This window comes from Streptomyces sp. NPDC048483 (assembly GCF_040651455.1).
Taxonomy (GTDB): domain Bacteria; phylum Actinomycetota; class Actinomycetes; order Streptomycetales; family Streptomycetaceae; genus Streptomyces.
The window spans coordinates 1-40638 of sequence record NZ_JBEZJZ010000077.1 but is presented as its reverse complement, the minus strand read 5'-3'; the positions used below and the strand labels follow the sequence as shown (position 1 = coordinate 40638).

Sequence of the window (40638 nt, the reverse complement as noted above, 5' to 3'; positions counted from 1 at the left end):
GCCCAGCAGCTGCGCGAACTGGAGGCCGACGGCATCGTCCACCGCGAGGTCTACGACCACGTCCCGCCCAAGGTCGAGTACTCCCTCACCGGGCTCGGCGCCTCCCTGAACGAGGCGCTGGCCCCACTGGGCGCCTGGGGCCGCACCCATCTGGCCCACCTGGAGGCCACCTACCCCCGACGCCACCCGGCGGACGCCTGACCGCCCAAGGCAGCGCTACCGGGCCTCGCCGGGTCACCTCCCCTCGGCCGGCCGCTCCTGCAGGGCCCAGCCGTTGCCGTCCGGATCACTGAAGTAGACGAAGGAGTTCCACGGCTCGCCCGGCCCGTCCGCCATCGCCCCGTTCTCCACATGCTGTACGGGACCGGCCGCCACGCCCCGCCCGACCAACTCGGCGCGGGCCGCCGCAATATCGGGGACGACCAGCTGCAGCCCCTGCACCGAACCGGGCGCCGCCTCCGCGACGCCCGCGCCCGCGGCGATGACGATGGAACAGCCCGACCCCGGAGGCGTCAGCTGCACGATGCGTACACCCTCGCCGACGCGGGTGTCGTGGTCGACGAAAAATCCCATCTGCTCGCTGTAGAAGCGCTTCGCCCGGTCGATGTCGGACACCGGAACCGGCACCAGCTCGAGCTTCCAGTCCATGGCCATGACGTGTCGTCCTTCCGTCGGAGGCGACGGACAAAAGTGTAGGTAGGGGGCGGCGGGTGCGCTTCCGCTCGGATCCGTCGGAGAAATTCCTTGACGGAGTGAGCACTCACTCCGTACCGTGAATGTTATGACGCGACGAAGCGCAGAACCCTCGGGACCACCTGCACCTTCTACCGCTTCCGGAACTCCTGGAACGTCGGGAGCTCCGGGATCGGAGTCCGCCGGCACCGGCGCGCCCCGCCGCCGCGCGCCCGGCATGAGCATCGATCAGCGCCGGGTCATGATCGTGACGGCCGCGCTGCCACTGGTGGCGGAGTACGGAGCGGCCGTCACCACCAGCCAGATCGCGCGCGCCGCCGGCATCGGGGAGGCCACGATCTTCCGGGCGTTCAAGGACAAGGACGAGGTACTGGACGCCTGCGTCGCGGAGGCGGTCGGCACGGACCATGTGCTGCGCGAGCTCGCCTCCATCGACCTGGCCGAGCCGCTCGAGATACGGCTGACCGAGGCGGCCGAGGCGCTGCATGCCCATCTCGAGCGGGTGGGCGCCGTCGTCGGCTCGCTGCACGCCTCCGGCCACCGCCGCGGACGCGAGCCCGACGGCCCGGCGCACCCGGCCGGCCGCCCGGCGCCGGACAGCCGGGCGCGGTCCGTCACCGCCCTGCGCAACGGCGTCGTCGAGCTGATCGAACCCGACCAGGACGCCCTGCGCCTGCCGCCCGAGAAGGTCGCGTCCGCCTTCCTCGGCCTGCTCTTCACGCGGATGCAGACCCCGGTCACCGAGGCCGATGCCCCGCTGTCGCCGGAAGAGCTCATCGCCGTACTGCTGCGCGGCACCCTCAACGACCCAGGGAGCAGCCGATGACCGTCAGCCTCAACCACACCATCGTCCCGGCCGTCGACCACCGTGCGGCCGCCCGGCACTTCGCCACGGTCATGGGGCTCGAGGAACTCCCACCGGCCGGCCGCGAAGGGCACTTCGCCCCGGTCCGGGTGAACGAGGCGCTCACCCTCGACTTCACGACCGTGCCCGACCCCGAGGGCCACCACCTGGCCTTCGACGTCGACCCCGAGACGTTCGACGGGATCCTCGCCCGCATCCGGGCGGCGGGCATTGCGTACGGCAACGACCCCGCCCACCCGGACAACGGCCGGACCGACCACCCGCTGTGCGCCCGCGGGCTGTTCTTCTGTGATGACTCCCGCAACCTCTACGAGGTCATGTCCCCGGCGTAACGGGCCCGGCGGGCGTGGCGGGGCCGCCCCCGTCCGGACTCAGCGGCCCACAAACGTCAGGTTTGTCTCGTCGTACCGCGTGCCGGCGACCTGACCGGCCGGTGCCGCGGCGTCGATCGCGGCGAGGTCCTCGGGGGACAGCTCCACGGCGAGCGCGCCAAGGTTCTCCTCCAGGTACTTCTGCCGACGGGTGCCCGGGATCGGCACCACATCGTTCCCGCGGTGCTGCACCCAGGCCAGCGCGAGCTGCCCGGCGGTGACGCCCTTCGCGGCGGCCAGCTCGTTGAGCTTGTCCACGATGGCCAGGTTCTGCTCCAGGTTGCCGTCGGCGAAGCGCGGCTGGGACCGGCGCACGTCGGACTCCGACAGGCCCTCCACCGAGGTGTATCGCCCCGTCAGGAAGCCGCGGCCGAGCGGTGAGAACGGCACCAGCCCGATGCCGAGCTCCCGGCACACCGGCGCGATCTCGTGCTCCAGGTCCCGGGTCCACAGCGACCACTCGCTCTGCAGCGCGGCGATCGGATGCACCGCGTGCGCCCGCCGGATGGTCGAGGCGCCCGCCTCGGACAGCCCGAGGTGGCGCACCTTGCCGGCCGCGACGAGTTCGGCCATCGCGCCGACGGTCTCCTCGATCGGCACGTCGGGGTCGACCCGGTGCTGGTAGTAGAGGTCGATGTGGTCGACGCCGAGGCGGCGCAGCGAGGCGTCACAGGCCTGCCGTACATACGCGGCGTCGCCCCGGATCGCGGTCGGCTCGCCGAGCTGGTTGGCGAAGCCGAACTTGGTCGCCAGCACCACCTCGTCCCGCCGCCCGGCGATGGCCCGCCCGATCAGCTCCTCGTTGTGCCCCGCACCGTAGAAATCGGAGGTGTCCAGCAGAGTGACCCCGAGGTCGAGCGCCCTGTTGATCGTGGCGATCGACTGCGCGTCGTCCGAGTCCCCGTAACCGTGGCTCATCCCCATGCAGCCGAGGCCCTGCGCGAAAACCGCCAGCTCACCAAGGTGGCGTGTCGAATTGTCCGTCATGCTGCTGCCTCCTGGCGCCGTACCGCGATGAATCCCGGGCCTTCCCCGTGATCACGTTCCAGACGTTAGGAGTTGGAGCGCGCTCGAAGTCAACAGCGGCCGGTGCGGCACCTGTCCTTCGTTTCGCTGCCCGGCGACCGGCCGACAGTGGACCGCACCCGCCACTAGGGTCACCCCATGACGACGAACTCGCCCGCCCCGGCCACCACTTTCCCGTTCAGCGACGCCTTTGTCCGGGTCGCCGAGCCGCACGCCGCGTGGGGCGCGGAGCAGCTCGAGACGTTCAACGCCTTTGTGCCGACCGGGCCGTGGAGCGCGGATCTCGACCGCCGGCTCTACCAACAAGGGGGCTGCGACCTGCGGATATCCATCCTGGGCAGCTATGACGAGTCCGACGGCTCCTGGTTGTGGGGCTGGGCCAACCCCGGTTTCCGGGACAGCCCGGCGGTCGGCGCGGCGCAGCGTCTGCGCCAGTTCGGGCAGGCGCACGGCGTGCGCGAGTTCACCGAGGAGGGCCTTGTGCTCTCCGGGTGCACGGACCCGCGGATGGCGGTGGAAACCCTGGCGTTCGCGGCGATGGGCGTACTCGGCGCCGCCGGCTACATAGGCGTCCAGGCCTCCCCCGACGCCCGGCTGTACATGGTCCCGGACGACCCGCAGGTGCCGCTGGCCGCGCCCGACCCCGTAACGCTGCCGCGGATGCTGCTGACCGGCGCGGGCGTTCATCCGGGCGGCTCGGCGCGGTCGGTGGTGACCGGCTATTTCGACCGGCACCGGCTGCCGCAGCGTCCCGGCCCCGACCGGATCACCGCCGATCTGCCCAGCGGCAGCACGGTCGAGGTCTCCTTCGACAACGCCGGACGCATCGCCTCGGTCGAGGTCGGCGCCATCAGGGCGTAGGGCGATCCTCGGCACCCCCGCGCCGCGGCGACCAACCTCAGGTACTCTTGCCGTCCGCAGCAGCGGACCGACCAAGGAGGTGAGACCGATTTCCCGCCAGATCAGGCAGGTGCTCCCGTCTCACGCCGTACGGTCCGCCGGACTCAGGTGACCGTCCGACACATGTGACCCCGGGAGCGCCCATCGGCGCCCCGAAAGGCTCACCGGCTCATATGTCGTTCCACCACCACGCATTCCCCGGCTCGTTCACCCACGCGTCCACCGGCTCCTTCGTCGGCTCATCGGTCGCCTCGTCGACCGTCGGCTCATCAGTCGGCTCGACGACCACCCCCTCCTCAACCGGCCCATCGGTCGACACATCGGACGCCACGTCAGTTGCCGCATCGGTCGCCGCATCAACTCCCTCACCGGCAACCCCACCGGCAACCCCGCCCGCCCCTTCCCGCCCCGCCGTCATAGCCAGACTCCGCGCCGCAGGCTGTGTCTTCGCCGAGGACGAGACCGAGTTGCTCATCGCCGCGGCGCGCACCCCTGCCGAGCTCGCCGCGATGGTGGAACGGCGGGTCGTCGGCCTGCCCCTGGAACACGTCGTCGGCTGGGCGGAGTTCCGCGGTCTGCGGGTGGCCGTGGATCCCGGGGTCTTCGTGCCCCGCCGCCGCACCGAATTCCTCGTCGGCCGGGCCGTCGACCTCGGCCGGCGGGCCGCCCGCCCCGCCCCGGACCGTACGGTCGTCGTCGACCTGTGCTGCGGCTCCGGCGCGGTGGGCGCCGCGCTGGGTGCGGCCCTGGACTGGGTCGAGCTGTACGCGGCCGACATCGAGCCCGCGGCGGTGCGCTGCGCCCGCCGCAACGTCGCCGCCGCCGGTGGCGAGGTGTACGAGGGCGACCTCTTCGCCCCGCTGCCGGCCGGGCTCCGGGGCCGTATCGACATCCTGGTGGCCAACGTCCCGTACGTCCCGTCCGAGGAGGTCGGCCTGCTCCCCGCCGAGGCCCGCGAGCACGAGCCACTGGTGGCACTCGACGGCGGGGCGGACGGGCTCGATGTGCTGCGCAGGGTCACCGCCGCGGCCCCCCGGTGGCTGGCGCCCGGCGGCCATCTGCTCGTCGAGACCAGCGAGCGCCAGGCCGAACGGGCCGTCGAGACCTTCGCCCGCGGCGGCCTGATCCCCCAGGTGGCCGTATCCGACGAGCTCTACGCCACGGTGATCATCGGGACGAGGCCGACCGGCGACGAGGAACGGGACCGGGCTCCCGGCCACGACGAGGCCCACCGGAAACAAGGACCCGGGCCCCGCCCCCGTCCGGGACTCCGTGGCGCCATGCCGTCGACGAGCACGCGCCACGGGAGCCACTGAGCGCTGCGCGGCTGCTGGATGTCAGGCTGGACGCGGTGAGCTGCCGGCCTCAAGAAGTGCGCGCGCACGGACCGCAGGACGGGATCAACGCCACGTGTAGGTGGCGTCCGTGACGGCCTCCAGCGCCGCGTCGGCAACGGTGGCGCGCGCGTACGGCAACGCGGCGAGCGCCCGCCCGACAGGCGGGAAGACCGGCAGCTCGCCGGTCTTCCGGTAGTCGATCCACTCGATCGCGCCCACGTCCCAGGACCCGTCCGGCAGCTCGTCGTACTCCTCGGTGGCGAGGTCCGCGCGGACGTCCTCCCCGATGTGCAGGCGATGGATCAGGTGCAGTTTGCGCGGCGACGGAGCCGCCCCGGGCCGGGACACCCGCTGATCGGCCACCCACAGCAGCTCGCCGCCCTCGGCCCGGTCGATGTCGAGGGCGAGCTCCTCCGCCAATTCCCGGCGGAGCGCGTCGGGCAGGCTCTCGCCGTCCTCGACGTTACCGCCGGGGACGCTGTAGAGGACCCCGGCGGGCCGGTCGCGACGGATGAGGGCAACGTCGTCGCCGCAGAACACCAGCGCGGCCGTACGGATCGCGATGCGGGAGAAGGGCAGCGCCGAACCGGCGGCATCCGGGGTAACGGTCATGCCGCCATGATGACGGGGCCTTTCCGGAGCCCTGGGGCCTGGGGCCTGGGGGCCTGGGGGCCTGGGGGCCTGGGGGCCTGGGGGCCTGGGGGCCTGGGGGCTTTAAAGCCCAGGGGGCCTAAATGCTCAGCACAATGGCCGCGCCAATGCCACCGAGCGCCAGTGCGACGCCCGCCTCACGCCAGCCGCCCTTTCCCCAGCGGAAGGGTCGGTCGAGGGCCAGCCGGCCGGGGCCGATGGCGGCGATGCCGAGGGCGACGACCGCGATGCCCAGGTTGTACTCCATGCCACCACTGACCGCCCACAGGCCGTGCGCCGCGGTGACGGTCACCATGGCGTTGATCATCACGCCGATCACTGCCGCGGCCGCCAGGGGGGTCAACAGCCCCAGCGCCAGACCGAGCCCGCCAAGAAGTTCGGAAGCGCCGGCGATTACGGCGTAGGCCTTTCCGGGCTGGTAGCCCAATCCGGCAAAGCCTTTGGCGGTTTCGTCCAGGCTCATACCGCCGAATATCCCGAAGAGTTTCTGGGCGCCGTGTCCCGCCATCAGCAGGCCGAAGGTCATTCTGATCAGGAGCAGACCGCAGTCACCGGCGGACACCGCCGGCCGCCCCGGGGCGTCGCCCGGGGACGTGGGAGAAGCGCGGAGTCGCTCAGCGATGCGTTTCATCGGGAGCTCTCTTCTGCACCGTCCCCGGGCGGAGCCGACCGGCCGCTCAAGGAACCGGCAGATCGGGTTGTACGGTCACGCGGCGTGCGGCCTCGCAGCGATGCGCGGACGGCCATGACGCTGCCGGGAGGCGGCCAGGGAACAAGGGGCAGAAATTCAGCCGGAGAAATTCGGCCGGAGTTGGCGCCACCGTTTTCGCATCGGTCCGGGTCTTTCGCCGGACCTGCCCGGCCACCGGTCATTCTCGCCATTCGGTGCGTCGGCGAGGTGCGTCGGCTTGGGTGCTCAATCGTCGTTTCCTTCCCTTCAGCCTCTCATGCCGACCCCGCGGCGCGGGAGTGCGCAAGCCGACGCGCGGCGCTCCGCCCGCAACGTAGACACTGTCTACCTCCCTCTGGTAGACAGTGTCTATGCTCGGACCTACGCCTGGACCTACGCCTGGACCCACCCCTGGCTCCACGCCTGCGCCCCTGCCCGCGAGTGACGACCAGGAGGCCGGCCTGCGCGCCCGCCTGGTGGACGTCGGTGTCGACCTCGTGACCCGAGAGGGAATCCAGGCACTGTCCCTGCGCGAGATCGCCCGCCGCGCCGGGGTCTCGCACGGGGCGCCACGCCGCTACTTCCCGACCCATCTGTCCCTGCTGTCCGCCATCGCCCGCCGGGGCTTCGCCGACCTGGCCGCCCGGATCGCCGAAGCGACCCCGGACGACGGCAACCGGGACGGCCGGCGGGTCGCCCGCGCCCAACTCCTCGCGCTGGGACGGGTCTATCTGGACTTCGCCCTCACCCAGCGCGGCATGTACGAGCTGATGTTCCGTCACGACCTCCTGGAGAGCAACGAGCTCGGCCTCCGGGACACCACCCTGCCGCTCTTCGACGTACTCGTCGGGCTCGTCACCCGGGCACGGCCGCAGCCGGACGGGGAACCGGCCGTACCACCGGCGGTCGTCGCGGGCGCGCTGTGGGGAAATCTGCACGGCATCGCCCAGCTGTGGGGCTGGGGCAGCCTGCAACTCGCCACCGGGGCCGAGGATGTGGCGCCACTGCTCCGCGCCGCGCTCGACGCACACCTCGGGCCGGAGGCGGCGGACCGGTGACCTCAGCAACGCACCCCGAGCCCCGTCCTCAGCCCCCCGCCCCACCCCCCGGCGGCACCCCTCACCAGCCCGCTCACCAACCCGCTCACCGACCCCCTCGCCACCGCCGCCTCACCCTCACCGGCAGCATCACCGGAGCCGTGATCGTCGCCCTCGACGGCACCGTACTGACCGTCGCCCAGCCCACCCTCCAACGCGACCTGCACGCCTCCTTCGTCCAGGTCCAGTGGACGAGCACCGGCTACCTCGTCGCCGTGGCGAGCCTGCTGGTTTTCGCGGGCCGCCTCGGCGACCGGTACGGCCACCAACGGGTCTTCGCCACCGGCATCCTGGGCTTCGGCGTCACCTCGGCAGGGATCGGCCTGGCGACCGGCATCGGCTGGGTGATCGGTCTGCGGATCGTCCAAGGGGTCTTCGGTGCACTGCTGCAACCGGCCACCCTCGGCATGCTGCGCGCCGCGTATCCGTCCGACAAGCTCGCCATGCCCCTCGCGCTGCAGACGAGCGCCATCGGGCTGGCGGCCGCCGCGGGCCCGGTCCTCGGTGGCGCGCTGACCGCCCACCTCGGCTGGCGGTCCGTCTTCTTCCTCAACGTCGTACCCGCGCTGGTCATCGGCGTACTGGCATTGCTCGTACGGATGCCGACGCCGCGCGGGACCGCCGCCGTCCGGCTCGACCTGCCCGGCGCCGCTCTGCTCGCGATTGCCCTGGCGTGCCTGGTGCACACCCTCGTCGGGATACCGGAATCCGGCTGGACGGCGGGGACCGCACTCGGACTGGTCGCCGTCACGGCCGCCGGCGCCGCCTTCGTCCGGCACGAACGGCGTACAGCCGGGCCGCTGGTGCCGCCCCACGTCCTCGGATCGGCAACCGTCGCCGCGGCCCTCGCCGTTCTCCTCGCCGCCTCGTCGGCGATGTTCGGCACGCTGTTCGTCGGCACCTACTTCCTGCAGGACGTCCTGGCCCTGGACCCGTTCCAGAGCAGTCTGCGCGCACTGCCCCTGGCCGTGATGATGGTGCTGAGCGCGCCCGCCTCGGCCGTACTGCAACGCCGGCACGGCCCCCGCCGGACGACCGCCGCGGGGATGGTCCTCCTCGGCCTCGGCATCCTTCTCCTCTCCCGCCTCGACGCGTCCTCGACGACGGTGCCGATCAGCGGCGGATTCCTGCTTCTGGGCGCCGGCTTCGGCACGGTGATGGTCACCGCGACGGCCGTCATCGTCCGTCATGCCTCGGTGGCCGACGCCGGGGTCTCCGGTGGCCTCCAGCAGACCGCGATGAACGTCGGCCCGGCCCTGGGCCTCGCCGCCGCAACCATGCTGCTGACCCTCACCGCACCGGGCAACGGGGGCGGTCGGCAGCCGGTCGCCGACGGTACCCACTGGGCCGGCCCGGCCTTCACCTCGGCAATGGGCGCCACACTCACCGCCCTGGCCACCGTCGCGGCCATCGGCGCCCTGATCGCCCTCAGACTGCCCGGCCGGACCGGTCCCCGTCGCAAGGGGTGACCCACCCGGGATCCGGCCGCCCCAGTGGCCATGGGCGCCCGCCCGGCTCCGGGAAGGTGCTGGGCCTCAGCGCGCTGAAGCCCACATGACCGAGCCCCGGCGCGCCGAGCACCACAGCCGGCGCCGCGCCTCACGACGGCAGGTCCCCGAGGAACCGCCGCAGGTGCCCCAGCCACTCCGCGCGGTCCGCCTCGTCCAGGATGTGGGCGCCGCCCGGGATCTCGACCGTCGTGGCTCCGGCGATTCCCGCGGCGAGCCGACGCGGGCTGTCGGGCAGCACGAGCCGGTCGCCGGTCGGCACCGCCACCAGCGTGGGCACGCGCACCTGCTCGAGGTCGTCGCGGACGTCCAGGCGCGTGATCAGCTCGAAGTGGGCCGACATCCCGGTGGGCATCCCGGCCAGCGCGCCGTCGACGGCCGCCTCGACGTCCTTTGGGGACATCGTGGTGAGTTGGCGCTCCGAGAGGCAGGAGAGCACCGCGAGCCGGGCCACGGCCCGCCATTCGCCCGCCTTCCCAAGGACGGCGATGAGCTGCGCCGCGCCGCCGACTACGGGGTCGGCGACGGCGAATCCGGCGGTGAGCGCGAGGGCCGTGACGCGTTCGGGGTGCCGGGTCGCGGCCCGGACCGCCACGGCGCAGCCCAGCGATTCGCCGATCACGACGAACCGTTCGTGCCCGCGCTCGACGGCCGCGGCCACCAGTGCGTCGGCGAGCGCGTCGAGGTCGAGCGGCGCGTCCGGGAGGGGCGTACGGCCGACGCCCGGGTAGGACGGGCCGATCACCGTATGGTCCCGTGCCAGATCGTCGAGAACGAGACCGAAGTTGCCCTCGATGCCGCCGCCCGCACCGTGCGCGAGGAGCAGCGCGGGTCCGCTGCCCCGTACGTCGACCTCGAGTTGGTAGGGGCGTGCCGGGAGAAATGCCTTTTCAGATGCCATGGCCAGGACGCTAAACTCCGACATCGGTGTCAGAGTCAAGTCGTCGCGTCGTCGAGCCGGCCGGAGAGGGTTTCCCTTGCGGATGAAGGAGATGGTCCACCGTTCCGGCGTGCACGAACGCTTGCTGCGCTACTACGAGGAGCAGGGCCTGCTCACTCCCGAGCGCCTTCCCAGCGGCTACCGCGAGTACAGCGAGGCGGACCTGGAGACCGTGCGCCGCATCCGCGGCCTGCTGACGGCCGGCCTGTCGACCGCCGTCATCGCCCAGGTTCTCCCCTGCATCCGCGACGACGGCGGCCGTCTCGCGCCCACCTGCCCCGACCTGGTCGGCCGGCTCAGGGGCGAACGGGAGCGCATGACCCGCGAGATCCAGGCCCTGCGCACCTCCCGCGCCCTCCTCGACACCGTGCTCGACGCCGCTCCGCAGGACCTCGCCCGCCAGGCGGACTGAGGCGGGCCTCCGGACGGTGGCGCGAACGGGGGCATGCACCAAGAGGACCCGGGGGCCTGCACCAGTGCGGCGACGTTCCCGACGCGTGAGGCTGAACGGGCAGTTGCCGAGCCGTACTTGGGGGAAGTCGTGGTCATCTCCGCCTCATCATCGTTGCGCAGCCGGACCCTGAACCGCTGCGGTGTTAGGGCGGGAGTGGCAGCCGTCTGCTGCGGCCTGCTGCTGACTGGGCCGGCCGTCGCCACCGCCGCCGCTTCGCCCGCCGCCCACGCCCAGGCGCAGGCCCAGGCCCAGGCCCAGCATGAAGAGCGTGGCCGGGGCACGCTGGTCTCCGCCGAGAAGCTGTACACGCTCGCCACCCCGCGGGCCGTGGCCGCCGAGCTGAGGGCGGCCGGGTTCGACGACGACACCGTCGAACACGGCGTGGTCGCCTATCGGCTGGTCTACCGGACACTCGATGCGTACGGCCGGCCCACCACGGCGAGCGGGCTGTTCACCCTCCCGCTCCACAGCGAGGCACGGTTGCGGGCGGTCTCCTTCGCCCACGGCACCGGCAGCCACAAGGACGATTCCCCCTCCATGCGGCGCGGCGGCTTCGTCTCCGCCCCGGTGATCGCGCACGCGGCGGCCGGTACCGCGGGGGTCGCGCCCGACTATCTGGGGATGGGCACCGGACCCGGCCTGCACCCCTGGATGGACATCGCCTCCGAGACCACGGCCTCCCTGGACATGCTGCGCGCGGCCCGCGCCTTCGCGCCCCGCACCGGACATGTGCTGGAGCGTGACGTCATGGTCACCGGCTTCTCCCAGGGCGCCTCGGCGGCGCTGGGGCTCGGCCGGGCCCTGGAGGCGGGTGCGGACCGCTGGTTCAGGCTGGGCGCGCTGGCACCGGTCAGCGGCGCGTACGACTTCGGCGGCGCGGAGCTGCCCGCGCTGCTCGACGGCAGGCTGGAACCCAAGTCCAGTGTGCTCTACGCGGCGTACACACTGGTCGCGTTCAACCGGCTCCACCACATCTACGACCGCCCCGGCGAGGTCTTCCGAGCCCCTTACGACAGGACCGTCGAGGCGCTCTTCGACGGCGCCCACACGGGAGAGCAGCTGATGCGGGGCACCCCCGACGCCCTCGACGAACTGCTCACCGAGCACGGCCGCGAAGTGCTCGCGCATCCCACGGGGCCGCTGGCGACGGCACTGCGCACGACCGACGCCGTATGCACCGACTGGGCCCCCCGCGCCCCGGTCCGGCTGTACATGGCGACCGGGGACGAGCAGGCCGCCACCGCCAACACCGAGCACTGCCGGGCGGCTCTGCTCAGGAACGGGGTAAACGCTCCGGTCGTCGATCTCGGCGAGGCCGACCATCACGGATCCCGCCACCTGGGATCCAATGTCGCGGCCACGTCGGCGATCGTGCGCTGGTTCGGTGAGTGGGACCGCCGGTGACCACACAGTCGCCCGCGCGGATGTCGGCACCGTCACCCCGACACACCCCCACTTTTGCTAGCGCTTGCTTGCAATAGTTAGCACTGGCGTGCACCATGGAGTCATGGCATCACTCAACGTCGGCAATCTCGGTGAGTTCCTGCGGGAGCAGCGGCGCACGGCGCAGCTGAGTCTGCGGCAGCTCGCGGATGCGGCGGGGGTGTCCAACCCGTATCTCAGCCAGATTGAGCGCGGCTTGCGCAAGCCGAGTGCGGAGATTCTGCAGCAGCTGGCCAAGGCACTGCGGATTTCTGCCGAGACGCTGTATGTCCAGGCCGGGATCCTCGATGAGCGACAGGGTCTTGATGGGGTCGAGGTGCAGACCGCGATACGCACCGACCCATCGCTGAACGAGAAGCAGAAGCAGGTCCTGCTGCAGATCTACGAGTCCTTCCGCAAGGAGAACGGACTCGGGAGCGGCGCGGACCGCACTGCAAACGGGCGAGAGAACGGGCGCGGATCGGGCTCTCCTGAGTCAGAGGCCGACGGCGGCCCGCACGCCACCTGAGCAACCGAATTCGTTTCCAGGAGGAAGAACGCATGGCCATCACCGATGACCTCCGCAAGACCGTCACCGACGCGACCCCTCTGTACGCCCTGGCCGGCGCCGCCGATCTGGCCGCCGAGAAGCTCGGCGAGGTGCCGACGCTGGTCGAGAAGATCCGCGCCGAGGCCCCCAAGCGCTTCGAGGCGGTACGGGCCACCGACCCCAAGGACGTGCAGGACCGATTCGCCAAGCAGGCCAAGGACGCCCAGGAGAAGCTGACCGAGCTGCTGGGCTCGCTGGACGGCGACCTGAAGAAGATCCGCGACCGGGCCCAGGAGATTGCGCTGCAGGGCGTCGGCCGGGCCGCCGAGGTCGCCGTGCAGGCGCGCGAGACGTATGACGAGCTGGCCGAGCGGGGCCGCGGTGCGGTGGAGACCTGGCGCGGGCAGACCGCCGACCACGTCGAGGACCTGGCGGTGGCGATCGAGCCGGAGTCGGCCGCGAAGTCCGAGCCCCAGTCGCAGTCGACGGTGAGCAGCGACGCGGCCACGGCGAAGCCCGCCACGGCGAACGGCACGAAGGCCACGGACGGCAAGCCGGCCGGGGCCAAGAAGACCGCCGCTCCGACGGCGCGCAAGCCGGTGGCGAAGAAGACCACGCCGCCCGCGGCCAAGTGACTTCTGTCACTTTGCGGTGAGCGGGGCCGGGCCGGGCACACTTCGGGTGCCCGGCCCGTTGGTTGGGTACGGTGGGCCGCGTAGGGCGGCCAGAGACCGATACCGGTGGAACGAATGGTGGTGGCAGCGTGCTTTTGTCCGGGTTCTATGGCCTTCTGTACTGGGTGCAGACGGCCCTCGGCGTGTACGCCGCCGTGATGCTGATCGACGCCGCGGTACGCCGCGATGACGCCTATCGCGCTGCCGACAAGCAGAACAAGGGCATGTGGCTGATTTTCCTCGGCCTGGCCACGGTGCTGCTCTTCCTGATGCCCTTCGATGCCTTTCTGCCGATCCTCGGCCTGATCGCCGTGATCGTCTACACCGTGGATGTCCGCCCGGCGCTCCGGCAGGTCAGCGGCGGCGGCCGCGGCCCGCGCCGCGGCGGCTCCAGCTCGGACGGGCCGTACGGGCCCTACAACGGCAATCGGTAAGCAGCAACCGACAACGGCCCCTGCCCCGGCCCACCCCGCCGCGGGGTGCCCCTAGTGGCGATCCAGCAGCAGCACGGCCACGTCGTCCGTCAGCTCGCCGCCGTTCAGATCGCGCACTTCCCGCACCGACGCATCCAGCAGCTCCTCGCCCCGCAGGCCGGCCGCCATCTGGCGGCCGACCAGGTCGGTCATGCCGTCCTGGCCCAGGCGCTGGTTGCCCTCGCCGATCCGGCCCTCGATCAGGCCGTCGGTGTACATCATCAGGCTCCAGGAGCCACCCAGCTCCACCTGCCGACGCGCCCAGCGGGCGTGCGGCAGCAGGCCGAGCGCCGGGCCGCCGAATTCGTACGGGAGCAGGCGCGGCGGCTGGCCCGCGCGGGCCAGCAGCGGCGCGGGGTGGCCGGCCAGGCACAGGCCGGCGCGGCGGCCGTCGGCGGAGATGTCGACGGTGCACAGGGTGGCGAAGATCTCGTCGTCGGAGCGTTCGTGCTCCAGCACCTTCTGGAGGGTGGCGAGGAGTTCGTCGCCGCACAGCCCGGCGAAGGTCAGCGCGCGCCAGGCGATGCGGAGTTCGACGCCGAGGGCGGCCTCGTCGGGGCCGTGGCCGCAGACGTCGCCGATCATGGCGTGAACGGTGCCGTCCGGGGTGCGGACGGTGTCGTAGAAGTCGCCGCCGAGCAGCGCGCGGCTGCGGCCGGGGCGGTAGCAGGCGGCGAAGCGCAGGTCGGAGCCGTCGAGCAGCGGGGTGGGCAGCAGGCCGCGCTCCAGGCGGGCGTTCTCCTGCGCGAGCATCCGGGACTCGGTGAGCTGGTGCTGGGCGCGGTCGGCGCGTTTGCGTTCGACGGCATAGCGGACGGCGCGGCTGAGCACGGCGCCGTCCAGCTCGTCGCGGAAGAGGTAGTCCTGGGCGCCGACGCGTACGGCCTCGGCGGCGCGCTCCGCGTCCGTCTCGGAGGTGAGCACCAGTACGGCCTGCGCGGGCGCCATCCGCAGCACCTCACGCAGCGCGCCCAGCTCGTCGCCGGGGCAGCCGGGGTCGGCCGTGTCGCAGTCGGCGTGCTCGGGCGGGGCCAGGTCCAGCAGGATGCACTGCACATCGTCGGTGAGCAGCCGCTCGGCCTCGGTGAGGTTACGGGCGGTGCGCAGGCGGACCGCGCGGCCCGCCCAGTCCCACATCTCGGGGACGGGGCTGTTGGGGTCCTCGCCTATGAGGAGCAGGGTCAGGCCCTGGGGCAGTGCGCCGTGGCCGGAACCGTCCACGGTCACCGCGGCGTCCGTGCCCTGGGAGGAGGCATTGCCCGCCACCGGTGCGACGGCCGTCTGCGCGGCATCCGCGCAGGCGTCATCCACCGGTCCTGCCTGGTGCGGCAGCACGGCCGTCCGCTCGTGCGGTACGGGTACGGGCATTCCTCAGTTCCTTCCCTCCCCCCGAGGGTGCGGCGGCGCGCCGAGCGACGCGCCACCGTGCCCGATTCCACGCCACCTATCGGTCAAATGAGCGAGGCGCTGCCGAGCACTGAGAGGCGACCATAGCGCCAGCGACGAGAGATATGGAATGGCCGACGGCAATCGGCCAATGTCATATGCGGCATCTCATCTGCGGTTTGACGCAGGTCGGGAGGAAAGCGGAATGACGAACATCACCCCGACTGACCGAATCCTGACCGTGGGCAGTTACGTGACGTTAACCGCCCGATACCGATCAATCCGGTCATTTATCGGTGGCCCAGGTCACGCTCCGGCGCGTCGGCGTCCGGCCGTACGACACCCAGGATCGGCATCGAGCCGGCACCGGTGATCGTCACCTGGCGGCCCGGCCGCGGGGCGTGCACGATCGCGCCGTCGCCGAGGTACATCCCGACATGGCTGGCGTCCGAGAAGTAAATGATCAGGTCGCCCGGCCGCATGTCCTTGATCGCGACCCGGTGCAGCTGCCGCCACTGCTCCTGCGAGGTCCGCGGAATCGTCGTACCGCCGGCCTGCCACGCGCGCAGGGTCAGCCCGGAGCAGTCAAAGGTGTCCGGCCCTTCGGCGCCCCACACATAGTCCTTGCCGATCTGTGACGTGGCATACGCGACCGCCTTTTTGCCGAAGCGGGACGCTTTGTTGCTGATCTCCTTCAGCACACCGGAGTCGAGCCATTTCTGCTGTGTGCGGAATGCCTCCTCGTCCTCCAGCTTCTTCAGCCGGTCCTTTTCCTTGGCGGCCAGCCGGGATTCGAGTTTCTTCGCCGCGTCAATCTTTTTCTTGATGTCCCGCCGCGCGCTTTCCTTCTTCTTACGGTGCGCCTCGAGCCGCTCCCAGCGGTCCGTCGCGGCCTGTGAATAGTCCTCCAACTCGCCCTTCGTCCGGGAGAGTTGAGTGATCACGCCGCGGGCGGCCTGCTGCGCCTTACGGACCAGGGTGGCGTCGTCGAGAAAGGCACCGGAGTCGGCGCCGAGCATCAGCTTGGCCTCGGAGGGCATTCCGCCGCCGCGGTACTGGGCGCTGGCCAGCGCGCCCGCCTGGCGCTTGAGGGCGGCGAGCCGCTGCTGGGTGCGGTCGATGTTCCGGGCGAGCTTGACGATCTCTTTCTGCTGGAGCTCGACCTGTTCCTTGGCGCCGTTATAGGCGTCGGTGGCCCGCTCCGCCTTGCGGTAGAGAGCGTCGATCTTCTTCCGTACGTCCTGAAGGCGCTTGAGCGAGGCCTCGGCGGAATCCGCCCCTCGCTCCGCCCCCGGCTTCGCGTCCCGCGCGTCCCCCGGCTTCGGGTCCGCGTACGCCTGTGACGCCGTTCCGCCGAGCAGCCCCATCGCGCACAGGACCACGGCCGTGCACGTCACGACCCGGCCACCCCGCACACCCCGCATGCCCCGAATGCCCTGCCGTGCCCCCTGGCTCCCCACCAGACACCTCCGGTCGTTCCGCACCGATTCGTGTGTTCGTCTCCCGCGCGGATGCTGCCATACCTACCGGTAATTCAACAGGGCGACGGGCCGTCCCGTCGGGGCGCGGACGGGCGTTCGCGCGGCCGTCCGCACAACCCTCCGCGCGCCGCGGAACGGAATGGGGCAATCCATTTCGTTCCACTGCCTTGCGGACAATCCTGCTGATGCTTTTGACAACCGAAAAATGAGGGGGAAGGGGAAACAGGCGCAGCAATTCGCTGAAGTCGCCGACGGTTGGCCTCTCGGACCTGGCCGCCACGGTCGGCACCCGGACGGGGTTCCCCACCTGACGGCCGAGGTTCACCTTGCGTTCACTCTCCTCCATCGGCGGCTTCACCTGACCTGCCTAATTTCGGCCGTGCCGAGTGCGCATCACGCCCGGATGGCAAGCGCGACACGGCCGATCGACGCGAGAAAAGCGGCGGTCATCCCACCCTCAAAGGCTCATCCCCCAAGCACGCCGACGAAGCGGCGCGCCCCAGGAAGGAACTCTCGACAGTGAAGCTTCAGCGCAAGAACCGGGTTCGCGCCCTCGCCGTTGGCGCTCTCGCCGTCTCCGGTGCCCTGGCCCTGACGGCGTGCGGCTCCGACGACACCAGCGGCTCCAGCGGTGGTGGCGGTGCCGCCAAGGCCGCGAACATCAAGTGTGAGGGCAAGGGCAAGCTGCTCGCGTCCGGCTCCTCCGCGCAGAAGAACGCCATGGACGTCTGGGTCCAGAACTACGCGGGCGCCTGCAAGGGCACCGAGATCAACTACCAGCCCACCGGCTCCGGCGCGGGCGTCACCACCTTCCTCCAGGGCCAGACCGCCTTCGCGGGCTCCGACTCGGCGCTCAAGCCCGAGGAGATCGCGAAGTCGAAGAAGGTCTGCAAGGGCGGCCAGGCGATCGACCTCCCGATGGTCGGCGGCCCGATCGCGGTCGGCTACAACGTCCCCGGCGTGGACAACCTCGTCCTGGACGCCCCGACCCTGGCGAAGATCTTCGACGCGAAGATCACCAACTGGAACGACGCCGCCATCAAGAAGCTGAACCCCGGCGCCAAGCTCCCGGACCTCAAGATCCAGGCGTTCCACCGCTCCGACGACTCGGGCACGACGGACAACTTCACCAAGTACCTCAAGGCCGCCGCCCCCGGCGACTGGAAGCACGAGCCCGCCAAGAAGTGGGAGGGCACCGGCGGCCAGGCCGCCTCCGGCTCCTCCGGCGTCTCCTCGCAGGTCAAGCAGACCAGCGGCGCGATCTCGTACTTCGAGCTGTCCTACGCGACCTCCGGCAAGATCCCCACGGTCAAGCTGGACACCGGCGCCAAGGCCCCGGTCGAGGCCACCGTCGGCAACGCCTCCAAGGCGATCTCCGAGGCCAAGCCGGCCGGCGAGGGCAACGACCTGGCCCTGAAGCTCAACTACACCACCAAGGCCGAGGGCGCATACCCGATCACCCTGGTGACGTACGAGATCGCCTGCGACAAGGGCAACAAGGCGGCAACCCTGCCGGCCACCAAGTCCTTCCTGACCTACGTCTCCAGCAAGGACGGCCAGGCCGCCCTCAAGGCGCTCGGCTACGCCCCGCTGCCCATCGAGATCGCCGACAAGGTCCGCAAGACCGTCGCCACGCTCTCCTGACCCTCCGGGCGGCGGCCGCACCCACGGTGTGGCCACCGCCCGTCCGGTGCACCGCCGCGCCAGGAGCCCTCGCCGGCTCCGCAGACCGGAGAAACCATGAATTCCACTGCTACGAAAACCGACACGCCACCACCGCCGCCTTCGGGGACCGACGGCGTCGCCGCCATATCCGGCAAGGCCGTCCGCCCCGGTGACCGGATCTTCCTCGGGCTCTCCCGCGGCTCCGGTATCGCCCTCCTGGTGATCATGGCAGCCATCGCCGCCTTCCTCACCTACCGGTCCGTGATCGCCATCTCCGGCGACAAGGCCAACTTCTTCACCACCCTCGACTGGAACGCCAGCGGCCCGGAGCCGAAGTTCGGCATCGCCGTCCTGGCCTTCGGCACGGTCGTCAGCTCGGTGATCGCGATGGCCATCGCGGTCCCGGTCGCGGTCGGCATCGCGCTGTTCATCTCGCACTACGCCCCGCGCAAGCTGGCCTCGACGCTCGGCTATGTCATCGACCTGCTCGCCGCGGTGCCCAGCATCGTCTACGGCCTGTGGGGCGCGCTCTTCCTCGTACCGCATCTGACCGGCCTCTACAGCTGGCTCGACGACTACCTCGGCTGGACCGGCATCTTCGCCTACGGCGACGGCGCCGCCCGCTCGCTGTTCACCGTCGGCATCCTCCTCGCGATCATGATCCTGCCGATCGTGACCAGCGTCAGCCGCGAGGTCTTCCTCCAGGCCCCGAAGATGCACGAGGAGGCGGCCCTCGCGCTCGGCGCCACCCGCTGGGAAGTCATCCGGATGTCGGTGCTCCCCTTCGGCCGCTCCGGCGTGATCAGCGCCTCCATGCTCGGCCTGGGCCGCGCGCTCGGCGAGACGATGGCCGTCGCCACGGTCCTCTCCTCGAGCTTCAGCATCGGGCTCAGCCTGCTGGACCCGGGCGGCGGCACCTTCGCCCAGAACATCGCCAGCAAGTTCAGCGAGGCCGATGCCTTCGGCCAGGACGCCCTGATCGCGTCCGGCCTCGTCCTCTTCGTGATCACGCTGCTCGTCAACGGCGCGGCCCGCCTGATCATCGCCCGCCGCAAGGAGTACTCGGGAGCCGCCGCATGACCGCCGTAACGGACCGGCCCACGGTCACCAATGGCAGCGCTCCGCGCCCCGTCTCCCTCAAGCAGGCCCGGCTGCCCCGCTGGACCCCGCCGGTCCTCGCGCTGGTCGCGGCCGGCGCGGGCTGCGGCATCGGCCTCGGCGCCGGCCTGGACAGCAGGATCCAGTGGGGCCTGATCGCCGCCCTGGTCTTCGTCTTCGGTACGTACGCCCTGTCCGCGGCCGTCGAAGGCGGCCGGCAGGCCAAGGACCGGCTGGCCACCAGCATGGTCTGGACGGCCTTCCTGCTCGCCGTCATCCCGCTCGCCTCCCTCCTGTGGGAGACCGTCGCCCGCGGCAGCAACGTCCTGGACGGCTATTTCCTGTCCCACTCGATGGGCACCCTCCCGGACGCGATGGCCGGCGGCGGTATCTACCACGCGATCATCGGCACCCTGGAGCAGGTGGGCCTGGCGACCCTGATCGCCGCGCCGATCGGCCTGCTCACCGCGATCTACCTCGTCGAATACGGGCGCGGCAAGCTCGCCAAGGTCGTCACGTTCTTCGTCGACGTGATGACCGGCATCCCGTCCATCGTGGCCGGCCTGTTCATCCTGTCCGTCTGGATCCTGGTCCTCCGCTTCGGCCCGTCCGGCTTCGCCGGCGCGATGTCCCTGGCGATCCTGATGATGCCGGTCGTCGTCCGCTCCACCGAGGAGATGCTCAAGCTCGTCCCCAACGAGCTGCGCGAGGCCTCCCTCGCCCTGGGCATCCCCAAGTGGCGCACCATCCTCAAGGTCGTCCTCCCCACCTCCATCGGCGGGATCACGACCGGTGTGATGCTCGCCATCGCCCGTATCGCCGGTGAGACCGCCCCGGTGCTGCTCCTGGTGTGGGGCGCGAAGACGATCAACAACAACCCCTTCGAAGGCGCCCAGCAGTCGCTGCCGCTGTATGTGTTCCAGCAGTGGCAGATCGGCACCGACGCCGCGTACGACCGCGCCTGGGCAGCGGCGCTCGTCCTCATCGCCTTCGTCATGATCCTCAACCTGGTGGCCCGCGGCATCGCCCGCTGGAAGGCCCCCAAGACCGGTCGCTGACGCGGCCTTCAGCGACACGAAAGAAGCAGTGATCCCCATGGCCAAGCGAATCGACATCAGCGGCCTCTCCGCCTTCTACGGCAGCCACAAGGCCATCGACGACATCTCCATGACCATCGAGCCGCGCTCGGTGACCGCCTTCATCGGCCCGTCCGGCTGCGGCAAGTCGACGTTCCTGCGCACCCTGAACCGTATGCACGAGGTCACCCCCGGCGGCCGCGTCGAGGGCAAGGTGATGCTGGACGACGAGAACCTCTACGGCTCCGGTGTCGACCCGGTCGCCGTCCGCCGCACCGTCGGCATGGTCTTCCAGCGCCCCAACCCGTTCCCCACCATGTCGATCTTCGACAATGTGGCCGCCGGCCTGCGCCTGAACGGCTCGTACAAGAAGAGCGAGCTCAAGGACATCGTCGAGAAGTCCCTCAAGGGCGCCAACCTCTGGAACGAGGTCAAGGACCGCCTGAACAAGCCCGGCTCGGGCCTCTCCGGCGGTCAGCAGCAGCGGCTGTGCATCGCCCGCGCCATCGCCGTGGAGCCGCAGGTCCTCCTCATGGACGAGCCCTGCTCCGCCCTCGACCCGATCTCCACCCTCGCCATCGAGGACCTGATCGGCGAGCTCAAGGAGCGCTTCACGATCGTCATCGTGACGCACAACATGCAGCAGGCCGCCCGCGTCTCGGACCGAACGGCGTTCTTCAACCTCGCGGCCGTCGGCAAGCCCGGCAAGCTGATCGAGATCGACGAGACCGAGCGGATCTTCTCCAACCCGTCGGTGCAGGCCACGGAGGACTACATCTCCGGCCGCTTCGGCTAGGCCCCCGGCCGCCTCGGCCGGGACCTCTCCCGGCCGACGCCCCCCGAGCGTCCTGCGGTGCTGCATGGCGGTGCCACCGCAAGGCGAAGAGCCCGCCCCCCTTCCCGGGGGGCGGGCCCATCTTCTTTCGTACGTCGGCTTCGTACGTCGGCTTCGTACCGCCGACTGCGTACCGCCGGCGCTGCGCTAGGCGAACGCCAGCTGAATGATCCAGTACGACAGCGCGGCAACGCCCGCCGCCGCCGGCATGGTGATGAACCAGCCCATCACGATGTTCTTGGCCACGCCCCAGCGCACCGCGCGCGAGCCCTTGGTCGAGCCGACGCCCATGATCCCGGCCGTGATGACATGCGTCGTGGAGATCGGCGCGTGGAACATGAAGGACGCGGTGTACATGACCGAGGCGGCCGTGGTCTCCGCGGCGAAGCCCTGCGGCGGGTCCAGCTCGATGATCCGGCGGCCGAGGGTGCGCATGATCCGCCAGCCGCCCGCGTACGTACCGAGCGAGAGCGTGATCGCACAGGCCAGCTTGACCCAGATCGGAATGGCATCGTTGGCGTCCTCGACATCGGCGATGACCAGGGCCATCACCACGACACCCATGGTCTTCTGGGCGTCCTGCAGACCGTGGCCCAGCGCCATGCCCGCCGCCGAGACGGTCTGCGCTATGCGGAAGCCCCGCTTGGCCTTGTGCGGATTGGCCTTACGGAACATCCAGAGGATCAGGACCATCACCAGATAGCCGAGCACCAGGCCGACGACCGGCGAGATGAACATCGGCAGGACGACCTTCTCGACCACTCCGGTCCAGATCACCTCGGTGCCGCCGGCCAGCGCCGCGCCGACCATGCCGCCGAACAGTGCGTGCGAGGACGACGACGGCAGACCGAAGTACCAGGTGACGAGGTTCCAGACCACCGCGCCGAGCAGCGCGGCGAAGAGGATGCCCATCCCCTTGTTGCCCTGCGGCGTGGCGATCAGCCCCTCGCTGACCGTCTTGGCGACCCCGCTGCCCAGAAAGGCACCGGCGAGGTTCATCACGGCGGCCATCGCGAGCGCGGCCCGCGGGGTCAGCGCCCGCGTCGAGACCGAGGTCGCAATCGCGTTCGCCGAGTCATGGAAGCCGTTGGTGTACGTGAAACCGAGCGCGACCGCAATGGTCACGACAAGCGCGAAGGTATCCATGGCCGGGGCTCAGGATTCCTTTACCGCGATGGTCTCGACGGTGTTGGCGACGTGCTCGAAAGCGTCCGCCGCCTCCTCCAGGATGTCCACGATCTGCTTGAGCTTGAGCACCTCGATGGCGTCGTACTTGCCGTTGAAGAGGTGCGCGAGCAGCTTGCGGTGGATCTGGTCGGCCTGGTTCTCGAGGCGGTTGACCTCGATCCAGTACTCGGTGAGGTTCGACATCGTCCGCAGATTCGGCATCGCCTCGGCGGTCAGCTCCGCCGCCCGCGCCAGCACCTCGATCTGCTGGTCGACGCCCTTGGGCAGCTCCTCGACCTTGTACAGAACGACAAGATCGACGGCCTCCTCCATGAAGTCCATGATGTCGTCGAGCGACGAAGCGAGGTTGTAGATGTCCTCGCGGTCGAACGGCGTGATGAAGGACGAGTTGAGCTGGTGGAAGATCGCGTGTGTCGCGTCGTCCCCGGCGTGCTCCGCCGCCCGCATCCTCTCGGCGATCTCTGCCCGCGCGGAGGCGTCCGCCCCGAGCAGTTCCATCAGGAGCTTGGAGCCCGTGACGATGTTGTCCGCAGAGGCGGCGAACATGTCGTAGAAGCTCGTCTCCCTGGGGGTCAGACGAAAGCGCACGTGAAATCCTCGGGGTGCATCGGATTCGGTCGAGTTGATGCTAGGCGCATCATCCAGCCACAGCTAACCGGCATTCCTTCAGTGTCGCCCATCGGGCAGCATGCTCTGCACGGGGTACCGCCGATGCCCGGAACATTCGGTACAATATACCCACCAGGGGTATACGGATCGCCTGTAAAGCTCGCCTGTTGAGCTCACCTGTATACGGAACGCCCAAATACCACGGGAGACGGCCATGACGACCACGGACGCCGACACCAACGGCACCGCCGCAGCCGCCGCGGCCAGCCACACCCCGCAGCCGAAAACCGACCCCGACACAGTGACCGATCACACGGAAACCTCTCAGTCGGGCGGCACCCACGGTTACGCCAAGCAGAAGGACGCGCACCTCAAGCGCCTGCGCCGGATCGAGGGCCAGATCCGCGGCCTCCAGCGGATGCTCGAGGAAGACGTCTACTGCATCGACATACTCACCCAGGTCTCCGCGAGTACCAAGGGCCTGCAGTCCTTCGGCCTCCAGCTTCTCGAGGAACACCTGCGGCACTGCGTCGCCGACGCCGCCACCAAGGGCCCCGAGGCGATCGAGGCCAAGGTCCAGGAAGCGACCAAGGCCATCGAGCGGATGCTGCGCACCTGACCGGTCGCCCGCGGGAGTCGGCCGGCCTGCCCGGGCGGCCTCCTAGGGTCTGGCCGACCCGGCACACCGGGGCACCGGCCCCGCCCCACCGCCCTCGCCGTCCTCCCCGTCCACGTCCAGCACCTCGTCGATACGGTCCGGGCTGAGCCGGTCCTCCGTGGCGGCCGCGGCCGCGATCATCAACTCACCAGTCAGGTCGATCTCGACGAGGGCCACGTGGTCCTGAACCTTCGGATGACGGTGCGCGGCCACGGACAACACCTCCTCCTTCGAGCGCCTTACCACGCCTGTGATGGTCACCGCCCAGCGTAGGGACGGGCGCACGCTGCGCGCATGGCACGGAAGGACCATTTCCGCCATCCGGCAAACGCCCCCCGCAGATGTCCCAGCAGATGCCCCGCCGGCTGCCCCGACAGATGCCCCCGCAGCCGTCGCCCCGCCTTCGCCTTACGGCGCCGCGGAGGCGATCTTCCCGGCGTAGATGTCCCGCCCCTGCGGCAGACTCACCACAGCCTTCGCCCCAAAGCCGTCCAGCTCCGTGGTGGAGGTCACCGACGCCCCCTTGGGCGCCCCGTTGGCGAACTGGAACCGCTGCCGCACCTTGCGCAGCCGCCCCGCATCATCCAGATACGCATCGAACGGCACCGCATCGGTGGTGAACCCTTTCTCCGCCGCAACCAGCGCCGGCCTGCTGCGCGGCGACGCCTTCCGCGCCGCCACCCCGATGTCCGTAATGCCGCGATAGTGCCGCACCGTGACCCCGGGCAGCCGCTCCTCCCCGCGATACGTCACCCCCCGCGCGCCCCGCAGCAGTTCGGCGGCGGCCAGCGGATCGGTCACGCCGCCGGTGACCAGATTCCCGTCGACCAGCGAGGCGGTGGCCACCCGCACCCACTTGTCGGCCGGCACCCCCGCCCCCCGGTTCTTCATGAACAGCGCGCCGGGCGCGAGGATCTCGGTGACCGGCTGATGCCCCTCCTCGGGCCGGCCCGCCGGATCCGGCAGCAGGACCCGCAGCAGCCCGCTGCCCGTACGGAAGTCATAGGCCCCGGTGCCCCGGATCGCCACGCGGGTGCCGCCGCTCGCGGTCTCCATCGCCGTACGGACCCGGGCGGAGCCGGCCCGGACCAGCGCGTCGGCGCTGTGCCGGACCGCGGAGGGATCGGCGGCCCGGCCGGGCGACGCCTGGTCGTCGGCCGCGGCACCGTCGGAGGAGCAGCCCATCGCCAGCAGCCCCATGGCCAGACCCGTCCCGAACGCCACGGCCATGGTGACCGCGCCACCTCGCCTGTCCTGCACCACCATCGCGTACGAGCCCCCTCGGCCGCTGCGTTAGGGACGGCCTGTGCCGACCGCTCCGTTCAACGACCAAGACCGGGGGCCCGTCACGCAGACCCCCTCCGGGCGCGTAGCGTGGCCGGGTGCCCGACCCAGCCCGCCACGCGACCTCCACCACGGAACGCGGTTCCTTCTGCCACGCCCGCTGCGACTGCGGCTGGCGGGGTCCGGCCCGCCGCGCCCGCTCCCAGGCGCGTACGGACGCGGAGCGGCACCAGACCGTCCCCGAAGGTGACGCGAAACGCCCCCTGGAATGAGCCCGTCCGTCCCGGGAACCCCCAACGCCCGGACGGCATCTGGGTAATAGGGGAAGCAAGAGCAGCGAGCGGCATCGGACTTCACGGCCATAACGGGACGTCGTCGGACAACAGGCACCGGACGACAGCGACCCATTCCGGACACAGCGGTACGCACCGACCGTGCGCACGGACCCTGTGCACCGGCCATGCGCACCCACTGTGCACACCGGACGTCCCCCGCCACCCGATGCCCGCTTCCCCTCCGCGCGCGCCCCGCGACCGACCACCGGCCGGACAACCGGCGGGCGGGGCCGGACCGTACCAATCGAGGGGGACATCCCAGTGAAGCGGCGCACACTCCTGCAGGCGGGCAGCGGACTCGCGGCGACCTCGGTCGCCTGGGCCACCGGCTGCGACACCACGTCCGGCAAAGCGGGCGCGGCGTCCTCCGCCACAGCGGCCGCGAGCGGCGCCGGCGCGACGGGGACCAACGCGGCCTCCGCCCCTGCGGGCATCGCCAAGGGCCGGGCCACCCAGTCCTCCTGGACCGCGCTCGGCAAGAGCCTGGACGGCAAGCTCATACGCGCCTCCGACGCCGCGTACGCAACGGCCCGCCGTCTCTACAACACCCGCTACGACACCCTGAAGCCGTCGGCCGTCGCCTACGTCAAGCACCCGTCCGACATCGCCGAATGCCTCGCCTTCGCCCGCCGCTACGACACCCCGGTCGCCATCCGCAGCGGCGGCCACTCCTACGCGGGCTGGTCCAGCGGCAACGGCAAGCTCATCGTCGACGTCTCCGACCTGTCCAAGGTCGGCGCGCCCTCCGGCGGCATCACCCGCATCGGCGCCGGCGCCAAGCTCATCGACGTCTACGAGGGCCTGGCCCCGCACGGCGTGACCCTGCCCGGCGGCTCCTGCCCCACCGTCGGCATATCCGGCCTCACCCTCGGCGGCGGCCATGGCGTGGCCTCCCGCGCCTACGGCCTGACCTGCGACAGCCTCGTAGGCGCCACGATCGTCACGGCAGACGGCAAGACCCTCGACTGCGACAAGTCCCACCACTCCGACCTCTTCTGGGCGCTGCGCGGCGCAGGCAACGGCAACTTCGGCGTGGTCACCGAACTCCGCTTCCGCACCCATGCGGCGCCCCGCGCGGTGATGGCGTACATGACCTGGCCCTGGTCCAAGGCCGCGAAGGTGCTCGCCTCCTGGCAGAAGTGGGGCCCGGTGCAGGCCGACGAGATCTGGTCCGCCTGCCACCTGGACGCCCGTCCCGGCGGCACCCCCACCGTCTCCGTCGCCGCCTTCTCCCTCGGCTCGTACAACGACCTCAAGAACGCCATCGACAAACTCGCAGACCAGCCCGGCGGGCCCGGTGCCGCCACCAGCGTCCGCCTCACCCCCACCGCCTACCTGGACGCGATGGAGTCCTACGCCGGCTGCTCCTCCAAAACCACCACACAATGCCATATGCCGGGCACCCTCCCCGGCCACACCGGCGGCGGCCAACTGGGCCGCGAGACCTACGCCGCCCGCTCCCACTTCTTCGACCGTTCACTCTCCGCGGCCGGCATCCAGACCCTGATGGCCCAGATAGAGGCCGGCGGCCGCAAGGGCATAGCGGGCAATGTCGCCCTGACGGCACTGGGCGGCGCCATCAACCGCGTCGGCCGCACCGACACCGCCTTCGTCCACCGCGGATCCCGCTTCCTCGCCCAGTACTTGACCTCCTGGCCGGCCTCCGGCTCGCCGGGCTCCCGCACCGCATGGCTGAATTCGTTCCACTCCGCCATGCAGCGCCATTCCTCCGGCGCCGCCTACCAGAACTACACGGACCCGGCCCTCACCGACTGGAAGTCCGCCTACTACGGCCCGGCCGCCACCCGCCTCGCCAAGGTCAAGCAGAGCTACGACCCGCAGCGGCTGTTCAGCACGTTCCCGCAGGCGCTCTGAGGGCGTACGGCGACGGCCCGGCTCCCTGGTGAGAGCCGGGCCGTCTTATGTCTCTGGAAGGTTGGGGCCGGAACCCTGCGGCCGGCCGATACGGGACCGCTACCGGTCAGGCCGCCAGGTCCTTGTCACGGTCACGGCGCCGCGACGGCACCGCCGAGCCGCCGGCGACCACACGCTCACCCTCGGCATCGAGACCGCCGTGTCCGCCGTGACCGCCCCCACGCGCCTCACCGGCCACGCCGGATGCCGCCCCACCGCCCGGCGCCCGCACCAGCCACGCGATCCCGCCGACCCGCGACCGCCCGATCGCCGTCATCAGCGGTACGAGCAACGCCTGCGCCACCGGCGCGAGCAGCAGCGCCACGGCCGTACCCAGCGCGAACCCGCCCACCACATCGGTCGGGTAGTGCACGCCCATGTAGACCCGGCAGAACCCCTCCGCCAGCGCCAGCGCGATCCCGATCAGCCCGTACTTCCGGCTGGCCACGAAGAGACCGACCCCCACCGCCATCGTCAACGTCGCATGATCACTCACAAACGAGTAGTCACTCTTGCCCGGAATCAACACTTCCAGCCCGGCGTGGTCCTTGAACGGCCGCGGCCGCTCCACGAACGCCCGGATCGGAATATTGGCGAGCAGCGCGATCCCGGCCGCCAGCGGCGCCCACACCAGCCCGGCGACGGCGGCGGGCGCATCGGACTTCCGCCGAGCACCCCACCATGCGATCAGACACAACACCGCGAGCCCGGCGATGATGCCGTACTCGCCGATGTACTCCATCGCGCGGTTGACCCAGTGCGGCGCCTCCTTGGCAAGGCCGTTGATGCCGTCGAGCACGTCGACATCGGGGTTCGGCCCCTCCAGTGCGAGTCCAGCCATCTGCCGCGACCCCTTACCTTTCACGCGCGCGAGCGCCTGTGTGTGCTGCCGGCCCCCGTGATCGTCGAGCGTCTGCCGCGTCCAGTGCTTCCGGCTCGGATACGTCCACACGTCCCCACGCAAGGGGAACGCGCCGCCACCCTCCGGCGTTCCACTCTCTACCGGATGATCACCAGGACGTTATCGAAGCTTGACTCATCGCCGCAGTTCAGGGCCCGTTCCGGGCCCGCTCCGCATTCCATGGTCACGCAGCATCCGCCCGCGGCAACGCTTTCGCGCCATCCGACGTGACCCGGGTCGCCCCGATGTAATCCGGCGTATCGATCTTGTCGAACCGGATCACGGCCCCGGTGTACGGCGCATTGATCATGTAGCCGCCGCCCACATACATCCCCACGTGATGGATCGACCGAGGATCCTTCAAGTCGTAGGCGAAGAACACCAGATCCCCGGGCAGCAGCTCGTCCCGCCCCGGATGCGGCCCGGCGTTCCACTGATCGTTCGCGACCCGCGGCAGCTCGATCCCCACCGAGTGGTACGCGGCCTGGGTCAGCCCCGAACAGTCGAACCGCCCGCCCTGCGCCGCCGTCCCGGTCCCGCCCCACAGATACTTCTTCCCCAGCTTCTTCTGGGCGTAGTAGATGGCGGCCGCGGCCTGCCTCGACGACGCCACCGGCCCCGTCGGCGCCTCGAAGCTCTTCGCCAGCGTCGTAATCGTCTTCACATAGTTCTGCGTCTCGCGGTACGGCGGGACCCCGTCGTACTGAATCACCCGGTACGCCCCGGCGTTATAGGCGGCGAGCATGTTGCGCGTAGCGTCCCCGGAGGCCCCCCGCACATACTTCGCCAACTCACAGTCGTACGAGGCCGCTGACGGAATGGCATCCTCCGGATTCCACACATCCCGCTTGCCGTCCCCGTTCCCGTCCACCCCGTGCGTCTGCCAGGTCCCCGGAATGAACTGCGCCATCCCCTGCGCGGCAGCGGGACTCTGCGCCTTGGGGTTCCACCCGCTCTCCTGATAGAGCTGCGCCGCCAGCAATGCTGGACTGATCGCCGGGCAGAGCGTCCCCCACTTCTGCACCAACGGCTGATACGCGGCCGGCACGGCCCCCTTGGCCAGCCCGACCGCCCGCTCCCCGGCCCCCGCCAGCCCGGCCGCCGCCGAATACGTCCCCACCACCAACAGCCCCACCAGGCAGAGCACCAGCCCCACCCCAACCCCACCCGCAACCCAGAATTTCCGCACCCCACAACCCTCCCCCATCGGCGCCGGGTTCACCGCCGTTTCCCGTACCTATGCGCGATTTACGGCCGCACGGCGGGGCGCAGGGGCGGCACGCGGGGGCGCCCGGCCGGGCCAGGCGTCCGGGCCCGGCACGGTGCCCGAGAGGCCCCCCACAACACCCCGCCCGACGAAGCCACCGCGGCGGCTCCCCCGCCCGCACACCTGACCATCCCCGGATGCGCGACACTGCTCAGGACACCGAGGACAGGACGCGCCCCATGGACCAGAACAACCCGAAGCAGATGAGCCGCCACCTGTGGTGGCGCGTCGGCTATTTCCTGTTCGCCATCCACCTCGTGGCGCTCGTCATGATCTTCGCCATGTCCCACGCCCCGAAGTAGGCGAACGGCCGCCACCCCTACCCCCCAAGGACCCCCATGTCCCTCACCTGGCACAAGGCAACCGACGACCCGAACGCCCCGGAGTACATCGAGGTCGCCTTCGCGGACGACGGCGCCGTACACCTGCGGACCAACACCGACCCCGAGAACATCGTCACCACCACCCGCACGAAATGGGACGCCTTCGTCCTCGGCGTGAAAGCAGGGGAGTTCGACCACTTCGCCGGACTCTGAGACCGACCGGGCTTCGAGGCCGAGCCGCCCCCGTTGATCATTGCTCAGGGTTATTGGCCGTGATACACACAGTGAGACATTGGGCTCAGCGGACGGTGCGAGCGCCACGCACACACCACTCCTACGGGATCCATCAAAGAAAGCCGCCGAGTCGACTTCTGATGGCGCCTTCGTCGGCGAAGATAGAGACAGACTGCGCCATCCGCGCAGCCACACAACTACCCACAAAGGGCGGTGAGTTCACACATGGCACACATGTCACACATGTTCCTTGCGGCCGAAAAGGGCGACATCACCACCATCATCGGCGGAATCGCCCCGGACTGGGGGCCGTTCGGGAGCCTGGGCAACGAAGCCCGAGTGATGGTCGAAGTGGTCATGGCGATCGCAATCCTGCTGTGCCTCGGCATCGCGATCTGGGGCGCGGCCAAGCAGCGCATCGGCGCCACCGCGCTGCGCGACACCTTCAGCGCCGAACAGGGCAAGGGCCTGATCGTGGCCGGCCTCGCCGGCGTCTTCATCATCGGCTCACTGGGGACGGTCTTCACCATCGTCTACGGCATGGCGGTCTAGGGCCACCATCCCGGCCCGTAGCCACCACCGCGCGCCACCCCCATCACCCCATCTCCCCTACCCCCACCGCACACCCCGGCACGCGCCTGTCCCGGCGCCGCCCCCGTGCGCCCCCACCCGCCATCCCTCCGCCGTCCCGTGCCCCCACTCGCCTCCACTGGCCCCACCTCCTCCGCCGAGGCCACATGCTGACGCCCACTCACCCCGGCACTGCACCCTCCCCGTCACATCTGCGCCACCCCTGCCACCAGCGGGCCGATTGGGCGGGCCGCTGCGCGGGGACAGGTGCTTCCGGAGGGAAGAAGGCCACGGCAGGCGCGGAACGGACGAGGGGCGCAAATACCCCAGAGTCCCCCATTCGCCTCTGCCGCCCAGCATCTGAGGAACCGTCACCGTGAGATCTACTCGTACCACTTCGCCCGAGCCGTCACCCACGCGGCTACGGTCATATGAGGGCGGCACAGCGACGGCGAAGGCGGCAGAGGGGGCACAGGCGCGATGAGTCTCAGCGACGACGGCGACTACGGCGGCGACCGCGGTCCGGAGACGGGCCAGACCCGTACGAGACTTCCCGACAGCGGAGGCGACGGCTACGGCTCGACACGACGCCCCCGATCCGGCCTCTCCAGCCGCAACCTCGTCACGGCCGTCGGCGTGGTCGTCCTACTGATCGCCGCCATCGCCTTCGCCAACCGAAGCGGCGGCGGCACCAACGACTCCCCCTCGGGCAACTCCCCCAAGCACACCGACACCCAGCCCACGGCCCCCACCGGCACCAAGCCCGTCACCGGCAAGAACGGCGACATCGCCGCCGGTTTCGCCAAGACCGAGCAGGGGGCGCAGTCGGCGGCGGCTAATTACGCGGTGGCGTTGGGCTCCGCGAGGATGTTCAACCGGGACCAGCGGCACAAGATAATCACCACTGTGATGGCGCCGTCGGCCGTCGACACGTTCCAGAAGACCCTGGACAAGGCCTATTCAGCCGACTTCAACAAGAACGTCGGGCTTAACGCTGACGGCAACACCCCCGCCGACTTGACCTTCGTCTCGCGCACGATCCCGATCGGCACAAAGGCCAAGACCTACTCGAACGGCCAGGCAACCGTCGAGGTGTGGTGCACCGGCCTTCTTGGCATGGCCGGTAGTGGCTCCACGAAGCCTGTCACGACAAGCTGGTTCACCATCACGATGAAGCTCGCTTGGACCAACAACGACTGGAAGGCGCTGACCCACTCCCAGAAGTCCGGCCCGGCACCGGTCAGTGGGGACGTACCAGCGTCAGGCGCAAAGGAGATCGCAGGAGCCGTCGAGGGGTATGGAGGATTTACCTATGCCCGCTAGCCAGCGCCGCCGCGCCCTCTCTCTCGCCTCCGCGGTAACTGCCATTCAGGTCACGGCAATCCTCTTCGCCACACGAGCCTTCGCTGCCCCCAGCCCAAAGCCCAGCAACGACCCCTGCGACCTGATCCACGGCCCCGCAAGGGACTACTGCCAATCCGGCGACAAATCCCCCTCCGGCACCCCCAAACCCCCCTCCACCAACCCCCTCGACAACAACCCCCTGGACCCCCTCACCTCCCTCGCCAAGGGCTGCGCCAAAGCCGCCGCCTGGATCGTCACCAAACTCTCCGAGGCCGTAAAAGCCACCTCCCAGGTCGACTTCACCAACCCCACGTTCCTGCGCCAGTACGCCGTCGTCTTCGCCGCCTCCACCGTCCTCACCCTCGTCCTGTGGCTACTGGCCGTCGCCAAGCGCGCCGTGCGCGGCGTACGGCTCACCGAGGCGATCAGCGAAGCGGTCGGCTTCCTCTGGCTGACCGTCCTGGCCTCCGCCTTCACCCCGCTCATCCTCTACACGGTCGTCTCGGCAACCGACGGCGTCACCGAGGTCATCGCCAAGGGCACCGGGGCCCAGACCGACACCTTCTTCGGCGCGTTCTCCGAAGCGCTCACCAAGGGAACGGACATCGGCGGCGGCCCGATCATGCTGATCGTGGTGTCGCTGGTCTCCGTCCTCGCCGCCGGCGTGCTCTGGCTGGAGCTGGTGATCCGCGCCGCGCTGCTGTACGTGGGCGCACTGCTCGGCACCGTCGTCTACGCCGGGCTGGTCGACAAGAACATGTGGGCGCACGTACGCCGCTGGGCCGGCATCATGATCGCGGTGATCATGGTGAAACCGGTCATCGTGATAGTGCTCGGCATCGCCGGCGCCCTCTCCTCCGACAAGGGCCCCAACGCCTTCTCCGCCGTCGTCTCCGGCCTCGCGATCATCCTGCTCGCCATCTTCGCCAGCGCCATGATCTACCGCTTCGTCCCGGGCTTCGGGGACGAGATCGCCAATTCCCGCAACAACCGGATCATGCAGGGTGCCGAGAACAAGGCGGCCGCCGTCATCAGCTCCCCCGCCGCCCTCGTCTCCCAGGGCATCAAGACGCACAGCTCCCGCCAGTCCGGCGACGGCGGCAACCAGGGCGGACAGGGCAACCAGGGCGGCCAGTCCCGGCCGGCCGACGCGGTGGCCGGCGGCGTCGCCGCGCACAGTTCCCGTACCGGCGGCGGCCGGGCCGCGGCCCCCGCTCCCCGTACGAACCCCAACCCCGGTCCGAGCACCAGCGCCCGCACTGGCAAGACAGCAGGAGGTGATGGGCGTTGAGCACGCAGTCCCACCCGATCGCGCCCCGGCGCACATATCTGATCGGCCGCGCCCGGCCCAACGCGATCGTCGGCAAGAACCGCGAGACCGGCGAGATCGCGCTGATCATCGCGGGCGCGTTCATCGGCATGATGTGCGGCCTCCTGGTGCCCGTGCTCCCCCTCCGCATCGTCACCCTCACCGGCTTCCCGATGCTCGGCCTCGCCGCCGTCTACGTGCCGTACAAGGGCCGTACGTTCTACAGGTGGTTCGAGATCAACCGCAGCTACCGCCGTACGGTCCGCAGCGGCGCCGTCTACCGCTCCGCCGCTGCCGAGGCGGGCACCCGGTTCGACGGACGGGAGATCGAGATCGGCCCGCCGCCCGGCATCGGCCGGATCAACTGGCTGGCCGCCCCGTTCGGCCCGGACGAGATCGCCGTACTGCTGCACGCCGACCGCAAGACCGTCACGGCAGCCATCGAGATCGAGGGGCCGGGCGTCGGCCTGCGCGACAGCGAGGACCAGGAGGCGCTGGTCGACCGCTTCGGGACGCTCCTCAAGCACGTCGCCAACGGGGACGGCTTCGTCACCCGGCTGCAGATACTGGCCCGTACGCTCCCGGCCGACCCCGACGCGCACGCCAAGGACGTCACCCAGCGCGGCGACAGGAACTCCCCCCGCTGGCTGCAGGAGTCCTACGACCAGCTCCAGTCGATGGTCTCCACCTCCTCCGAGCAGCACCGCGCCTATCTCGTCGCCTGCATGCACTACACCCGCGAACTGGCCGCCGAGGCACACACCATGGCGCGCGCCGCCCGCACCACGCGCGGCGGCCTGCTCGGCAAGAAGCTGGACCGCGACGCCGGGCTCGCCGTCGTCATGGCCCGCGAACTCACCGACATCTGCGCCCGCCTGGCCGAGGCGGACATCCGCGTACGCCAGCCCCTCGGCCAGGGCCGCCTCGCCTCCCTCGTGCACTCCATGTACGACCCCGACCACCCCATCGACCACATCCAGTCGATGAGCAAGCGCAACGCCTGGCCGGCCGAACTGGACGCCACCGAGCCGACCTACCTCCAGGCCAAGACCCGCGAGTCGACGACCCGCGCCCCCTGGTGCCACTCCACCGCCTGGGTCAAGGAATGGCCGCTGACCCCGGTGGGCGTCAACTTCCTCGCCCCCCTCCTGGTGCACACCCCGGACGTGATCCGTACGGTCGCCGTCTGCATGGACCTCGAGCCCACCGAGATCGCCATCGAGCGGATGCTGACGGAGAAGACGAACGACGATGCCGAGGCCAGCCGCGCCGCCAAGATGAACCGGGTCGTGGACCCCCGCGATGTGGCGCATCACGGCCGCGTGGACCAGCGCGGCGAGGACCTGGCATCTGGCGCCGCCGGCGTCAACCTCGTCGGCTACATCACCGTCTCCTCCCGCTCCCCCGAAGCCCTCGCCCGCGACAAGCGCACCATCCGCGCCTCCGCCGGCAAGTCGTATCTCAAGCTGGAGTGGTGCGACCGCGAGCACCACCGGGCGTTCGTCAACACCCTGCCGTTCGCGACCGGGATCCGCCGCTAACGCCGCTAAGCCGCTGGGAGGCGCGTACGTCATGGCCATGTTCGACCCGCTCGGTGCCCTCACCGACGCATTCACCAGCTTCCTGTTCGGGAAGGTGGAGACGACACGGCTGCCCGTACGCACCTCCACCGGCCAGGCCCAGGCCGTCTATCTGCCCACCGCGGCCCCCGGCCTCGGCGACTCCGGCGTGATCATCGGCCGCGAGGTCTACAGCGGCAAGGGCTATATCTACGACCCCTTCCAGCTGTACGGACAGCAACTCCCGGCACCCCACTGGCTGGTCCTCGGCGAATCCGGCAACGGAAAGTCCGCGCTGGAGAAGACGTATGTGCTGCGCCAGCTGCGCTTCCGCGACCGGCAGGTCGTCGTCCTGGACGCCCAGGGCGAGGACGGCGTCGGCGAATGGAACCTCATCGCCCAGGAGCTGGGCATAACCCCCATCCGCCTGGACCCCACCGCCGCCCTCAACGGCGGCATCCGCCTCAACCCCCTCGACCCCTCCATCACCACCACCGGCCAACTGGCCCTGCTCCGTACGATCATCGAGGTCGCCATGGGGCACGGCCTGGACGAACGCTCCGGCTTCGCCCTCAAGGTGGCGCACGCGGCGGTGCTCCATGACTTCGGCTCCCCGGCCGGCACCGAGGGCGGCAAACAGGGCAACAAGACCCCCACCAACCGCCAGCCCGTCCTGACCGACATCGTCGAGCAACTGCGCCACCCCCAGCCGGAATCCGCCGAGGCCATGAACGTCGATCTGGACGACGTACGGGCCTGGGGCCTGGACGTGGCACTGGTCCTGGACCGCCTCGTCGACGGCGACCTGCGCGGCATGTTCGACGGCCCGACGACGGTGGGCATCGACCTCGACGCACCCCTGATCGTCTTCGACCTCTCCCATATCGACCGCAACTCCATCGCCATGCCGATCCTGATGGCGATCGTGGGCGTATGGCTGGAACACACCTGGATCCGTCCCGACCGGAAGAAACGCATCTTCCTGGTCGAGGAGGCCTGGCACATCATCAACTCCCCCTTTGTTGCCCAGCTCTTCCAACGCTTGCTGAAGTTCGGCCGGCGGCTCGGCCTGTCCTTCGTGGCCGTCGTCCACCACCTCAGCGATGTGGTCGACGGCGCGGCCGCGAAGGAGGCCGCCGCGATCCTCAAGATGGCCTCGACCCGCACCATCTACGCCCAGAAGGCCGACGAGGCACGGGCCACCGGCCAGGTCCTCGGCCTGCCACGCTGGGCCGTCGAGATCATCCCGACCCTCACCCCCGGCATCGCGGTCTGGGACGTCAACGGCAACGTCCAGGTCGTCAAACACCTCATCACCGAGGCCGAGCGTCCGCTGGTCTACACCGACCGGGCGATGACCGAGGCCTCCGTGATGCCGACGGACGAGGCGCGCGCCCTCGAAGCGGCGGCGGACGCCGAGGCCGAGGCCCGCGCCGAAGCCATGGCGCTGCAACGCCAGTGGAGAGACGAGTCGAGCGAGACGGTGGCGTGACACGCGGATACGAGCCGGAGCGAGGCCACGGCAGATACGGCAGCCGGTACGACCATGACAGCAGGGGCGCTCGCGGCCGCGAGCGCGGCATCCCCGACGCCCTGCTCATAGGGCTGCTGGGCTTCCTCCTCGGCCTGACGCTGCTGGTCTGGACGGCAACCGGCCTGTCCGGCCTGCTGGCCCACGGCTCCTGGCCGCACGGCGTCACCTACCCCGGCACTCCCATCGCGCTGCGCCACCTCGTCTCGGCCCCGCACGACCTGGCCGCCGCCTGGCCCCACACCCCCAAGGACCAGCTCTCCGGATACGGCCTGTTCTGGGGCATCCTCATCGGCGAGCTGATGGTGCTGCTGGTCCTGACGATCTTCACGCTCGGGACGGTCACCCGCTATCGGGCCGTACGCGCCGCACGCCGCCAAGCCGCCCGCGCAGTGGCCCGCGACACGGCGGTGGCCGAGGCCCACCCCCAGCCCTCGACGACAACCCCCCACACCAGCACCCCAGCGCCTGCCCCCGCACCCGCGCCACCCCCCGCTTCCCTCCACAAGCCCCCTGCCGCGGCCGGCGCTCCCACGCCCACCACCGACCTTCTCCCCGACCAACGACCCACACCCCCACCCAATTCCCCCACGACCAGCAAAACGGCCGAACCACTCGAACAGGTGAATTTCACCGAGCGGGTCGAAGCGGCTTACGCAGCCGAGCCGACAGGCCTCTCACAGCCCCCCGAAGCCACAGCACCGGCAGCACCGGCAGCGGCAACAACTCCACCCCACCCCCCGCTCCCCCACCTCCACTTCAGCCCCGACCGCAGCACAACCCGCGCCATCGCAGCCGCCGCGGCAGCCGCCGCCGAGGGCCCGCTGATCGTCGCCACCACCGACCCCGCCCTCTGGGCCGACACCAAGGACGCCCGCGCCAAGCTCGGCCCCCTGCTGACCTACGACCCCACCCACCGCCTCGACACCCCGGCCCGGCTGCGCTGGTCGCCCACCTCCGGCTGCGAGGACATCGCCACCGCCACCACCCGCGCCGCCGCCCTCCTGGCCCCCGTACGCCCCACAAGCACCCTGGACTCGGCCGTCGCGGGCGCCGCCCAGACCCTGCTGCGCTGCTGGCTCCACGCCGCTGCCGTGGACGGCCGCCCCTTCCGCCAACTGCACCGCTGGGCCCACGCCACGGGCGCCGCACAGGAACCCGTACGCATCCTGCGCACCAGCCCCAAGGCCTCCGGCGGCCAGGCCGGCGAGCTGGAATCCGTCCTCACCGCACACGCCGAACGCCGCGAGATGGCCAAGGAGTTGATCGGCCGCGCACTGGCCGCCCTCTCCTCGATCCATATCCGCGACGCCTGCAATCCTCCCCGAGCGGATTCCCTCATTCTCGAATCATTCATCGAGGAGGGGGGAACGCTCTACGTGGTAGGCGAACCCATCGAGGATCCGCGTACCGATCCGGGTGCGATGCCCCTGCTCACCGCACTCCTCTCACACGTGGTCGAGCACGGCCGCCGCATGGCCGAACGGTCATCTGACGGTCGGCTCGACCCACCACTCACCCTGGTGTTGGACGACATCGCCGCGCTCGCCCCGCTGCCGGCCCTCCCCGGCCTCCTCGACACCAGCCCTACGCGCGGCCTGCTGACTCTGGCCACCATGCGCTCCCAGGAACAGGCCCGCGCCCGCTGGCCCCACCAGCCGCTGCCGGTCTGACACAAGCAGCTCGGCGGCGCCGCGGCCGAGGCGTTTCATCTTGTGCACGGTGAAGATCACCCGCTGGTGGAGACGGCCTTCTTGATGGTGCGGGCGAAGTCCATCGCCTTGGCGAACTCGGGCCGCACCGTGACCCGGGTGCTGATCTTCTCGGAGAAGACCGGGTCGCAGCCCGCCTCTTGCAGGGCGTCAAGCTGGCTCTGGAGCTCTTGCTGCGCGGTGCTGCGCCGGGCGTACCGGCTTCGTCGCGGCCTCGGGGACCGCGGCGTCGACGGCGGGACCCCTCTCCCCTGCGCGGCCGGGGCCGCGGCCGGCAGGGGTCTTCACCCCCAGCTCGGCGCGCAGTTGGGGGACGAGCATGAAGCGCGGGGTGTGGTACTTCGGGGCGACTTTGCCGCCGCGGATACGGCAGGTGCTTCCGGCGGGCACTTCACAGGTGGGGCAGCTACATCCGGGTCCGCGCGAACGCTTGCAGTGCGTCGCGGACGAACGTCGCCCCCGCGGCGTCGTCGTACATGCCGACGAAGCGGGGGTCGTCGACGTACATGTCCCCCAGGCCCTTCACCATCTCGATCGAGCACTCCCGGTCGCCTTCGGCCGTGGGAGTACCCGGGATCTGGCTCAGCCACTGGACGTGCCGGGCAGCAAGTGACTGAGCGTGTTCCGACGTCGGGGAGTCTCTGGCCTTCGCTGCGGCGACCCACGCGGCGACGAGGTCCTCGGTGTCCTGCTTCCAGGCCCGCTGCTGGGCGAGGGACTTGCCGTGCCACCAGTCGTTGCTCTCCTGGAACGCGCGCTCGCCCCAGCGTGAGATCACCTCGTCCTTGTAGTGGTCGTTGAACCCCGCCAACATGACGTCCATCCGGGGTTCCGCCCCCGCCTCCAGGGCTTCGAGCGTGTGACGCACGGACCGGATCTGCCGTTCGATGCGGTCCCGTTCCTCTTCCAGTGCGGCGATGTGGGTGCGGAGCCCGTCGCACGTGTCCACCTCGTCGGCCAGGACCTCGGCGATGGCCGGCAAGCCCATGCCGAGCTGGCGCATGAGCAGGATCCGCTGGAGCCGGGCGACCGCGCCCGGGTCGTAGTAGCGGTACCCGTTCGCGCCGACCCGGGACGGGGCCAAGAGCCCGACGCGGTCGTAGTGACGCAGGGTGCGGCTGGTGATGCCGGCCCTCGTCGCGAGTTCCTGGATCGTCCACTCCATCGTTCCAGTGTTACTCGCGGCGGAGCGTGGCGGCGATGATCTTCGAACTATCGGCGTGCAGGGCCTGCGCCGCCGTCTGCCCGGTCGCCGCCAGGTAGGTGTCGACCAGCCGGTTGCCCGCGGCGTACCCGGCGCCCATCGGCAGTCCCACCGGGGTGAGGCCGAAACGCTCGGCACTGGGGTCACCGTGCACCCAGGCAGTGAAGTTCTGCATGCCTGTCACGTCGAGCCCGGTGAGTACCTTGCTGAAAACCTCGTCGTCGTGCAGGTGCGGCACGCCGATGCGGGCGGGGCCGAGCTCGTCGCCGTAGAGCTGGCGGGCGAAGGCATCGGCCAGGCCCTCGCCGACGATGTGATCGCCGACCGTGACGGTCATCGGATCCCACACGACCCCGCCCGGGGCCCATCGCAGGTTGTGGTGGAGTTCGTGCACGGCGGTGGCCTCCAGCCGCTCCACGTTCTCGGGGAAGGGCCAGAGCGTGATCACTATGTGGCCCGAGATGCCGCCGAACCCGGTCAATCCTTTGCAGGGACCCATGAAGTGGGCGTCACCTGGATCGCCGAGCACGAACTGCACGGTGATGTCCGGGGCCTCCAGCCCCGGCGTCGCCTCCAGCAGTACGGTGAGAGCGTCGTCGAGCGCGCGTTGCATCCGCTCCCAGGCTCCGGCCGCCGCCAGGGTTTCGAGCGCGTCGAGGCAACGCTCCTCGTCGCGGTCGACGGGGAACCCGGACGTTTCGAGGTGCAAGGCCACCAGGTCGACCTCGCCGGGGTGGTAGCGGTACATGCCCCTGGTGGGCTCCAGCATCGAACGCAGCAGGTCAACGCGGTCCGCGACCGGGGCCAGCAGGATCCGCTTCATGGCGGAGTAGGTGTCAAGAACAGTGATCGACATGGCCCCGATGCTAGAAGTTGACGCAGCGTCAAGGTCAAACCACCGGCGCTCTTCGTCGCGGTACGGCCGGCATGCCGTCACCCAGTCCCGTCATGACCAGCGGTTCGCCGCTGCGATGGATCACGCAACTTGGTCAGCCGCTGTTCCGGTGTGCGCAGCGCTCCTCGGTCTTGCAGTCCGCGGTGAACCGCATCCACCACCGCACCCCCGCCGTCGCCAACTGCGCCAGAGAGCTTCCTCGGAGGCCTGTCGGCGCGACCCGACAGACACAGCACCGTGACCGCGATGACCAGCGATCGCCGACCTGACCCGTCGCACGGCGCTACTTTGCCCGTGGTGAGCCGACCGTGTGGGGGCCGTGAACGAGATCCCGCACGACGCCCCGCAAGTTATCGGCTGGTCACTCTGCCCCTGGTGACAGCTTCCTTTCCTCGCCTACCACGGGCTTTACTCGGACGGCCCAACGAGGCGCCCAAGAACGAGGGAACGGAGCATCTGACTACCTGATAGCTACCCGGCGGTTACTTTTCCCCTGGGGACAGAGCTGGGAGTCGAGGCCAACTCCCGCTGCATCGTTCTTCGGGCCGATGCCCCAACGCAAAAATGCCTCGTTCCCCGAGTCGAAACTCGGGGAACGAGGCATTTTCCAAAGATTGTTCGGCGGCGTC

At 70.3% G+C, this 40638-nt stretch carries 44 protein-coding genes; 27 read left to right on the top strand and 17 right to left on the bottom strand.

Annotated elements, in window-relative coordinates:
* On the top strand, positions 1–201 hold a 201-nt coding region (locus AB0D04_RS30195; protein WP_362709613.1), incomplete at its 5' end, for a helix-turn-helix domain-containing protein.
* A 33-nt stretch (positions 202–234) separates the two neighbouring features.
* Here the strand turns inward: AB0D04_RS30195 and AB0D04_RS30190 are convergent.
* Entirely contained in the window at positions 235–648 is a 414-nt protein-coding gene (locus tag AB0D04_RS30190; protein WP_362709633.1) for a VOC family protein, read from the bottom strand.
* Positions 649–910: 262 nt separating this feature from the next.
* Between AB0D04_RS30190 and AB0D04_RS30185 the strand changes: the two genes are divergently transcribed.
* Entirely contained in the window at positions 911–1519 is a 609-nt protein-coding gene (locus AB0D04_RS30185; RefSeq protein ID WP_362709610.1) for a TetR/AcrR family transcriptional regulator, read from the top strand.
* A complete protein-coding gene (locus AB0D04_RS30180) occupies positions 1516–1890 on the top strand; it encodes a VOC family protein (RefSeq protein WP_362709607.1) in 375 nt (124 codons plus the stop codon). Before AB0D04_RS30185 ends, AB0D04_RS30180 begins: the two co-directional genes overlap by 4 nt.
* 39 nt (positions 1891–1929) lie before the next feature.
* On the opposite strand, the gene AB0D04_RS30175 is transcribed toward AB0D04_RS30180, so the two are convergent.
* Complete coding sequence (locus AB0D04_RS30175; RefSeq protein ID WP_362709605.1) at positions 1930–2916, bottom strand: aldo/keto reductase; 987 nt, start codon at positions 2914–2916, stop codon at positions 1930–1932.
* 177 nt (positions 2917–3093) lie between these two features.
* Between AB0D04_RS30175 and AB0D04_RS30170 the strand changes: the two genes are divergently transcribed.
* Positions 3094–3816 carry a DUF6882 domain-containing protein gene (locus AB0D04_RS30170; protein ID WP_362709603.1) on the top strand — a complete coding sequence of 241 codons (723 nt, stop codon included), beginning with the start codon at positions 3094–3096 and terminating at the stop codon, positions 3814–3816.
* A 208-nt stretch (positions 3817–4024) separates the two neighbouring features.
* Here AB0D04_RS30170 and AB0D04_RS30165 read toward each other — a convergent pair whose 3' ends face one another.
* A complete protein-coding gene (locus AB0D04_RS30165; protein ID WP_362709635.1) occupies positions 4025–4273 on the bottom strand; it encodes a hypothetical protein in 249 nt (82 codons plus the stop codon).
* Between AB0D04_RS30165 and AB0D04_RS30160 the strand changes: the two genes are divergently transcribed.
* The gene (locus AB0D04_RS30160) at positions 4272–5171 is read left to right on the top strand and encodes a putative protein N(5)-glutamine methyltransferase (RefSeq protein ID WP_362709631.1); all 900 of its coding nucleotides are present in this window, start codon (positions 4272–4274) and stop codon (positions 5169–5171) included. The genes AB0D04_RS30165 and AB0D04_RS30160 overlap by 2 nt on opposite strands.
* Before the next feature lie 84 nt (positions 5172–5255).
* Here the strand turns inward: AB0D04_RS30160 and AB0D04_RS30155 are convergent, their stop codons facing one another.
* Both AB0D04_RS30155 and AB0D04_RS30150 read right to left on the bottom strand, forming a co-directional pair.
* Positions 5256–5804, bottom strand: coding sequence for an NUDIX domain-containing protein (locus tag AB0D04_RS30155; protein WP_362709600.1), 549 nt, complete (start codon positions 5802–5804; stop codon positions 5256–5258).
* A 118-nt stretch (positions 5805–5922) separates the two neighbouring features.
* A complete protein-coding gene (locus tag AB0D04_RS30150) occupies positions 5923–6474 on the bottom strand; it encodes a DoxX family protein (RefSeq protein WP_362709597.1) in 552 nt (183 codons plus the stop codon).
* A gap of 512 nt (positions 6475–6986) precedes the next feature.
* On the opposite strand from AB0D04_RS30150, the gene AB0D04_RS30145 reads away from it, so the two are divergent.
* Both AB0D04_RS30145 and AB0D04_RS30140 read left to right on the top strand, forming a co-directional pair.
* Positions 6987–7571, top strand: coding sequence for a TetR/AcrR family transcriptional regulator (locus AB0D04_RS30145; protein ID WP_362709629.1), 585 nt, complete (start codon positions 6987–6989; stop codon positions 7569–7571).
* 140 nt (positions 7572–7711) lie between these two features.
* Positions 7712–9079 carry an MFS transporter gene (locus AB0D04_RS30140; RefSeq protein WP_362709595.1) on the top strand — a complete coding sequence of 456 codons (1368 nt, stop codon included), beginning with the start codon at positions 7712–7714 and terminating at the stop codon, positions 9077–9079.
* A gap of 130 nt (positions 9080–9209) precedes the next feature.
* Here the strand turns inward: AB0D04_RS30140 and AB0D04_RS30135 are convergent, their stop codons facing one another.
* A complete protein-coding gene (locus AB0D04_RS30135; protein ID WP_362709592.1) occupies positions 9210–10019 on the bottom strand; it encodes an alpha/beta hydrolase in 810 nt (269 codons plus the stop codon).
* Between the two features lie 76 nt (positions 10020–10095).
* On the opposite strand from AB0D04_RS30135, the gene AB0D04_RS30130 reads away from it, so the two are divergent.
* The 5 genes from AB0D04_RS30130 (at position 10096) to AB0D04_RS30110 (ending at position 13592) form a co-directional block, all read left to right on the top strand.
* A complete protein-coding gene (locus AB0D04_RS30130) occupies positions 10096–10470 on the top strand; it encodes a MerR family transcriptional regulator (RefSeq protein WP_362709590.1) in 375 nt (124 codons plus the stop codon).
* Positions 10471–10665: 195 nt separating this feature from the next.
* Positions 10666–11916 carry a lipase gene (locus AB0D04_RS30125; RefSeq protein WP_362709586.1) on the top strand — a complete coding sequence of 417 codons (1251 nt, stop codon included), beginning with the start codon at positions 10666–10668 and terminating at the stop codon, positions 11914–11916.
* Between the two features lie 103 nt (positions 11917–12019).
* Positions 12020–12463 (top strand): helix-turn-helix transcriptional regulator, encoded by a 444-nt coding sequence (locus AB0D04_RS30120; RefSeq protein ID WP_362709584.1) that lies wholly within the window; start codon positions 12020–12022, stop codon positions 12461–12463.
* A 32-nt stretch (positions 12464–12495) separates the two neighbouring features.
* Positions 12496–13119 (top strand): hypothetical protein, encoded by a 624-nt coding sequence (locus AB0D04_RS30115; protein ID WP_362709582.1) that lies wholly within the window; start codon positions 12496–12498, stop codon positions 13117–13119.
* Positions 13120–13247: 128 nt separating this feature from the next.
* Complete coding sequence (locus AB0D04_RS30110) at positions 13248–13592, top strand: DUF2516 family protein (RefSeq protein WP_362709580.1); 345 nt, start codon at positions 13248–13250, stop codon at positions 13590–13592.
* A 51-nt stretch (positions 13593–13643) separates the two neighbouring features.
* On the opposite strand, the gene AB0D04_RS30105 is transcribed toward AB0D04_RS30110, so the two are convergent.
* Positions 13644–14999, bottom strand: a complete 1356-nt coding sequence (locus AB0D04_RS30105) for a SpoIIE family protein phosphatase (protein WP_362709577.1) — start codon at positions 14997–14999, stop codon at positions 13644–13646.
* Positions 15000–15307: 308 nt separating this feature from the next.
* Positions 15308–16414, bottom strand: a complete 1107-nt coding sequence (locus AB0D04_RS30100; protein ID WP_362709575.1) for an NlpC/P60 family protein — start codon at positions 16412–16414, stop codon at positions 15308–15310.
* A gap of 603 nt (positions 16415–17017) precedes the next feature.
* On the opposite strand from AB0D04_RS30100, the gene pstS reads away from it, so the two are divergent.
* The 4 genes from pstS (at position 17018) to pstB (ending at position 21133) form a co-directional block, all read left to right on the top strand.
* The gene (gene pstS / locus AB0D04_RS30095) at positions 17018–18142 is read left to right on the top strand and encodes a phosphate ABC transporter substrate-binding protein PstS (RefSeq protein WP_362709572.1); all 1125 of its coding nucleotides are present in this window, start codon (positions 17018–17020) and stop codon (positions 18140–18142) included.
* A 96-nt stretch (positions 18143–18238) separates the two neighbouring features.
* Positions 18239–19243, top strand: a complete 1005-nt coding sequence (gene pstC / locus AB0D04_RS30090; RefSeq protein WP_362709571.1) for a phosphate ABC transporter permease subunit PstC — start codon at positions 18239–18241, stop codon at positions 19241–19243.
* Entirely contained in the window at positions 19240–20319 is a 1080-nt protein-coding gene (gene pstA / locus AB0D04_RS30085; protein ID WP_362709568.1) for a phosphate ABC transporter permease PstA, read from the top strand. The genes pstC and pstA overlap by 4 nt, the downstream gene beginning before the upstream one ends.
* A 37-nt stretch (positions 20320–20356) precedes the next feature.
* Positions 20357–21133: a phosphate ABC transporter ATP-binding protein PstB gene (gene pstB / locus AB0D04_RS30080; RefSeq protein ID WP_362709566.1), complete on the top strand. Its 777-nt coding sequence runs from the start codon at positions 20357–20359 to the stop codon at positions 21131–21133.
* A gap of 186 nt (positions 21134–21319) precedes the next feature.
* On the opposite strand, the gene AB0D04_RS30075 is transcribed toward pstB, so the two are convergent.
* A complete protein-coding gene (locus tag AB0D04_RS30075; protein WP_362709563.1) occupies positions 21320–22318 on the bottom strand; it encodes an inorganic phosphate transporter in 999 nt (332 codons plus the stop codon).
* 9 nt (positions 22319–22327) lie between these two features.
* Positions 22328–22948, bottom strand: coding sequence for a DUF47 family protein (locus AB0D04_RS30070; RefSeq protein WP_006603963.1), 621 nt, complete (start codon positions 22946–22948; stop codon positions 22328–22330).
* A 235-nt stretch (positions 22949–23183) separates the two neighbouring features.
* Between AB0D04_RS30070 and AB0D04_RS30065 the strand changes: the two genes are divergently transcribed.
* On the top strand, positions 23184–23588 hold the full coding sequence (locus tag AB0D04_RS30065; protein WP_362709561.1) for a metal-sensitive transcriptional regulator: 405 nt from the start codon (positions 23184–23186) through the stop codon (positions 23586–23588).
* A 42-nt stretch (positions 23589–23630) separates the two neighbouring features.
* Here the strand turns inward: AB0D04_RS30065 and AB0D04_RS30060 are convergent, their stop codons facing one another.
* Together AB0D04_RS30060 and AB0D04_RS30055 are read right to left on the bottom strand one after the other, a co-directional pair.
* A complete protein-coding gene (locus tag AB0D04_RS30060) occupies positions 23631–23849 on the bottom strand; it encodes a hypothetical protein (protein WP_362709627.1) in 219 nt (72 codons plus the stop codon).
* A 186-nt stretch (positions 23850–24035) separates the two neighbouring features.
* Positions 24036–24893, bottom strand: a complete 858-nt coding sequence (locus tag AB0D04_RS30055; protein WP_362709558.1) for a hypothetical protein — start codon at positions 24891–24893, stop codon at positions 24036–24038.
* A 116-nt stretch (positions 24894–25009) separates the two neighbouring features.
* On the opposite strand from AB0D04_RS30055, the gene AB0D04_RS30050 reads away from it, so the two are divergent.
* Both AB0D04_RS30050 and AB0D04_RS30045 read left to right on the top strand, forming a co-directional pair.
* On the top strand, positions 25010–25183 hold the full coding sequence (locus AB0D04_RS30050; protein WP_362709555.1) for a hypothetical protein: 174 nt from the start codon (positions 25010–25012) through the stop codon (positions 25181–25183).
* Positions 25184–25507: 324 nt separating this feature from the next.
* Entirely contained in the window at positions 25508–27121 is a 1614-nt protein-coding gene (locus AB0D04_RS30045; protein ID WP_362709553.1) for an FAD-binding oxidoreductase, read from the top strand.
* Positions 27122–27227: 106 nt separating this feature from the next.
* Here the strand turns inward: AB0D04_RS30045 and AB0D04_RS30040 are convergent, their stop codons facing one another.
* Entirely contained in the window at positions 27228–28001 is a 774-nt protein-coding gene (locus tag AB0D04_RS30040; RefSeq protein ID WP_362709551.1) for a phosphatase PAP2 family protein, read from the bottom strand.
* Positions 28002–28245: 244 nt separating this feature from the next.
* On the bottom strand, positions 28246–29250 hold the full coding sequence (locus AB0D04_RS30035) for a bifunctional lytic transglycosylase/C40 family peptidase (RefSeq protein ID WP_362709624.1): 1005 nt from the start codon (positions 29248–29250) through the stop codon (positions 28246–28248).
* A gap of 215 nt (positions 29251–29465) precedes the next feature.
* Between AB0D04_RS30035 and AB0D04_RS30030 the strand changes: the two genes are divergently transcribed.
* From AB0D04_RS30030 to AB0D04_RS29995, 8 genes are all read left to right on the top strand, one after another.
* Positions 29466–29630 (top strand): hypothetical protein, encoded by a 165-nt coding sequence (locus AB0D04_RS30030; protein WP_362709548.1) that lies wholly within the window; start codon positions 29466–29468, stop codon positions 29628–29630.
* A gap of 36 nt (positions 29631–29666) precedes the next feature.
* Entirely contained in the window at positions 29667–29864 is a 198-nt protein-coding gene (locus AB0D04_RS30025; protein ID WP_362709545.1) for a DUF397 domain-containing protein, read from the top strand.
* A gap of 264 nt (positions 29865–30128) precedes the next feature.
* Positions 30129–30437: a hypothetical protein gene (locus AB0D04_RS30020; RefSeq protein ID WP_362709622.1), complete on the top strand. Its 309-nt coding sequence runs from the start codon at positions 30129–30131 to the stop codon at positions 30435–30437.
* Between the two features lie 498 nt (positions 30438–30935).
* On the top strand, positions 30936–31778 hold the full coding sequence (locus tag AB0D04_RS30015; RefSeq protein ID WP_362709543.1) for a hypothetical protein: 843 nt from the start codon (positions 30936–30938) through the stop codon (positions 31776–31778).
* On the top strand, positions 31768–33090 hold the full coding sequence (locus AB0D04_RS30010; protein ID WP_362709540.1) for a hypothetical protein: 1323 nt from the start codon (positions 31768–31770) through the stop codon (positions 33088–33090). Before AB0D04_RS30015 ends, AB0D04_RS30010 begins: the two co-directional genes overlap by 11 nt.
* The gene (locus tag AB0D04_RS30005) at positions 33087–34649 is read left to right on the top strand and encodes an SCO6880 family protein (protein WP_362709538.1); all 1563 of its coding nucleotides are present in this window, start codon (positions 33087–33089) and stop codon (positions 34647–34649) included. Before AB0D04_RS30010 ends, AB0D04_RS30005 begins: the two co-directional genes overlap by 4 nt.
* A 37-nt stretch (positions 34650–34686) precedes the next feature.
* Entirely contained in the window at positions 34687–36159 is a 1473-nt protein-coding gene (locus AB0D04_RS30000) for an ATP/GTP-binding protein (RefSeq protein WP_362709620.1), read from the top strand.
* 107 nt (positions 36160–36266) lie between these two features.
* Positions 36267–37871 carry a type VI secretion protein gene (locus AB0D04_RS29995; RefSeq protein ID WP_362709617.1) on the top strand — a complete coding sequence of 535 codons (1605 nt, stop codon included), beginning with the start codon at positions 36267–36269 and terminating at the stop codon, positions 37869–37871.
* 56 nt (positions 37872–37927) lie between these two features.
* On the opposite strand, the gene AB0D04_RS29990 is transcribed toward AB0D04_RS29995, so the two are convergent.
* The 3 genes from AB0D04_RS29990 to AB0D04_RS29980 form a co-directional block, all read right to left on the bottom strand.
* Positions 37928–38056 (bottom strand): hypothetical protein, encoded by a 129-nt coding sequence (locus tag AB0D04_RS29990; RefSeq protein ID WP_362709615.1) that lies wholly within the window; start codon positions 38054–38056, stop codon positions 37928–37930.
* Positions 38057–38316: 260 nt separating this feature from the next.
* Positions 38317–39075, bottom strand: a complete 759-nt coding sequence (locus AB0D04_RS29985) for a MerR family transcriptional regulator (RefSeq protein ID WP_362709537.1) — start codon at positions 39073–39075, stop codon at positions 38317–38319.
* Between the two features lie 10 nt (positions 39076–39085).
* Entirely contained in the window at positions 39086–39970 is an 885-nt protein-coding gene (locus tag AB0D04_RS29980; protein ID WP_362709534.1) for a DUF2268 domain-containing putative Zn-dependent protease, read from the bottom strand.
* Positions 39971–40638 lie beyond the last annotated feature (668 nt).

Bases quoted from the DNA above. Each gene is read 5' to 3' on its own strand.
- AB0D04_RS30190 (WP_362709633.1), bottom strand. From the start codon at position 648: ATGGACTGGAAGCTCGAGCTGGTGCCGGTTCCGGTGTCCGACATCGAC.
- AB0D04_RS30185 (WP_362709610.1), top strand. From the start codon at position 911: ATGAGCATCGATCAGCGCCGGGTCATGATCGTGACGGCCGCGCTGCCA.
- AB0D04_RS30180 (WP_362709607.1), top strand. From the start codon at position 1,516: ATGACCGTCAGCCTCAACCACACCATCGTCCCGGCCGTCGACCACCGT.
- AB0D04_RS30175 (WP_362709605.1), bottom strand. From the start codon at position 2,916: ATGACGGACAATTCGACACGCCACCTTGGTGAGCTGGCGGTTTTCGCG.
- AB0D04_RS30170 (WP_362709603.1), top strand. From the start codon at position 3,094: ATGACGACGAACTCGCCCGCCCCGGCCACCACTTTCCCGTTCAGCGAC.
- AB0D04_RS30165 (WP_362709635.1), bottom strand. From the start codon at position 4,273: ATGACGGCGGGGCGGGAAGGGGCGGGCGGGGTTGCCGGTGGGGTTGCC.
- AB0D04_RS30155 (WP_362709600.1), bottom strand. From the start codon at position 5,804: ATGACCGTTACCCCGGATGCCGCCGGTTCGGCGCTGCCCTTCTCCCGC.
- AB0D04_RS30150 (WP_362709597.1), bottom strand. From the start codon at position 6,474: ATGAAACGCATCGCTGAGCGACTCCGCGCTTCTCCCACGTCCCCGGGC.
- AB0D04_RS30135 (WP_362709592.1), bottom strand. From the start codon at position 10,019: ATGGCATCTGAAAAGGCATTTCTCCCGGCACGCCCCTACCAACTCGAG.
- AB0D04_RS30120 (WP_362709584.1), top strand. From the start codon at position 12,020: ATGGCATCACTCAACGTCGGCAATCTCGGTGAGTTCCTGCGGGAGCAG.
- AB0D04_RS30115 (WP_362709582.1), top strand. From the start codon at position 12,496: ATGGCCATCACCGATGACCTCCGCAAGACCGTCACCGACGCGACCCCT.
- AB0D04_RS30105 (WP_362709577.1), bottom strand. From the start codon at position 14,999: ATGCCCGTACCCGTACCGCACGAGCGGACGGCCGTGCTGCCGCACCAG.
- pstC (WP_362709571.1), top strand. From the start codon at position 18,239: ATGAATTCCACTGCTACGAAAACCGACACGCCACCACCGCCGCCTTCG.
- pstA (WP_362709568.1), top strand. From the start codon at position 19,240: ATGACCGCCGTAACGGACCGGCCCACGGTCACCAATGGCAGCGCTCCG.
- pstB (WP_362709566.1), top strand. From the start codon at position 20,357: ATGGCCAAGCGAATCGACATCAGCGGCCTCTCCGCCTTCTACGGCAGC.
- AB0D04_RS30075 (WP_362709563.1), bottom strand. From the start codon at position 22,318: ATGGATACCTTCGCGCTTGTCGTGACCATTGCGGTCGCGCTCGGTTTC.
- AB0D04_RS30065 (WP_362709561.1), top strand. From the start codon at position 23,184: ATGACGACCACGGACGCCGACACCAACGGCACCGCCGCAGCCGCCGCG.
- AB0D04_RS30055 (WP_362709558.1), bottom strand. From the start codon at position 24,893: ATGGTGGTGCAGGACAGGCGAGGTGGCGCGGTCACCATGGCCGTGGCG.
- AB0D04_RS30040 (WP_362709551.1), bottom strand. From the start codon at position 28,001: ATGGCTGGACTCGCACTGGAGGGGCCGAACCCCGATGTCGACGTGCTC.
- AB0D04_RS30030 (WP_362709548.1), top strand. From the start codon at position 29,466: ATGCGCGACACTGCTCAGGACACCGAGGACAGGACGCGCCCCATGGAC.
- AB0D04_RS30025 (WP_362709545.1), top strand. From the start codon at position 29,667: ATGTCCCTCACCTGGCACAAGGCAACCGACGACCCGAACGCCCCGGAG.
- AB0D04_RS30020 (WP_362709622.1), top strand. From the start codon at position 30,129: ATGTTCCTTGCGGCCGAAAAGGGCGACATCACCACCATCATCGGCGGA.
- AB0D04_RS30015 (WP_362709543.1), top strand. From the start codon at position 30,936: ATGAGTCTCAGCGACGACGGCGACTACGGCGGCGACCGCGGTCCGGAG.
- AB0D04_RS30010 (WP_362709540.1), top strand. From the start codon at position 31,768: ATGCCCGCTAGCCAGCGCCGCCGCGCCCTCTCTCTCGCCTCCGCGGTA.
- AB0D04_RS30000 (WP_362709620.1), top strand. From the start codon at position 34,687: ATGTTCGACCCGCTCGGTGCCCTCACCGACGCATTCACCAGCTTCCTG.
- AB0D04_RS29985 (WP_362709537.1), bottom strand. From the start codon at position 39,075: ATGGAGTGGACGATCCAGGAACTCGCGACGAGGGCCGGCATCACCAGC.
- AB0D04_RS29980 (WP_362709534.1), bottom strand. From the start codon at position 39,970: ATGTCGATCACTGTTCTTGACACCTACTCCGCCATGAAGCGGATCCTG.